Genomic DNA, 57671 nt, shown 5'->3' on the forward strand with positions numbered 1-57671 from the left:
TGAATCAGTGACGACCAGGCAGCACTCATCGCTGGGTATTGTGTTCATCCTTGGCTTGTTAGCCATGCTGATGCCGCTTTCGATTGATATGTATCTCCCGGCACTGCCGGTGATCTCTGAACAATTCGGCGTGCCAGCAGGCAGCGCGCAGATGACGCTCAGTACCTACATTCTGGGCTTTGCCTTAGGTCAGCTGCTGTATGGCCCAATGGCGGACAGCATCGGGCGCAAGCCGGTTATCCTCGGTGGTACGCTGATCTTTGCCGCCGCGGCGGTGGCCTGTGCGCTGTCGCAGAGCATCGATCATCTGATTGTCATGCGCTTCTTCCACGGCCTCGCGGCGGCGGCGGCAAGCGTGGTAATCAACGCCCTGATGCGCGACATTTACCCGAAGGAAGAGTTCTCCCGCATGATGTCCTTCGTCATGCTGGTGACAACCATTGCGCCGCTGGTGGCGCCGATGGTGGGCGGGGCGGTGCTGGTGTGGTTCAGCTGGCACGCGATTTTCTGGATCCTCGCCATTGCCGCACTGCTGGCCTCGACGATGATCTTCTTCTTTATTGATGAGACGCTGCCGCCGGAGAAGCGTCAGAAATTTCATATCCGCACCACGATGGGCAACTTCGCCTCGCTGTTTCGCCACAAGCGGGTGCTGAGCTACATGCTGGCGAGCGGTTTCAGCTTTGCCGGCATGTTCTCCTTCCTGAGCGCCGGGCCCTTTGTTTACATTGAGCTGAACCACGTCTCGCCGCAGCACTTTGGCTACTATTTTGCGCTGAACATCGTGTTCCTGTTCATCATGACCATCATCAACAGCCGGTTTGTGCGCCGGGTCGGGGCGCTGAATATGTTCCGCGCCGGGCTGTGGATCCAGTTCGCGATGGCAGTCTGGATGGTGGTTTGCGCCTGGTTCGGCGTGGGCTTCTGGTCGCTGGTGCTTGGCGTGGCGGCGTTCGTGGGCTGCGTGTCGATGGTGTCGTCGAACGCGATGGCGGTCATCCTCGACGAATTCCCGCATATGGCAGGCACTGCCTCGTCGCTGGCGGGTACGTTCCGCTTCGGCATCGGCGCTATCGTTGGTGCGCTGCTGTCGATGGCCACCTTCACTACCGCGTGGCCGATGCTGTTTTCCATCGCGTTTTGTGCCGCCTGCTCTATTCTCTTCTACTTCTACGCCAGCCGTCCTCGCAAAGCTTCCTGATGAAGCTTTTCTGAAGCAAAAAGGGGCTCTTAGCAGCCCCTTTTTTGATGTTCGTCAATCACTACGTAGTTTGTATGACCTGGCTATGTTTCTTTTATGTAAAATCAATTAGTGTAAAAAGTCACATCATTGTAGATAAAAAGATTGTTTTAGATCACAGAAACGGGTACATATAGCGCCGTTATGCCATTCTGGCAGACGAGTGACGATAAAAACGTACGTACCCAGTGCTGGATGCAGGACGATTTGTCAACAATGTGTTAATATGGATGTGAAATATTTGTGAAGCATATTGCTTCCGGGGAAAAAGACGTGAATACACTGCAACTCTCAATCGTACACCGCCTGCCGCAGAGCTATCGCTGGTCTGCCGGTTTTGCAGGTTCCAGAGTTGAACCGATTCCGCAAAACGGTAACGCCGGTGATGATTGCCTGGTGGCACTAAAACTGCTGAGCCCGGACGGCGATATCGCCTGGCCCGTGATGCAAAAGCTGAGTCAGGCGCTGACGGATATCGAAGTAGTAAGCTCCGTACTGGAGTGTGAAGGCGAGCCGTGCCTGTTTGTAAACATGCAGGACGAATTTGCCGCCACCTGCCGCCTGAAAAACTTCGGCGTGGCGATCGCGGAACCGTTTTCCGGTAATAATCCTTTCTGAAACTCGTCAGCTTAGCGTAATCAACTGGCGAGTATACTCCTGCGCGGGCGCCGCAAAGACCTGCTGACACTCCCCCTGTTCAACGACTTCTCCCTGACGCAGCACAATCACCTGATGGCACAGCGAGCGCACCACGTGCAAATCGTGGCTGATAAAGATATAGGCCAGCCGGTGTTTTTGCTGAAGTGATTTCAGCAAGGCCAGTATTTGCGCCTGCACGGTTCTGTCGAGCGACGATGTCGGCTCGTCGAGCACGATCAGCTGCGGTTTTAAAATCAGTGCCCGGGCAATCGCGATACGCTGTCGCTGGCCGCCGGAAAATTCAGCCGGGTAACGCCAGCGTGTCTCAGGATCGAGGCCCACTTCGTTCATCACTTTTACGACTTCGGCTTCCCTTGCCTGAGCGCTCAGTCCTCTCTGATGAACGAGTAACCCTTCCTCAATGATTTGCATGACGTTCAGCCGTGGGTTGAGTGACGAATTGGGATCCTGAAAAACCACCTGAATACGGTGACGCAGGGGCAGCATTTGCTTGCGCGTACGGCCCTGAACGGACTGCCCGTCAAAGATGATCTCGCCCCTGGAGGCAATGAGGCGCAGCAGCGCCAGTCCGGTGGTGCTTTTGCCTGAGCCTGATTCACCCACCAGCCCGAGCGTTTCCCCTGTCTTCAGCGTAAAGCTGAGGTTGTTCACCACTCTGTTTTCATCGACCACGCGGCGAAGAATGCCTCTGTGCACCGGGAAGGCGACCTCTAAGTTTTGCACCTGGAGTAAAGGCTTGCTTTCAGGCGGCAGCGGAACGGGAACGCCTGCGGGTTCGCTGTCGAGCAATTTTATGGTGTAAGGATGACGCGGCGCGGAAAACAGCCCGACCGCAGCGCCTTGCTCCACGCAGCGCCCGTTTTGCATCACTGCCACGTTGTCCGCCAGCTTGCGCACGATGCTCAGGTTATGGGTGATAAACAGCAGGCCCATATTCAGCTCCTGGCGAAGTTCCCGCAGCAGTTGTAGGATCTGCGCCTGCACGGAGACGTCCAGCGCAGTGGTCGGCTCGTCGGCAATCAGCAGTTCAGGCCGTGTCAGCAGCGCCATTGCAATCATCACGCGCTGGCGCTCCCCGCCGGAAAGCTGATGAGGGTAATTATCCAGCCGCTTGAGAGCGTTGCGGATTCCCACACGATCCAGGCAGCTCAGAATCTCTGCCCGCGCCGCTTCTATGCGCATTCCCCGGTGAATCGACAGCACCTCATAGAGCTGTTTTTCCAGGGTGTGCAATGGGTTAAGCGATACCATCGGCTCCTGAAAAATCATGGCGATGCTGTTGCCGCGAATGCCGCGCAGGATACGTTCATCGGCATGCAGCAACGACTGACCGTGAAAGCGAATGTCGCCTATGGGGTAGCTGACCGGCGGGGTTGGCAGCAGACGTAAAACCGAGAGCGCCGACACGCTTTTTCCGGAGCCCGATTCGCCGACCAGAGCCAGCGTTTCGCCCGCCTCAACGTTCAGCGAAAGCTCGCTGACGACGGTGCGTGCCTCGCCTCGCGCCGTGAAGGCGATGGAAAGGTTGTCGATCTCTAATAATGGATTCGCCATGTTACACCGCCTTGCCAGGATCGAAGGCGTCGCGCACGGCTTCACCAATAAAGATCAGCAGCGACAGCAGCACTGCCACCGATAAAAAGGCCGTGATCCCAAGCCACGGAGCCTGCAGATTGTTTTTCCCCTGCAGCAGCAGTTCGCCCAGCGACGGCGAACCGAGCGGTAAGCCAAAGCCAAGAAAATCGAGCGAGGTGAGGGTGGTGATCGAACTGCACAGAATAAACGGCAGAAACGTCAGCGTCGCCACCATCGCATTCGGCAACATGTGGCGGAAGATGATGGATCGGTCGCTCACGCCCAGCGCCTGTGCGGCACGAATGTAGTCGAAATTACGGGTGCGCAGAAATTCTGCCCGCACCACGCCAACCAGCGTCATCCAGCCAAACAGCACGGTAATCGCCAGCAGCCACCAGAAGTCGGGCTGCACCACGCTTGAAAGCAAAATGATAAGGAACAGCGTCGGCATGCCGGACCAGACCTCAATAAAGCGCTGACCCCAGAGATCAATTTTGCCGCCGTAATAGCCCTGCAACGCGCCCGCCAGCACGCCCATGACGCTGGAGCAAAGCGTCAGCATCAGGCCAAACAGCAGGGAGATACGGGTGCCGTAAAGCACGCGGGCCAGCACGTCGCCGCCGTTGGCGTCGGTGCCGAGCCAGTTTTGCGCCGAAGGTGGGGAAGGGAAGGGCTTGTCAGTGCCAAAGTTAATCGACGTTGCGCCAAAGCGAATTGGGGCCCACAGCACGCGGCCATGCTCCTTCAGCTGGTTTTGCAGCCACGGATCCTGATAATCGGCGGCGGTGGCAAACTGGCCGCCAAAGTCTTTTTCACTGTAGGTTTTCAGCACCGGGAAATAGAACTCGCCGTGATACTCCACCACCAGTGGACGATCGTTGGCGATCAGTTCTGCGCCCAGGCTGCAGATGAAGATGGCAAGGAACAGCCCCAGCGACCAGAAGCCGCGGCGGTTGTGGCGAAAGCGTGCCCAGCGGGCCTGATTGACGGAGCTTATACGTGGCATCAGCGGCCCTCAAAATCAATGCGCGGATCGACCAGGGTATAGCTGATATCGCTGATGATATTCAGCAGCAGGCCAATCAGGGTGAAGATATACAGCGTGCCGAACATCACCGGGTAATCGCGCGACACCGTGGCCTCATAGCCGAGCAAGCCCAGGCCGTTGAGGGAGAACATCACCTCAATCAGCAGCGAACCGGTGAAAAACATGCTGATAAAGGTGGCCGGGAACCCGGCGATCACCAGCAGCATGGCATTGCGGAAGATGTGTCGTGAGAGAATGTGCTTCTCACTAACGCCTTTGGCGCGCGCGGTGACGACGTACTGTTTGCGAATTTCATCGAGAAACGAGTTCTTTGTCAGCATTGTCAGGGCAGCAAAGCCGCCGATTACCGTTGCCAGCACGGGCAGCGTGATATGCCAGAGGTAGTCGGTGATTTTCTGATACCAGGGCAGCGTGTCGAAATTGGCGGACACCAGGCCACGCAGCGGGAACAGATCGTAATAGCTGCCGCCTGCAAACAGCACAATCAGCACGATGGCGAACAGAAATGCCGGGATGGCGTAGCCAATAATGATGAATGCGCTGCTCCAGATATCGAAGCGGCTGCCATTGCTGACGGCCTTACGGATGCCCAACGGAATCGACACCAGGTAGATGATGAGTGTGCTCCACAGGCCAAGAGTTATCGACACCGGCAGGCTCTCTTTGATTAGCTGCAAAACGGACGCGCTGCGGAACAGGCTGTCGCCGAAATCGAAACGTACGTAGTTCCAGAGCATAGTGAAATAACGTTCGTGGATCGGCTTGTCGAAGCCGTAGCGATGGGTTATCTCCGCGATAACCTCCGGATCGAGCCCGCGCCCGCCGCGATACTGGCTCTCGCTGATATTGCCGACGCCCGTGCGCGCATGCGAGGCACCCATGCCTTCTGCACCGCTGCCCGGCATACTGCTTTTATCGCCAAACTCAATGGCGGCAATGGCCTGATCGACCGGGCCGCCGGGGGCAATCTGCACGATAAAAAAGTTAATGGTAATAATTGCCCACAGCGTGGGGATGACCAGCAGCAACCGGCGAATCAGGTAAGCGCCCATGTTAACTCCTTAACGCCGGGCTTCCGGCAGTTTTGCCGCTTTGTTGACGTCGTACCACCAGTTATCAAAACCCAGCGAATAGATTGGGCGAACGGTCGGATGGGAGAATTTATCCCAATAGGCCATGCGATCCGAGGCCATAAACCACATCGGTAGTTGATAGTAATTCCAGGTCAATACGCGGTCCAGTGCCCGCCCAAGCGGCAGCAGCTTCTGTTTATTGCCCTCTGCTTTGATCATCTGCTCAATCAGGTTATCAATCACCGGGCTGCTGACGCCGGGGCCGTTATAGGAAGAATTGATATAGGCCGAAGCCCAGGAGATTTGGAGATCGCTGCCGCTTGGCCACGGCATTGCACGCCACAGGCGCGGCATCATGTCGTAATCACGCGTACGCATCCTGTTGGTTACCTGCGACATATCCACCTGACGAACGTCCATGGTGACACCCAGACGTTTCAGATTATGCTGGAATGGCATCACCCACTGGTTGTTGCCCGCCGAGGGCAGCAGCAGCTCAAACTGCAGCGGTTTACCGGTTTTGGCATTCACGCGCTGCTGGCCTTTCAGCACCCAGCCCGCATCCGTTAACAGCTTGTCTGCCTTCAGCAGATTCTCACGATCGAAGCCGTTACCGCTGGATTTTGGCGGCTCATAAATGGAGGTAAACACCTCCGGTGGCAGATCCTTTTTCAGCGGAGCGAGCAGCACCAACTCATCGGCATCAGGATAGCTGCGGGCGGCATATTCGGTATTCTGGAAGTAGCTGCTGGTCCGACTGTAGGCGCTGTAAAACAGGGCCTTGTTCATCCACTCAAAGTCGAAGGCGAGCCCAATGGCTTCGCGGACTTTGCGGTCGGCAAAAACCGGTCGCTGAATGTTGAAGGTCAGCCAGCGGGTGTCCTGCGCCGATTCGTTTTTCTCTTCTTCCTTCACGATGTAATGGCTGCTGAAGTTCTTGCCGATGTAGCGGGTGGCCCAGTTTTTAGGGCTGCCTTCCGTACGGAAATCAAAGGCACCGGCCTTGAAGGCTTCAAAGGCAACGTTGTCGTCAAGATAGTAGTCAAAGCGAAGGGTGTCGAAATTCCAGCGCCCGCGATTGACCGGTAGGTTGGCTGCCCAGTAATCCTTCACGCGGGAATACACCACATACTGACCCATCCGCCATGAGGTAATTTTATAAGGCCCGCTGGCCAGCGGTGGCGCAGAGAGCGGATCGCTGAGCTTATGGCTGCGCCAGAATTTTTCCGGCATGACGGGGAGCGAAAACAGGCTCAGCATGTCTTCTTTCCCGGGTTTGGCCATTTCGAAGCGTACCGTTAACGGCGCGATGGCTTTCACCTTTGTGCCTTTGAAAACCAGGCGGAACTGTGGCACGCCTTCGGTCATGAACTTTTGGAAGGTGAAGGCAACGTCTTCCGCCGTGACCTTGCTGCCATCGTGAAAACGCGCGCGAGGATTGATGGTCACTTCGGCCCAGGAGAAATCGTCGGCGTAGCGGACCATCTCAGCGATCAACGGATAATAGCTGCCAGGTTCATCGTCAGAAGTGGTAAACAGGGCGTCATAGAGCGACTCGGTGCGTACGGCTGGATTGCCGCGAAGTGCATAGCGGTTGAAGTTGTCGAAGGTGCCCAGCGCCGAGAGCGTGACGCTTCCCCCTTTCGGCGCCGCAGGATTGACGTAATCGTAGTGGCTGAAATTAATGGCGTACTTCGGTTCGCCGATGACCGAAAACGCGTCGTTTTCTTTGATGGTTTGCGCCTGCGCGGTCAGGGTCAACAGCGCGAGCATCAGCAGAGCGGTTCGCACAACAATCACCGGGGTTATTCCTTCTGCAGCTATCGTTCACACATCTTGTTGAATAGTAAGTGACGTTTAGCCTGTTGTGAAATAATTCTCGGGTTTTGCGTGGGCTTCCAGCAGTTTTTCCAGCGTCAGCGGACGGCTTATCCAGTAACCCTGCATGAAATTCACCCCATGCTGGCGCAGCCAGCTGGCCTGCTCCTGCGTCTCCACGCCTTCTGCGACGGTCACGATATTCATTTTCCGCGCCAGGCTCAGCACTGCATCCAGCACCGGTGAGGTGACGGTTTCCGTCCCGATGGCGTTGACAAAACCTCTATCGATTTTCAGATAGTCGAAGGAGTAGCGTTCAAGATAGATGAGCGCGCTGTGACCGGTGCCAAAGTCATCAATCGCAATCTCATAGCCTTCATGATGCAGCCATTCGAACAGACTCACCGCCTGGCGTTGGTTCAGCATGTCGCGCTCGGTAATCTCCAGCACCAGTTGGAAGTAGTTTGGCGGCAGCATACTGCTGAGATCCCGCAGATCCTGCTTGAAGCTGTCGGCCAGCAAATGTGCCGGGGCGATGTTGATCCCGAGTTTCGCTCCAGGCGGCAGCATACGTTGCAAAACGGGCGCATCTTTAGCGATGAGATCGAACAGGTGACGCGTCAGCGGGACAATCAGCTGCTGCGCTTCGGCGAAGTTGATAAAGGCATCCGGCGGGATCTCACCCGCGGTCGGGTGCTTCCAGCGCATCAGCACCTCCACGCCGCGAATCTGCATGTTCTCCGCTTCAACGACGGGTTGATACACCACGTAGAACTGGTTGCGCTTGATAGCGGACGTGATCTCTTTCCCGGGGCGCAGGCGCACGCTCAGCACGTAGTAACAGAGCAGCCCGGAGAGGAGCCCGCACATCACGCCCATCAGCAGCGAGAACTGCATGTTTTCGCTAGCCCACGCATCGCCATAGACGTTTACCGTCAGCGGCAGGCCGTCGATTTTTGCCGAACGGATCGGCTTTTCTCTCAGCATACTGACCGGCTGTGGATTCGGGCTGAAGGTCGAAACGGCAATGCCGTTGGCGACCACAGAGATGCCGCTGAACTGGTTCTGCCGTGAGGAGTAAAGGATCCACGGCATCAGGCTGGCGTTGATCGAGGTGAAGACGCCACGGTTTTCCAGCAGCGGGCTGCGCACCCAGAGCGCAAAAGCGGCTCGCTGCGGCATCATCGGCGTACCGGGCAGGATTGACAGGTCCAGCGCTTTGGTGACATCGACCTGAGGAACGAGCTGCTTCATGGGCACGCTCATCTCCCCGGTGGCTGAGGAACAGAAGGCATTGCCATTATCGACCAGCAGGAAGGCTCGCACGTTGAGGCTAAATGCGGCCCGGGAAGTGAGCTCAGCAGCCACGTTTTCGCAGTGGCTCAGGGTGAGTGGCTGGAGTTTATCGATGGTGGTCAGCAGTTCACCGAAGTAGTTGTTCAGGTATTTCTGCAGGTCGTGAGCGATGCTGTCGAACTGCTCAGCGCGCTTGTGATGGAAAATCATCAGCTGAAAGCAGCCCGCCAGTAGCGCAACCACTGTTCCCAGCAGCAGGCTGGAAAAGAGGATTTTGCGGCCGAGCGAGAAGTAGCGCGTGAACATAGCTTTCTTTATCCGTGATATTTGAAAAGACAATTCAACGTCAGGTAACGCCACCAGCGTCTTTCCAGCATAGTGTATTTAGCCATCCTGGCTGGTACGAGGGGAGCACAAAAAAAAGCACTGCTGAGCAGTGCTTATTTTAATATCTTGCTGTCGGCCAAGGGAAAACTAACAGCAAGACCAACATCATGAACGGCTCAGGACGCGGCGCGCTTCATTGTAGCGCTTGTTCCAGTATGGCTCATTCATGCTGGAGATGGTCACACCACTGCTGGTGGAAGCATGAACGAACTGATTGTTGCCGATATAGATGCCAACGTGGCGACCCGTAGAGCCCGCACGGAACAGCACTAAATCGCCGGTGCGCAGCTGAGTTCGCTTAATTGACTTACCCATTTCCTGCTGCTCGTATGTGGAGCGGGGTAAATCCATACCAAACTGTTCACGGAACGTGCGCTGCACGAAAGCGGAACAGTCGATACCGCGTTTGGTTTCACCACCGAGGCGATACCGCACGCCTTTCCAGCTGGCGTATTGATCCATCAGGCGTGATTTCACGTCGAGATTACGCACCATGGATTCAAATTCATCCTGAGAGGCTTGCAGTGACGAAGGATCTTCGTTACCCACAGCATGCGTCTCAGAATGCATATTCTTTGCGGTGTTTGTCGTGCTACATGCAGAAAGCAGGACCGCGACTGCTACAGCGGGTATTGCCCGCAGGATGTATCTCAAAATTGGTTGAGATTTGACCATGTTGATTGTTTTCCCTTGAAGTCCTTAACGATAAAAACCGTTATAAAATTGCCAACCTGCTGGAGACTAAATACCTGCCATCAATGAGACAATTCCCGAAGGTTGAAATTGTGCAGTACTGCACAATTTTATTCATTATCTGAATAATTCATCTCTGGGATGGCAAAACGAGATTGAGATTACCCTATCGATACAGGGCTGGCTAGCGCTTTCAGGGGATTTTTTATAAGAAAATGTGATGTTGAAAGCAGGGGATTTTCTATGGCGAGAAATAGGCCTGTAAATGCGCACTAATTAGTCAATTATTTCATTATTAAGGTAATTCTTAAGACCACTAAATGCAGAAAACGGCGCGAATTTCTCAGAAATCATTCAGGGATCGAAAACGATCCCTGATGATGATGATTAATTTAGGTTAGGGAGTTGTTTATTTTTTGTGTGATTTCGTTGTGGGAAGGTAGCGATCAAAGAGCGCGATTGTTTTATCACTCAACGGCGTTAACAGGATCCACGGGATGCCAATCAAAACGGCAGTCAGCGATCCGACGGCAATATCGGTGAACCAGTGCGCGCCAATCATTACCCGTGGGAAAGCGAAAACCACAGAAATAATCAGGGCTATGATAAATGCTCTGAGGCCAAAATATCGCCACATAAAGGTGGAAAATATCAGCAGCATCATCCCGTGATCGCCCGGGAAACTGTCCTTTGATGCGTCTTTAGTCGAAATATGCAGCAAATCGCTCACCCGATACACGTCCGGGAAAAACAAAGAGGGGCTTGCACGTTTTACCGGCATTAAATGCTGGGCGAGCTGATTAATGATGACCGCGGCAAGCAGCATAACCAGGCCGATAATAATGATGCGGCGGCGACCCTGGGCATCTTCTTTAAGCCAGAAGCTCAGCATCAGGCAGCCCATCGCCAGCAGCGAGCAGCCGTCAAAGGCGCGGTTATTGGTGATGGCGAGGAACCAGACGTACGCGCGGCTGTCGGCCAGACCCTGGTTGAAGAAGTGGAAAATACCAGAGTCGAGGCCAAACCAGGCACCGTGATTGGCCGGTAAATACCAGCTCATAAAAAGCGCCAGGCCGGCGATGTTCAGTAGCAGAACAAGAGGAAGTCGAGTTTTCATTACATATTCTTTAAGGCAATTTAACGGGGCAACATACCGACGTTAGTTTAAACGAAGCTTCAACAGGGAAGACTGTAGCGCATTCCAGTCTGCTTCGCCGTTATGGATCAGCTCAATGCGGCTATCAGGCGGCGCAACGGCCTGCGTTTCAATATGGAAATCGGCCCCCTGTCTGTTGATACGAACTAACCCATCCGGGATGCGCATTACACCTTTCACGCGGCTCACTGGCGCAAGGCGGGCCCACTCCAGCAGACCGATGGTGTCAAACTGCGTGTCGGCGTCGAACACCCAGCCGCAGGCATGGTATCCCTGGCCACTGTTCACGCTGCGGCGCCAGCGCTGATGCTCAGGCAGGCTCAGGGCCGCCAGACCTTTGTTTGACGGATGGTTGTGCGCGTGGGCAGCACTCTCCGGCAGAACGGTGAAATTGCTGCGGGGCAAATCCAGCATGGTGCCGTCAATTGCGCCCTGGGTGGTTTCCACTCTCAGGCGGCTACCGCCGTAGCTGTTCCACCAGTGCTCAAAAGCCTGCTGGCTTTCCAGCGTGGCCCGATCCTGTTTATTGGCAACGATGATATCTGCCGCCGCGAGCTGATCGCGGAAGTTTTCATTGGCAGCGGCTTTTTCATCGAGCAGCTGACGAGGATCCAGCACACAGAACGTCGCCCGCAGATCGATCCACGGCTCATAAACCGGGTCGGTGAGAATACTCAGGATCTGTCGGGGGTGACCGAGGCCGGTGGGTTCTATTAGCAGGCGGTCGGGCTTGCCCTGGCGTAGCAGAGTGTTGAGGCCGACTTGCATCGGCAGTCCGTTGACGCAGCACATGCAGCCGCCGGGGATCTCTTTCAGCAGCGCCCCGCTGTCGGCGAGCAACGCGCCATCGATCCCCACTTCGCCAAATTCGTTCACCAGCACCGCCCACTTTTCATCAGCGGGTTTATTGGCGAGCAAATGGAGAATAGAGGTCGTTTTACCGCTGCCGAGAAAGCCGGTAATCAGATTCGTTAGCGTCACGCAGGCTCCAGGATGAATGAGTGTAATACTGTAACAGCACGCACTATCCTGACGAAAAATGGCCGAAAAGAGAAGTCTCATAGCGAACAGACGGCCCGCCTGTTCGCTAAAAAGCAGAAACTGTTAAAAAGCTAAGGTTGAAATCACGGCCTGGCGCGCACCTTTCTCGCCTAACAACAGCCAGGCCTGCTGCACGGTTTTCACAAAAGCGGCGTTATGTGGCAAATCGCTGCCGAAGATTTCGCTGAGCGAAAGCAGGGCGGTCACCCGATCCGCTTCGCTGCTTTTCACCACGATAGCCCGTATTTTATCGGCCAGCGGGTCACGAACGTCGATGGCGTTGCCTTGCTCGTCTGTGCCGCTGACATAGCACATCCAGCCCGCGACGCCGAGCGCCAGCAGCGACCAGTCGCTTCCGCGTTCAAGGTGAAGACGAATACCTTCCAGCATGCGCTGAGGAAGCTTCTGGCTGCCATCCATCGCGATTTGCCAGGTGCGGTGTTTCAGCGCCGGGTTGGTGAAGCGAGTAATCAGACTGTCTGCGTAGGCCTGTAAATCCACGCCGGTAATACGCAGCGTTGGAGCCTGCTCCTGCATCATCAACTGGCGTGCGGCCTTGCGATAATCTTCATCCTGCATACAGTCGCTGATGTGTTCGTAGCCCGCCAGGTAACCCAGATAGGCAAGGAAAGAGTGGCTGCCGTTCAGCATGCGCAGCTTCATTTGCTCCCACGGCAGAACGTCTTCTACCAGCTGAGCGCCTGCAAGTTCCCACTCCGGGCGACCTGCAACGAAGTTGTCTTCTATGACCCACTGGATAAACGGTTCGCTGCTGATGGCGCAGGGATCGTTCACGCCGATGGCGGCGGTGATTTCTGCCAGTGATTCTTCCGTTGCCGCCGGAACAATGCGGTCAACCATGGTGCCGGGGAAGCTGACGTTGTCGGCTATCCACTGCGCCAACTCCGGCGAGCGCTTGTTGGCCATTCCCAGCACCGCATTTTTCACCACGTGACCATTGTCAGGAATGTTATCGCAGGAAAGCACGGTAAACGGCGGGAGACCGCGCTCACGACGACGGTGCAGCGCTTCAACCAGAATGCCAGGCGCAGAATGCGGTTCCTCTGGATTTTCCAGATCGTGAACGATCCGCGGCTGGGTCACGTCGAGACGCCCGGTTGCCGGGTCGATGCAGTAGCCTTTTTCGGTGATGGTCAGGGACACAATCGCCACCTGCGGCTCACAGAATTTCTCGATGATTGCCGCCAGGGAATCCAGTTTCGCGTTCAGGCATTCATGCACCGCGCCGATAACAATCGGCTGATTACTTTCGGCGCCTTTTTCCAGCACGGTATAAAGATGATCCTGCGCGCGCAGCTGGCTCATTAATACGTCACCGCTGAAGAGGCTAATCTCACACAGCCCCCAGTCACCGCCTTTGGCATTCAGCACCCGGTCGGTTAACAGGGCCTGATGGGCGCGGTGAAACGCACCGAAGCCAAAGTGGACAATGCGCGAGCGCAGCTGTTGTCGGTCATACTGAGGTAGCTGCACGTTGTCGGGGAGCGTGGCGGTGGCGATCGTCTTCATTATATAAACACCTGCTTAACCATTAATTAACAAGAGGCAGTGTAAAGTTATATGACAGCAAATTGAATTGGTGTGCCGTATTTATCCGGGGAATGTGAGCTGGATCAATCAATGCAGGCGCGGAAATTGACGCTCTGACAGAAGCCTGTATGGTAGTCGTCATCTGAGCGACAAATATTGGTATAACAACTTAAGAGGGTGTGACAATGGAACAAACCTGGCGTTGGTATGGACCGAACGATCCGGTTTCTCTTGATGATGTGCGCCAGGCTGGCGCAACCGGCGTGGTGACTGCGCTGCACCATATTCCCAACGGTCAGGTCTGGCCTGTTGAAGACATTAAAGCGCGTCAGGCGCTGCTCGCTGAAAAAGGGCTGACCTGGTCAGTGGTGGAAAGCATCCCGGTTCACGAAGACATTAAAACACAGTCCGGCGAGTACAAAACCTGGATTGCTAACTACCAGCAGAGCATCCGTAACCTGGCGGCCTGCGGCATCGACACCGTCTGCTACAACTTCATGCCAATTCTGGACTGGACCCGTACCGATCTGGAATACCAGCTGCCGGACGGTTCAAAAGCACTGCGCTTCGACCAGATTGCCTTCGCCGCGTTTGAAATGCATATTCTTAAGCGCCCGGGTGCGGAAGCAGACTACAGCGCTGAAGAGCAACAGCAGGCGAAAGACTACTTCCACGCGATGAGCGCCGCGGAAGTCGAAAAGCTGACCCGCAACATCATTGCTGGCCTGCCGGGTGCCGAAGAGGGCTACACCCTCGACCAGTTCCGCCAGCGCCTGGCGGAGTACGATCACATCAGCAAAGATGCCCTGCGTGAAAACATGGCGGTCTTCCTGCGTGCCATTGTGCCAGTGGCTGAAGAAGCAGGCGTGCGCCTCGCCGTTCACCCGGACGATCCACCGCGCCCAATCCTTGGTCTGCCGCGTATCGTTTCCACCATTGAAGATATGCAGTGGCTGAAAGAGACGGTCGACAGCATCTATAACGGTTTCACCATGTGTACCGGTTCTTACGGCGTGCGCGCCGATAACGACCTGGTGAAAATGATTGAAACCTTCGGCGACCGTATTCACTTCACCCACCTGCGCGCGACCTGCCGCGAAGCCAATCCGAAAACCTTCCATGAAGGTTCACACCTAAGCGGCGACGTGAACATGGTGGCGGTAGTGGATGCGATTCTGTCTGAGGAAGCGCGCCGTAAGAAAACCGGCGATCTGCGTCCGATTCCGTTCCGTCCGGACCACGGTCATCAGATGCTCGACGATCTGAAGAAGAAAACCAATCCGGGCTACTCGGCGATTGGTCGTCTGAAGGGGATGGCAGAAGTGCGCGGCGTGGAGCTGGCACTGAAAATGACCAAATACCCAGAACTGCTGTAAATCGCAGACCAGCAGCAATAAAAAAGGGCAGCTCAAACGAGTTGCCCTTTTTACGTTCCGACTGAAATCAGTCAGCGCGACCCATATAGCGTTTTTCTTCAATATGGATGCGGATTTTCTCACCGGCGCTCAGATATTCTGGCACCTGAACAACCAGACCGGTGGTCAGCGTCGCAGGTTTGTTGCGTGCGCTGGCGGAAGCGCCTTTGATGCCCGGAGCGGTATCTACGATTTCCAGATCGACGGTCTGCGGCAGCTCAAGCGCCAGCAGCTGGCCATCCCACAGCAGAACCTGCATGTCCGGCATGCCGCCTTCAGGAATGAACAGCAGCTCTTCTTCAATCTGATCTTTGGTGAAGGTGTACGGCGTGTAGTCTTCTTTATCCATAAAGACGTACTCGTTACCGTCGATGTAGGAGAAGTCCACAAAGCGACGGTTCAGGCTCACGGTATCGACGATATCGTCGCCTTTGAAGCGTTCTTCAACTTTCAGGCCGGTGCGCACGTCAGCAAAGCGCATTTTGTACAGGGTTGCTGCACCGCGGGCACTCGGGGACTGGATATCGATGTCTTTCACAATCAGCAATTTGCCGTTGTAATTCAGCACCATACCTTTTTTAATTTCATTCGCTCTTGGCATTGCAGTAATCCTGTTGGGTAAAGTCAAAAATATCGCGTAAAAGTACTCGTGCCGGGGCTTTCAGGCAAGTGGAATTCGCGGGATTTGTGAAAAGGTGATAAGGTGCGATGCCGCATCAATAAGAGAGTAAAAGATGGACTGCCGACCGGACTGTGGCGCGTGTTGTACCGCGCCGTCGATCTCCAGCCCGATTCCGGGAATGCCACACGGCAAGCCCGCCAACACCCCCTGCATTCAGCTTGATGAGCGACAGCGATGCAAAATTTTTGGCTCGCCGCTGCGGCCGAAAGTCTGCGCCGGGCTGAAACCTTCGCGGGAGATGTGCGCCACCAACCGCGAAGAGGCGATGACGTTCCTTATTCATCTGGAAGCCCTGACGGCTCCCTAAACGTCCTTAATCTTCCACAGCCCGACGGTGCTAATGACGCACATCACCAGCGCAATCCAGAATACAGCGTGATAGCTCCAGATTTCTGCCACCACACCCGCCATTGAACCGGCGATAATCCAGCCCACGCGGGTGGTATTGCTGTAAAGCGTCGTGGCTGAACCGGCCTGGCCCGGCATTAAATCCTGGAAATAGAGCATGCCAATCCCGGCGAGAATGCCAATATAGATGGCGTTCAGCAGCTGTAAAGCAAGCAGCAAAGCGGGGGTGTGAACGGTCAGCATCCCGATGTAAAAACAGAGCCCGGCAATGACCGCGATGCGCATCAGGAAGCGTTTCCCGAAGCGTTTGGCGTAGTATCCGGCAATCAGCATTGTCGGGATCTCAAGGCCCGCCGCGGTGCCCATCATCACGCCCGCAAGTTTCTCCGGCAGATGCAGTTCCTCAATAATGAACAGTGGCATATTAATGATGTACAGGCTGTTGGTGCCCCACATCAGCGTGCAAATCCCAAACAGCAGCAGGGCATCACGGCGGTTGGTGCGCGGCGCTTCAATATGCGCGCCTGCCGCCGGGCGCACTTTGCGCATGCTCGGCAGGAACATCCACACGATGAGCGCACAGATGACATAAGCCACTGCGGCGGACAGATACATCGTCGTGAAGCCAAAACCCATCGCCAGCGCATAGGCCACCGGAGGACCAATCACCCAGGCCAGGGACACCTGCGCACGCAGAATGGAGCTGAACATCACCGCTTCACGGCCTGTTTTATCGGCGTGTTCACGTGCGAGGGCAAACATTTGCGGGTTGGAGGTGGAGCCGAAGCTGCTCAGGAAGACGCCGACGAACAGCAAAATGAAGTAGTTGCGATTCCAGGCGAACAGCACGCAGGCCATCACCCCGAGCAGGCAGCAGAAGACAATCAGGCTTTTTCGGTCGCCCTGGCGGTCTGAGCGTCCGGCCAGAAACTGGCTCACCAGGATGCCAATCACCGCACTGCCGGTAAAGAAGAAGCCGACCATCGCCGGGCGGACGTGGACTTCGTTGGTCAGAAACAGGCTCAGCGTCGGCGTTTGTAACGCCCCGGCAATACCCGTCAGAAAGGCAACCAGCAGGAAGGCCGATGAGGTCAGATCAAATCCCCGGCGCGGGGCTTCTACGGTGGTGTTAGACATGTTGGATTATCAAAAAGCAGGGAGACGCGAGAGTTTACGCCGACCGTCAGAAAATAAACAGCGGATGCGTCAACTTATGCACGAAAAATCAAAATGGCATTTCATAATGGGAAGCAAGCCTGCTGAAGCCAACTGAACGAAGCGCTGAAGTACGCATCTGGCTTCAGCAAATGTGGCGAGTATGCTAACGAAATGTGGAGTAGCTCTAACTTCTGCGATCAAAAAATCGACTTTGCTTGCGGATTACACAGCGCTGGCACAGACTCATTGAAACGTTTCAGCGTCATCTTTTTACCTTAAGGGAAACAGGGTGGCGTATTTTTTCTCATGTTGGCTGAAACGATTCAATTCAGCGAGAGAGGAGAACCATGTTCCAGTTATCAGCTCAGGATATTCACCCTGGCCAACAGGCCGGGAATAAAGAAGAGGCGATTCGCCAGGTTGCGTCAGCGCTGGTCAGCGCCGGTAACGTGGCCGACGGGTATGTTGATGGAATGCTTGCCCGCGAGCAGCAAACCTCAACGTTTCTCGGCAATGGCATCGCCATTCCTCACGGTACCACCGACACCCGAGACCAGGTGCTGAAGACCGGCGTTCAGGTCTATCAGTTCCCGCAGGGCGTGGCCTGGGGCGAAGGGCAGACGGCTTATGTCGCTATCGGCATTGCCGCCAGTTCTGATGAACACCTTGGCCTGCTGCGTCAATTGACGCACGTGCTGAGCGATGACAGCGTGGCGGAACAGCTGAAAACCGCGACCACCGCGGAAGAGCTGCGCGCGCTGCTGATGGGCGAAAAACAAAGCGAGGCGCTGAAACTCGATAACGACACCCTGACGCTGGACGTCAATGCAGCAAGCCTGGTGACGTTGCAGGCGCTGAACGCAGCGCGTCTGAAAGAAGCGGGTGCTGTCGACGCCGCATTTGTGGCGCACGTAATTAATGACCAGCCGCTGAACCTGGGGCAGGGCATCTGGCTGAACGACAGTGCTGAAGGCAACCTGAAAAGCGCCGTCGCCGTCAGCCGGGCTGCAACCCCGTTCAGCGTTGACGGACAATCCGCAGCGCTGCTGGTCACCGTGGCTATGGCCGATGAACAGCCGACTGCGGTCCTGAACCGCCTCAGTGCGCTGCTTCTGGATAACAAAGCTGAACGCCTGCTGAACGCCGACGCGGCAACCCTGCTGGCGTTCCTGACCAGCGATGATGCACCGGCGGACGATCTTCTGACCGCAGAATTTGTCGTGCGTAACGAGCACGGACTGCACGCGCGTCCGGGCACCCAGCTTGTGAACACCATTAAACAATTTAACAGTGAGATTACCGTGACCAACCTCGACGGCAGCGGCAAGCCCGCAAATGGACGTAGCCTGATGAAGGTCGTGGCGCTTGGCGTGAAGAAGGGCCATCGCCTGCGCTTTACCGCCCAGGGTGATGATGCTCAGGTGGCGCTGAACGCGATTGGCGAGGCCATCGCCTCCGGTCTTGGGGAGGGCGCGTAATGAGCAGACGTGTTGCCACAATCACCCTCAATCCGGCCTACGATTTAGTAGGGTTTACCCCGGAAGTTGAACGCGGCGAAGTGAACCTGGTGCGCACCACCGGTCTGCATGCGGCGGGTAAGGGCATTAACGTTGCCAAAGTACTGAAAGATCTCGGCATTGACGTGACCGTCGGCGGCTTCCTCGGCAAAGACAACCAGGACGGCTTCCAGCAGTTATTCAGCGAACTCGGCATTGCCAACCGTTTCCAGGTGGTGCAGGGCCGGACCCGTATCAACGTCAAGCTGACGGAAAAAGACGGTGAAGTGACAGACTTTAACTTCTCCGGTTTCGACGTTACCCCGGGCGACTGGGAGCGTTTTGTCAACGATTCCCTGACCTGGCTCGGCCAGTTCGACATGGTCTGCGTGAGCGGCAGCCTGCCTGCGGGCGTGAGCCCTGAAGCGTTCACCGACTGGATGACGCGCCTGCGCAGCCAGTGTCCGTGCATCATTTTCGACAGCAGCCGTGAAGCGCTGGTGGCGGGCCTGAAAGCCGCGCCGTGGCTGGTGAAGCCAAACCGTCGCGAGCTGGAAATCTGGGCGGGCCGCAAACTGCCAGAGATGAAAGACGTGATTGAAGCCGCGCACGCACTGCGTGAGCAGGGCATTGCCCATGTGGTGATTTCACTGGGCGCGGAAGGCGCGCTGTGGGTCAACGCATCCGGCGAATGGATTGCAAAACCGCCGTCCGTTGAGGTGGTGAGCACCGTCGGTGCGGGGGATTCCATGGTTGGCGGCCTGATTTACGGCCTGCTGATGCGTGAATCCAGCGAACACACGTTACGCCTGGCGACCGCGGTCGCAGCACTGGCCGTCAGCCAGAGTAACGTTGGCATTACCGATCGTACCCAGTTGGCCGCGATGATGGCGCGCGTTGACTTACAACCCTTCAATTAACAGCAGGAGAGGCATAATGAAAACGCTGCTGATTATCGATTCCGGGCTCGGACAGGCGCGCGCCTATATGGCGAAAACCCTGCTGGGCGCGGCGGCTCACAAGGCCCATTTAGAGATTATCGACAACCCGAACGACGCTGAACTGGCGATCGTGCTGGGTTCCACGCTGCCTGCTGACAGCGCGCTGAACGGCAAGCAGGTGTACCTCGGCGATGTGAATCGCGCGGTGGCGCATCCTGAGCTGTTCCTGAGCGAAGCGAAAGCGCACGCCACGCCTTATGCAGCACCTGCGTCAATTGCGCCGGTTGCGAAGAGCGGTGCGAAGCGCGTTGTGGCGGTTACCGCATGCCCAACCGGCGTCGCGCACACCTTTATGGCTGCCGAAGCGATTGAAACCGAAGCCAAAAAACGCGGCTGGTGGGTGAAGGTCGAAACACGTGGTTCCGTGGGCGCAGGCAATGCAATCACGCCAGAAGAAGTGGCGGAAGCGGATCTGGTGATTGTGGCGGCGGATATCGAAGTGGATCTGGCGAAGTTTGCCGGCAAGCCGATGTATCGCACTTCTACCGGTCTGGCGCTGAAGAAAACGGCGCAGGAACTGGATAAAGCCGTCGCGGAAGCACAGCCTTACCAGCCTGCGGGTAACACTCAGGCTGCGGCAAGTGAGAGCAAGAAGAAGGGCGGCGCTTACAGCCACCTGCTGACGGGCGTGTCCTACATGCTGCCGATGGTGGTGGCGGGTGGTCTGTGTATCGCACTCTCCTTTGCGTTTGGTATCACCGCATTTAAAGAAGAAGGCACGCTTGCGGCGGCGCTGATGCAGATCGGCGGCGGTTCAGCCTTCGCCCTGATGGTGCCAGTGTTGGCAGGTTTCATTGCCTACTCCATTGCTGACCGTCCGGGCCTGACGCCAGGCCTTATCGGCGGTATGCTGGCGGTAAGTACAGGCTCTGGCTTTATCGGCGGCATCATCGCCGGTTTCCTGGCGGGTTACGTCGCGAAGTTGATCAGCACCAAAGTGAAGCTGCCACCGAGCATGGAGGCGCTGAAACCTATCCTGATCATTCCGCTGCTCTCCAGCCTGATTGTTGGCCTGGCGATGATATACCTGATTGGTAAACCGGTGGCGGGCATTCTGGCGGGCCTGACCCACTGGCTGCAAACCATGGGCACGGCGAACGCGGTGCTGCTGGGCGCAATCCTCGGTGGCATGATGTGTACCGATATGGGTGGGCCGGTGAACAAAGCGGCGTATGCGTTTGGTGTCGGCCTGCTCAGTACGCAAACCTATGCCCCGATGGCGGCAATTATGGCGGCAGGTATGGTGCCACCGTTGGCGCTCGGCCTGGCCACGATTGTCGCTCGTCGTAAGTTCGACAAGGCACAGCAGGAAGGTGGCAAAGCGGCGCTGGTCCTCGGCCTGTGCTTTATCACCGAAGGGGCGATTCCGTTCGCGGCCCGTGACCCAATGCGTGTTCTGCCTTGCTGTATCGTTGGCGGCGCGGTGACCGGGGCTATCTCAATGGCGATTGGCGCCAAGCTGATGGCACCACACGGCGGTCTGTTCGTGCTGCTGATCCCTGGCGCAATCACGCCGGTGCTTGGCTACCTGATGGCGATTATTGCCGGGACGCTGGTGGCAGGTCTCTCTTACGCGGTGCTGAAGCGCCCGGAAGCAGAGGCGGTGGCGAAAGCCGCGTAATTCATCCTGATGTGAAAAGGGCCGACATTGTCGGCCCTTTTTGCATTTATGCCTGATGGCGCTTTGCTTATAAGGCCTACAGGAACGGCTGGTTTTGTAGGCCGGGTAAGGCATAGCCGACACCCGGCAATTCGATGAAAAACGAAGGATAACCCTCCGTTTTTTTATGCTGCAACTTCTGAAGTCTGCTGCGCCTTCAGCCAGGCGATCTCTTCCGCCCAGATATCCGGGTTTACGGTTTCGAGAATCAGCGGAATGCCGTCGAAGCGGCTGTCCTGCATGATCCAGCGGAAGCAGTCGTGGCCGATATTGCCTTCGCCGAGGCTGTGGTGACGGTCGACGCGGCTGCCAAAGGTGCTTTTGGCGTCGTTCAGGTGCATCCCGCGCAGATACTGGAAGCCGACGATGCGTTCAAAATCGGCAAAGGTTTTTTCGCAGGCTTCAGCCGTTCGCAGATCGTAGCCTGCCGCAAAGGCATGACAGGTATCAATGCAGACGCCAACGCGAGACTTGTCTTCCACGCCGTCGATGATTGCCGCGAGATGTTCAAATTCAAAGCCGAGGTTGCTGCCCTGACCGGCGGTGTTTTCAATCACCGCCACCACCCCTTCCGTTTGCGACAGCGTAATGTTGATGGATTCCGCAATGCGCGCCAGGCAATCCTCCACCGGGATCTGCATCAGGTGGCTGCCGGGGTGGAAGTTCAGCAGAGAAAGGCCGAGCTGTTCGCAGCGCTGCATCTCGTCGAGGAAGGCCTCGCGGGATTTCTCCAGTGCGTCCGCCACCGGGTGGCCGAGGTTAATCAGGTAGCTGTCGTGCGGCAGGATTTGCGCGGAGGTGAAGTGGTATTTTTCGCAGGCGGCTTTGAAGTCGTCGATGACGTCGCTGGTCAGCGGGGCCGCGCGCCACTGGCGCTGGTTTTTAGTGAACAGGGCAAAGGCGGTGGCTTCAAGCTCTGCGGCGCGAATGGCGGCATTGGCGACGCCGCCTGAGGCGCTGACGTGTGCTCCGATGTATTTCATAGAAAACTCCTGTTAAACCCGCCGGAGGGGGAAGTGCATAGCAATGGCTAATGATAGCGGGTTAACAGGAGAGTGATACAGCGCTTTATGCCATCAGGGCATGAACCGACACGTTGATCAGGCCTCCGCCGACTATCAGCCAGGCGAACAGCACCAGCGCCATCAGCAGCGGTTTTGCGCCTGCTTTTTTCAACGCGCTGACGTGGGTGGTCAGGCCCAGCGCTGCCATCGCCATGGCCAGCAGAACGGTATCAAGCGTGACCAGCACGTCGACCACGGCTTTCGGCAGCACGTGGAAGCTGTTGAAAATCGCCACCACGATGAACAGGATCGCAAACCACGGAATGGTGATTTTGCTCTTCTCGCCGCTGTTAGCAGGGGAGAGCTGCTTCACGCGCGCCGCCAGAATCAGCAGGAACGGGGCGAGCATCATCACGCGCAGCATTTTAGCGATCACCGCAGCATTTTCGGCATCCGGGCTGACGGCGTGCCCTGCGGCGACAACCTGGGCCACTTCATGCATGGTCGAACCCATATAGATGCCGTAGGTTTCAGGGCTGAACCAGTGCGCCAGTACCGGGTACATCGCCGGGTAGAGGAAAATGGCGATGGTGCCGAAAATTACTACGGTTGCGACCGCGACGGTCACTTTGCTGGATTCCGCTTTCAGGACGGGTTCTGTCGCCAACACCGCCGCCGCGCCGCAGATGCTGCTGCCGGCGCCAATCAGCCAGCTGGTGTGCTTATCAAGGCCGAAGACCTTTTGGCCGAGGAACGACGCCAGCAAAAAGGTGCTGCTGAGCGTCAGCACGTCAATGGCAATGCCGCTGAAGCCGACGTCAGCAATTTGCGAAAACGTCAGGCGGAAGCCATAAAGAATGATACCGAGTCGCAGCAGATGCTGTTTGGCGAACAGCACGCCGCCGTCGCAGCGCTGCCAGATTTTCGGGTAAACCGTGTTGCCGACCACCATGCCGAGCAGGATGGCCATCGTCAGGGCGCTGAAACCCGCGCCCGCAATGGCTGGTATGCTGCCGCTCCACAGTGCCGCGCCGGTGATCAGCGCCGTGAGTGCCAGGCCGGGCGCAAAGTGCCCGAGCGAATGACGATGTGGTTTGAGAGTGAGTGCTGTCATAACCTTCTCCTTTATCTGGGCAAAAGGTTACGTGGTGCTGGCTTAAAAATAAAATTGATTATATCTTTATAATCAATCTGAATAAGTGGTAAGTGAGCGATCAATATGCATATCACCCTACGCCAGCTGGAAGTGTTCGCCGAAGTGCTGAAAAGCGGTTCAACAACCCAGGCTTCCCAGATGCTGGCGCTTTCACAGTCAGCGGTCAGCGCCGCGCTGACCGATCTCGAAGGCCAGCTTGGCGTTCAGCTTTTTGATCGAGTGGGTAAGCGGCTGGTGGTCAACGAACATGGACGCCTGCTTTACCCGCGCGCGCTGGCAACGCTCGAACAGGCCACGGAAATCGAGCAGCTGTTTCGCGAAGACAACGGCGCTATCCGCGTGTTTGCCAGCAGCACCATCGGTAACTATATCCTGCCGGAAGTCATCGCACGTTACCGTCGTGACTTCCCGACTTTGCCGCTGGAACTTAGCGTCGGCAACAGCCAGGACGTGATCAACGCCGTCAGCGATTTTCGTGTGGATATCGGGCTGATTGAAGGGCCGTGCCACGCGGCAGAAATTGTTGCTGAACCCTGGCTGGAGGATGAGTTGGTGGTCTTTGCCGCACCCGGATCGCCGCTGCTGAAAGAAGAGGTGACGCTGGCGAGGCTCGCCGAAGCGCCGTGGATCCTGCGCGAGCACGGCTCGGGCACCCGTGAAATCGTGGATTATTTGCTGCTTTCACATCTGCCAGAGTTTCATCTTGGGATGGAGCTTGGCAACTCGGAAGCCATCAAGCATGCAGTACGACACGGGCTGGGTATCAGCTGCCTGTCGCGACGGGTGATTGCCGAACAGCTCGACAGCGGCACGCTGGTGGAGGTACCTATTCCACTGCCGCACCTGACGCGTAAGCTGTGGCGCATCCATCACCGACAAAAACATCTCTCTAACGCGCTGCAGCGTTTCCTGCGCTACTGCGATATCTGAGGCCCTGGCGAAGCGGCGTAATAAGGGCTTTACTTATAATCTGCGCCGCATCATGAACCTCTCTTATAAGTGCGCATTTCGACCGGAAGGATCCCCTTTCGTCTGCTACAATCGCGCCTCATTTTTTGGAAGGACAGCATTTTCCCATGGTTTCAGAAACTAAAACCACAGAAGCGCCCGCGCTACGCCGCGAACTCAAGGCGCGTCACCTGACGATGATCGCCATTGGCGGCTCCATCGGCACAGGACTATTTGTTGCCTCCGGGGCAACCATTTCGCAGGCGGGCCCGGGCGGCGCACTGCTTTCTTATATTTTGATTGGCCTGATGGTGTACTTCCTGATGACAAGCCTCGGCGAACTGGCAGCATATATGCCGGTGTCGGGCTCGTTTGCCACTTACGGTCAGAACTATGTAGAAGAAGGTTTCGGCTTCGCGCTGGGCTGGAACTACTGGTACAACTGGGCGGTGACCATCGCCGTCGACCTCGTTGCTGCACAGCTGGTGATGAACTACTGGTTCCCGGACACGCCGGGCTGGATCTGGAGTGCACTGTTCCTCGGCATCATGTTCCTGCTGAACTGGATCTCCGTGAAGGGCTTCGGTGAAGCAGAGTACTGGTTCTCGCTGATCAAAGTGACCACCGTCATTATCTTTATCATCGTTGGCATCATGATGATCGTCGGCATCTTCAAAGGTGCGCAGCCGGTGGGTTGGAGCAACTGGACAACCGGCGACGCGCCGTTTGCCGGCGGCTTTGCCGCGATGATTGGCGTGGCGATGATTGTCGGCTTCTCCTTCCAGGGCACTGAGCTTATCGGTATCGCCGCAGGTGAGTCTGAAGATCCGGAGAAGAACATTCCGCGCGCGGTGCGTCAGGTGTTCTGGCGTATCCTGCTGTTCTATGTGTTCGCTATCCTGATTATCAGCCTGATCATTCCTTATACCGATCCGAGCCTGCTGCGTAACGACGTGAAGGATATCTCCGTCAGCCCGTTCACGCTGGTATTCCAGCACGCGGGTCTGCTGTCGGCGGCGGCGGTGATGAATGCCGTTATCCTGACGGCGGTGCTGTCGGCGGGGAACTCCGGGATGTATGCGTCCACGCGTATGCTTTACACCCTGGCCTGCGACGGCAAAGCCCCGCGTATTTTCGCGAAGCTCTCCAAAGGCGGCGTGCCGCGTAACGCGCTGTATGCCACCACGGTGATTGCGGCTCTCTGCTTCCTGACCTCTATGTTTGGTAATCAGACCGTGTATCTGTGGCTGCTGAATACCTCAGGTATGACTGGCTTTATCGCCTGGCTCGGGATTGCCATCAGCCACTACCGTTTCCGTCGTGGCTACGTGTATCAGGGCAATGACATCAACAACCTGCCGTACCGTTCGGGCTTCTTCCCGCTGGGGCCGATCTTCGCCTTCGTTCTGTGCCTGATAATCACCCTCGGCCAGAACTACGAAGCCTTCCTCAAGGACACCATCGACTGGGGCGGCGTGGCAGCGACCTACATCGGCATCCCGCTGTTCCTGATTATCTGGTTCGGCTATAAGCTTGCGAAGGGCACCCATTTCGTAAGCTACAGCGAAATGCACTTCCCGGAACGCTTTAAAAAGTAATCCGCTGAAGCTTGCTGAAAACCCTCCCGTCGCGGAGGGTTTTTTTATGTCTGCGCGATAGCTTCCGGACATAATTGCTCACAATTAAATTGATAATTGTTATCATTCTCTTTATCATCTTCGCAATTTCAGGATGAAGCCACTCTCCCGCATCTTGTCCGAGGACGCCAACGGACCAGGGTGACCAGCCACATCTCATTGATTGATTTTTTTACGCTCGCCGCGATTGGCGGGGGTTTTGTGGTTGTTTCACCTCATGGAGAATGGAAATGTTCAGGTTAAATCCTCTTGTTCGGGGCGGGCTGTGCGCATCCGCCTTCACGCTGGCGCTGCCGGCTATGGGCGCAGGCGATGACGAAACAATGGTGGTGACCGCCGCCGCAACGGAGCAGAGCGTTAAAGATGCCCCGGCGAGCATCAGCGTGATTACCCAGCAGGATCTTCAGCGCCGTCCGGTGCAGAATCTGAAAGACGTCTTACAGGACGTGCCGGGCGTGCAGCTCACCAACGAAGGCGACAACCGCAAAGGCGTCAGCCTGCGTGGGCTGGACAGCAGCTACACGCTGATCCTGGTCGACGGCAAGCGCGTGAACTCCCGCAATGCCGTATTCCGCCACAACGATTTTGACCTCAACTGGATCCCGGTGGATGCCATCGAGCGTATCGAAGTGGTGCGCGGACCGATGTCATCGCTGTACGGATCGGATGCGCTGGGCGGCGTGGTGAACATCATCACCAAAAAAATCGGTCAGAAATGGCACGGTACGCTCACCGCCGATACCACCATTCAGGAACATCGCGATCGCGGCGACACATACAACGGCCAGTTCTTCACCAGCGGCCCGCTGATTGACGGCGTGCTCGGCATGAAGGCCTACGGCAATCTTTCCAAACGTGAGAAAGACGAGCAGCAAAAGTCTGCGACCTCCAGCACGGGCGAATCACCGCGCATTGAGGGCTACACCAGCCGTGACGGCAACGTCGAGTTTGCCTGGACGCCAAACGAAAATCACGACTTCACCGCAGGCTACGGTTTTGATCGCCAGGATCGCGACTCCGACTCGCTCGATAAAAACCGCCTGGAACGACAGAACTACTCTCTCAGCCATAATGGCCGCTGGGACGTGGGCAACAGCGAACTGAAGTTCTATGGCGAAAAAGTGGATAACAAAAACCCGTCGCAGGCGGGCGTGATTACTTCCGAAAGCAACTCCATCGACGGCAAATATGTGCTGCCGCTGAGCCCAATCAACCAGCTGCTGACCGTCGGCGGTGAATGGCGTCACGACAAGCTGAAAGACCCGGTGAATTTGCAGGGCAGCGGCGCTACCTCTGCCAGCCAGTATGCGCTGTTTATTGAAGATGAGTGGCGGATTTTCGAGCCGCTGGCACTCACCACCGGCGTGCGTATGGATGACCACGAAACCTACGGCGACCACTGGAGTCCGCGTGCGTACCTGGTTTACACCGCAACGGACACCATCACCGTCAAAGGCGGCTGGGCCAACGCCTTTAAAGCGCCATCGCTGCTTCAACTGAGCCCGGACTGGACGACCGGTTCCTGCCGTGGCGCCTGCGAAATCGTCGGCAGCCCGGACCTGAAGCCGGAAACCAGCGAAAGCTACGAACTCGGCATTTATTACGCCGGGGAAGAGGGCTGGCTGGAAGGCGTGCAGGGCAGTATCACCGCCTTCCAGAATGATGTGGATGACCGCATCAGCATCAGCCGCACCGCCAATGTGAATCAGGCAAAGGACTACCCGAACTATGTAGGTCTGAACGCCGACGGCGAGCCGATTTTCCGTTACTACAACGTCAACAAGGCGCGTATTCGTGGCCTGGAAACGGAGCTGAAGTTCCCGCTGGCGGAAGACTGGAAAGTGACGCTGAACTACACCTACAACGACGGGCGCGATATCAGCAACGGCGGCGACAAACCGCTGTCCGAACTGCCGTTCCACACCGCTAACGGCGTCGTGGACTGGCAGGCAACGCAGGACTGGTCCTTCTACGTGCAGGCAAACTACTCCGGTGAGAAGCGCACGATTACCAACGGCGGCGCAACGCCGGGCGGGTACGTTATCTGGAACACCGGCGGCGCATGGCAGGCGACGAAAAACGTCAAACTGCGCTCGGGCGTGATGAACCTGACGGACAAAGACCTGAGCCGAGACGACTACAGCTACAACGAAGACGGGCGTCGTTACTTTATGGCGGTGGATTATAAGTTCTGATTCATTTTCCCCTCACCCTAACCCTCTCCCCAAAGGGGAGAGGGGACAGATCGGAGCGGTAGTATCCTCCTGGGGATAAAGGGGACCGACCGAAGCTGTGGTTTTTTCCGCTCGCTGCTCAGGTCTGGTTTTCTCCCTCGCCCCTTTGGGGAGAGGGGACCTATCGGAGCGGTGGGATCCTCCTGGGGATAAAGGGTACCGACCGAAGCTGTGGTTTTCTCCGCTCGCTGCTCAGGTCTGGTTTACTCCCTCGCCCCAAAGGGGAGAGGGGACCGATCGGAGCGGTGGTATCCTCCTGGGGATAAAGGGGACCGACCGAAGCTGTAGTTTCTCCGCTCGCTGCTCAGGTCTGGTTTTCTCCCTCGCCCCTTTGGGGAGAGGGCCGGGGTGAGGGGGATTACATCCAAAACTACTTGAACAACTCCCGCCCGTGAAACCGCAGATGATCTTCGATAAAGGAGGCGATAAACCAGTAGCTGTGGTCGAACCCGGACTGAATTCGCAGCGTCAGCGGCCAGTCGCGCTGACGGGCGGCTTCGGCCAACACTGCAGGCTGTAACTGATCGGCAAGAAACTGGTCCGTATCTCCCTGGTCGATAAGCGTTGGAATGGCGCTGTTCGCGTCGCTTTTCAGCATCAGCGCACAGCTGTCCCATTCGGCCCAATTCGTTTTGTCTTCACCGAGGTAATGGCTGAAGGCTTTTTGGCCCCAGGGCACGCGGGTTGGGTTAACGATAGGGGCGAAAGCTGACACGCTGGCGTATTTGCCGGGATTTTTCAGCGCCAGGATCAGCGCGCCGTGGCCGCCCATTGAATGGCCGGAAATTGCGCAGCGATCCGCCACGTTAAACTGGTTTTTAACAAGCTCGGGCAGTTCGTCACGCAGATAGTCATACATGCGGTAATGCGCAGACCAGGGTGCCTGAGTCGCGTTAAGGTAGAACCCGGCGCCTTTGCCGAGATCGTAGCCGTCGTCATCGGCGACGTCATCGCCACGCGGGCTGGTATCGGGCATCACTAATACGATGCCGAGTTCTGCTGCAATGCGTTGTGCCCCGGCTTTGGTGGCGAAATTTTCGTCGGTGCAGGTCAGGCCAGACAGCCAGTACAGCACTGGCGGCGGCGCTGATTCGCGCAGCGGTGGCAGAAAAATGCTGAACGTCATGGTGCAGTTCAGCGTGGTGGAGTCGTGCCGCCAGCGTTGCTGCCAGCCTTCAAAACAGCGGTGCTCTTCGAGCAGTTCCATGCAAGGCTCCCGGTTGTGTGAGTGAAAAAGGTCTTCTTCATCATACAGATCGTGCGCGTGAATGCGTAACTTTCACTTCCGCATAACGACGACATGCTGCATCATAAACATAACTTTACATTAACATGTGGATTGAACATGGCGCTACGTACCGCGTTGAGCGGCTTTGTCATGCTGGTGGTGGCGATGGGCATAGGGCGTTTTGCTTTTACGCCGCAGGTGCCGCTCATGATCGCCGATGGGCAGCTGACGCTGACCAGCGCCGGGCTGGTGGCGGCGATGAACTATCTTGGCTATCTTCTCGGTGCCTGGGATGCGATGCGAGCCCATCGCGGCGTGGAAGGGCGGCTGTATGCCGGTATCCTCGGCGCCGTAGCGCTGACGTTTCTCTCTGCATGGGCGGATAACGCCTGGCTTCATGGCCTGCTGCGGCTGGTGATTGGTGCCATGAGTGGCTGGGCAATGGTACTGACCGCCGCCTGGACCAATGAGCGTCTGGCCCACGCCGGAAGACCGGGCCTGAGCGCCGCGGTGTTTGCCGGGCCGGGCGCGGGCATAGCTCTGAGCGGACTGCTGGCGGTCTGGATCCATTCCCAGCATTTCTCTGCAGCGGAAGGCTGGCTGCTTTATGGCCTGCTGGCTCTGGTCCTGATTGCGTTTGTTTCCCGCTGGCTGCCGCGGCCTGGCGATTTTCATCGCCCGGGCGGGCAGCCTGAGCCCTTGCGATTAACGCCGAACCTGAAGCGCCTGGTCTGGAGCTACAGCCTGGCGGGTTTCGGCTATATCCTTCCGGCAACGTTTCTGTCGCAAATGGCGGCTGCCCGTTTTCCAGGCAGCCTGTTTGCGCAGTTTTTATGGCCCGTCTTTGGCGCGGCGGCGGTGGTTGGCATTGGGCTGAGCATTGTGCTGCGTGGCGTGGGCCATAGCTATCAGCGGTTGGCAATTGTGCTGTGGCTCCAGGGCGTAGGCGTGCTTGCTGCCTGGCTTCTGCCGGGTATGAGTGGCCTGGTTATTGGGGCGCTGTTGGTTGGCGGCGGTTTTCTTTGTGCCGTTCAGCTATCTTTGCTTTACGGACGCGAACTTGCGCCACAGCACACCCGATATATGGCCGGTTTACTGACCACAGGATATGCTGTCGGACAGCTTGTCGGGCCGATGACTTCCGCACTGTCCACCTGGCTGACGCAGCGTCTTGAACCGGCGCTCGGCGTGGCCGCTATCGCGTTGATTGTTGGTGGGGCGCTGGTCTGGCGGCCCGATCCGAAAGGTTGAGCCAATTTCAATAATTATCGTCGTGAATACTGGATTATGTGCGCAGCCTCACGCACAATGAATGCTCACTTTGCCCTCAGACGCAAAGGTCGCCACACCTGCAGGAGATAAAGAATGCCATCACTGAGTAAAGAAGCCGCTCTGGTTCATGAGGCGCTTTTGGCGCGTGGACTGGAAACCCCGTTGCGTCCACCTGTTGATATGGATAATGAGTCACGCAAGCGCCTGATTGCCGGTCATATGACCGAAATTATGCAGCTGCTCAATCTTGATCTCAGCGATGACAGCCTGACGGAAACGCCACACCGCATTGCAAAAATGTACGTCGATGAAATCTTCTCCGGACTCGACTACACCAACTTCCCGAAAATCACCGTCATTGAAAACAAAATGAAGGTCGATGAAATGGTGACCGTGCGCGATATTTCGATGACAAGCACCTGTGAACATCACTTTGTCACTATCGATGGCAAAGCCACCGTGGCTTACATCCCGAAGGACTGCGTGATTGGTCTGTCGAAGATCAACCGCATTGTGCGCTTCTTCGCCCAGCGTCCGCAGGTTCAGGAACGTCTGACCCAGCAGATCCTGACGGCGCTGCAGACTCTGCTTGGCACCAGCAACGTGGCGGTGTCCATTGATGCGGTGCATTACTGCGTGAAAGCGCGCGGCGTGCGTGATGCCACCAGCGCCACCACCACCACCTCACTCGGCGGCCTGTTTAAGTCCAGCCAGAACACTCGCCAGGAGTTCCTGCGCGCCGTTCGTCACCACAACTGATTGATTAAGCAGGTATCTGATGGAGCGTAACGTCACGCTGGATTTTGTTCGCGGCGTTGCCATTCTGGGGATCCTGCTTCTCAATATCTCCGCCTTTGGGTTACCGAAGGCGGCTTATCTTAATCCTGCCTGGTACGGCGAAATCACCCGCAGCGATGCCTGGACGTGGGCCGTGCTCGATCTCTTCGCGCAGGTCAAATTCCTGACGCTCTTCGCGCTGCTGTTCGGGGCAGGGTTACAGCTTCTGCTGCCGCGCGGCAAGCGCTGGATCCAGTCGCGACTTTCGCTCCTGGCGCTGCTCGGCTTCGCCCACGGCCTGCTGTTTTGGGACGGTGATATTCTGCTGGCTTACGCACTGGTGGGCCTGGTGTGCTGGCGCATGGTGCGCGAAGCGCAGAACGTCAAATCTCTCTTTAATACCGGCGTGGTGCTGTACCTCATCGGCATTGCGGTACTGGTATTTTTAGGCCTGATCTCCGGCGATGCGCCAAACCGTTCGTGGGTGCCTGATGCGGCGAACCTGCAATATGAGCAATACTGGAAACTGAACGGCGGTTTTGAGGCCATCAGCAACCGTGCCGATATGCTTTCCGACAGCCTGCTGGCCCTCGGGGCGCAGTACGGCTGGCAGCTGGCAGGGATGATGCTGATGGGTGCGGCGCTGATGCGTAGCGGCTGGCTGAAAGGCCAGTTCAGCCTGTCTCACTATCGCCGCGTCGGGGCATTGCTGATTGCGCTGGGTATGCTTATCAATTTACCTGCGATTGCTGCGCAGTGGCATTTCGCATGGTCGTACCGCTGGTGTGCTTTCCTGTTACAGGCCCCGCGCGAGCTGAGCGCCCCGTTTCAGACCATTGGCTATGCCGCGCTGGCGTATGGCTTCTGGCCACAGATTTGCTCCTCCCGTCTGGTAGGGGCTGTCTCCTGCGTCGGGCGAATGGCGCTCTCCAACTATCTGCTGCAAACGCTTATCTGCACCACGCTGTTCTACCGCCTTGATCTGTTTATGAAATTTGACCGACTGACTTTACTCGCCTTCGTGCCTGCGGTCTGGCTGGTGAATATTCTCTTCTCCGTGGCCTGGCTGCGCTACCACCGCCAGGGCCCCGTCGAGTGGCTGTGGCGGCAGTTGACCGCAAGAGCCGCAGGGGTATCCATTTCCAAAACATCCAGATAACGATCTGGATCACAATCATTAACAAAACGGATGTAACCGTTTCCATCCGTGTGACTTCCTTCACGTAGTCCTTGCCGCGTCGCTGCGAGAATAGCCACCTTGCTCAACACAGGGGGTGACTGTGAGTTGCTGCCATTTTCAACAGGACGGTGGTTATGATCACCATTCGTGATGTGGCCCGCCATGCGGGCGTTTCCGTCGCGACCATTTCCCGCGTGCTCAATAACAGCCCGCTCGTCAGTCCTGAAACGCGTGAAATAGTGATGAAAGCCGTCAGCGAACTGGGTTACCGGCCTAACGCCAATGCTCAGGCGCTGGCGACCCAGGTCAGTGACACCATCGGCGTGGTGGTGATGGACGTGTCAGATGCCTTTTTTGGCGCGCTGGTCAAAGCCGTCGATACCGTCGCACAGCAGTTTCAAAAAAATGTGCTGATCGGCAACAGCTATCACGAAGCGGAGAAAGAGCGGAACGCCATTGAGGTGCTGATTCGCCAGCGCTGTAACGCGCTGATTGTGCACTCCAAAGCGCTGAGCGACGCCGAGCTCGCTGAATTCATGGATCAGATCCCCGGCATGGTGCTGATCAATCGAATTGTGCCGGGCTATGCACATCGCTGCGTGGGGCTGGATAATGTCAGCGGGGCGATGATGGCCACGCGCATGCTGCTCAATCAGGGGCATACGCGTGTCGGCTACCTGGCCTCGAGCCACCATATTGAAGACAACCAGATGCGGCAGGAAGGCTGGCTGCGGGCGATGAGCGAGCAGGGCATTGTGGCCCCGGAATCCTGGATTGGCACCGGCACACCGGATCTCCAGGGTGGTGAAGCGGCAATGGTGGAATTGCTTGGCCGCAATCAGGGTCTGACGGCGGTGTTCGCCTACAACGACAACATGGCCGCCGGGGCGCTGACCACGCTTAAAGACAACGGCATTGCGGTGCCGCTGCATCTGTCGCTGATTGGTTTTGACGATATTCCGATTGCCCGTTACACCGACCCGCAATTGACCACCGTGCGCTATCCCATCGTTTCCATGGCGAAACTGGCGACGGAGCTGGCGCTGATGGGGGCGGCAGGGAAACTGGATACGGCGGCAACCCACTGTTTTATGCCAACCCTGGTGCGTCGTCATTCAGTCGCGCTGAAGCAATCTGTGGGGTCGATCACTAACTTATAACGTGCTGCGATGTAACCGCTTTCAATTTGTGAGTAAATTCACAGTATCTTAACATTCGCCTGACTATGATGTCAGCGTTTGTAAGGCTGAAACGCTATGTAACGGTGACTAATCGGTTTTTACATAGCAATAAAGCGCTAAGCAATCAATTAAACGCACGTCTGGAGCGTTACCGAACACGGAAGATGGTTTTTGGAAAATTTTAACTTCGGCGGTCAGTAACAATTCCATAACGTTTTGCCTGCCGATAATAAGCTACCCTGCATAAAAATAACCGGAGATACCATGAATAAGAAGGTGTTAACCCTGTCCGCTGTGATGTCTTGCATGTTGTTCGGCGCTGCTGCTCACGCGGCGGATACCCGTATCGGCGTAACCATTTACAAATACGACGATAACTTCATGTCTGTGGTGCGCAAAGCGATTGAGAAAGACGGCAAAGCGGCCCCGGACGTACAGCTGCTGATGAACGACTCGCAGAACGACCAGTCAAAACAGAACGACCAGATCGACGTGCTGCTGGCAAAAGGCGTGAAAGCGCTGGCCATCAACCTCGTTGACCCGGCTGCGGCAGGCACCGTTATCGAAAAAGCACGTGGTCAGAACGTGCCAGTGGTGTTCTTCAACAAAGAGCCATCCCGCAAAGCGCTGGACAGCTATGACAAAGCCTTCTACGTCGGTACCGATTCAAAAGAGTCTGGCGTGATTCAGGGTGACCTGATTGCTAAACACTGGGCGGCTAACCCGTCATGGGACCTGAACAAAGACGGTCAGGTTCAGTTCGTACTGCTGAAAGGCGAGCCGGGCCACCCGGATGCTGAAGCGCGTACCACCTACGTTATCAAAGAGCTGAACGCGAAGGGCCTGAAAACTCAGCAGCTGCAGCTGGATACCGCGATGTGGGATACCGCTCAGGCGAAAGATAAGATGGACGCGTGGCTCTCTGGCCCGAACGCCAACAAAATTGAAGTCGTTATCGCCAACAACGATGCGATGGCAATGGGTGCAGTAGAAGCGCTGAAAGCACACAACAAGTCCAGCATTCCTGTGTTCGGCGTGGATGCACTGCCAGAAGCACTGGCGCTGGTGAAATCTGGCGCAATGGCCGGTACCGTGCTGAACGATGCTAACAACCAGGCGAAAGCAACCTTCGATCTGGCGAAAAACCTGGCGGAAGGTAAAGAAGCTGCCGCTGGCACCAACTGGAAAATCGAGAACAAAGTGGTTCGCGTTCCTTACGTTGGTGTGGATAAAGACAACCTCGACCAGTTCATCGGTAAGTAATATTTAATTCAGTAGTCTTTGAAATATCTCCCGTGCTGGCGTGTCAGCACGGGAAAACATTCGCGCAGCCAGGGTTAACTATGGTCAGCAATAAAACAGAATCGTCAGGTGAATACTTGTTGGAAATGAGCGGTATCAACAAGTCATTTCCCGGCGTTAAAGCGCTCGATAATGTTAATTTGAAAGTCCGTCCTCACTCCATTCATGCCTTGATGGGCGAGAACGGCGCGGGCAAATCAACGTTATTAAAATGTTTGTTTGGGATCTACCAAAAAGATTCCGGTAGTATTATTTTTCAGGGTAAAGAAATAGATTTCCATTCTGCCAAAGAAGCACTGGAAAACGGTATTTCGATGGTTCACCAGGAATTAAACCTGGTGCTTCAGCGCTCGGTAATGGATAACATGTGGCTGGGTCGTTATCCGAATAAAGGTATGTTTGTCGATCAGGACAAAATGTATCTTGATACTAAAGCTATCTTCGATGAGCTGGATATTGATATCGATCCGCGTGCGCGTGTCGGGACATTATCCGTCTCGCAAATGCAGATGATTGAAATTGCTAAAGCATTCTCCTATGACGCCAAAATCGTCATCATGGATGAGCCGACTTCCTCCCTGACGGAGAAAGAGGTCAATCACCTGTTCAAAATTATCCGCAAGCTGAAAGACCGTGGCTGCGGCATTGTGTATATCTCGCACAAAATGGAGGAAATCTTCCAGCTGTGCGATGAGATCACCATCCTGCGCGATGGGCAGTGGATTGCCACTCAGCCGCTGGAAGGGCTGGACATGGACAAAATCATCGCCATGATGGTTGGCCGTTCCCTGACTCAGCGCTTCCCGGAAAAACAGAACACGCCGGGCGAAACCATTCTCGAAGTGCGTAACCTGACTTCACTGCGCCAGCCGTCAATTCGCGATGTATCTTTTGACCTGCGTAAAGGGGAAATCCTTGGCATTGCAGGCCTGGTGGGCGCGAAGCGTACCGACATCGTGGAAACGCTGTTCGGTATTCGTGAGAAATCAGGCGGCACCATTACGCTTCACGGCAAAAAGATTAATAACCACAGCGCCAACGAAGCCATTAACCACGGCTTTGCGCTGGTGACGGAAGAACGTCGTTCTACCGGGATCTACGCTTATCTGGATATCGGCTTTAACTCACTGATTTCCAATATTAAGAAATACAAAGGTAGGTCCGGACTGCTGGATAATTCCCGCATGAAGAGTGATACCCAATGGGTTATTGACTCGATGCGTGTAAAAACGCCAGGGCACCGCACACAAATTGGTTCCCTGTCCGGTGGTAACCAGCAGAAAGTTATTATCGGTCGCTGGTTATTAACTCAACCTGAAATTTTGATGCTTGATGAACCGACGCGAGGGATTGACGTTGGCGCCAAGTTTGAAATTTATCAGCTGATTGCGGAACTCGCGAAAAAAGAGAAGGGGATTATTATTATCTCTTCTGAAATGCCAGAGTTGCTGGGTATTACTGACCGTATTCTGGTCATGAGTAATGGTCAGGTTGCCGGCATTGTTGACACTAAAACTACCACGCAGAACGAAATTTTACGTCTTGCGTCTTTGCACCTTTAAGATCAGGGGCTCCTCATGAGTGCGTTAAATAAGAAAAGCTTTCTCACTTATCTGAAAGAGGGCGGTATTTACGTCGTTCTTTTAGTATTACTGGCCATTATTATTTTCCAGGACCCCACGTTCTTAAGTCTGCTGAACTTGAGTAACATCCTGACCCAGTCTTCCGTGCGTATTATTATCGCCCTCGGCGTGGCCGGGCTGATTGTTACGCAGGGTACCGACCTGTCAGCCGGTCGTCAGGTTGGCCTGGCGGCGGTTATCGCCGCAACGCTGTTGCAGTCCGTGGATAACGCCAACAAGGTGTTCCCGGATCTGGCCACTCTGCCGATTCCAGTTGTCCTGCTGATCGTCTGCGCTGTCGGGGCAGTGATTGGCCTGATTAACGGGGTCATCATTGCTTACCTGAACGTGACGCCGTTTATCACCACCCTGGGTACGATGATCATCGTGTACGGCATTAACTCCCTGTATTACGACTTCGTGGGCGCATCACCGGTATCCGGCTTTGACTCTCACTTCTCGACGTTTACGCAAGGGTTTATCGCACTCGGCAGCTTCCGCCTGTCGTACATCACGTTCTACGCGCTGATTGCTACGGTGTTCGTCTGGGTCCTGTGGAACAAAACCCGCTTCGGTAAAAACATCTTTGCCATCGGCGGTAACCCGGAAGCCGCACGCGTTTCTGGCGTCAACGTTGCCCTAAACCTGCTGATGATTTATGCGCTGTCCGGCGTGTTCTATGCCTTCGGCGGGATGCTGGAAGCAGGGCGTATCGGCTCGGCGACCAACAACCTCGGCTTCATGTATGAGCTCGACGCCATCGCAGCCTGCGTGGTGGGTGGCGTATCGTTCAGCGGCGGGGTCGGTACCGTTATCGGCGTGGTGACCGGTGTTATCATCTTCACCGTCATCAACTACGGCCTGACCTACATCGGCGTGAACCCGTACTGGCAGTATATTATCAAGGGCGCGATCATCATCTTCGCCGTTGCCCTCGATTCCCTGAAGTATGCCCGTAAGAAGTAATCTGACGTGTAGCAGCGATAAAAACCCGCCTGAGAACGGCGGGTTTTTTTATGTCTGACTGTCAGGAGGAGTGAGCAACGAATTCAAAAGAGACGCGGATACTGGCACCAGTCCCACTTTTAGACCGAAAGGCCGGAAGACCTTATTCATAACTTCAACAGAGTAATTCCCCCTGTTGTTCTCTATATCGGAAATGGTTTTACGTGAAACGTCTACGAGCCGGGCATAGGTGTCCTGTTTAAGGCCGAGAACTTCAATTCTGAGCAGCCTGAGCGCTTCACTCTGAGACAACTTTTCCTGCATTAGCTGATAAATGACTGAACGGATAAACGCTGTTCTGCCAACGGCATCAATACGCTGGCTGTCAGACGTTGCGCGGGATCGGCTGGCTTTCATTACGGGCTTTGCCTCTTCAGCTAAAGAGGCATTGATTTGCGTCGCTGAGCGGTTTCCCGCCTTCAAAGCTCAATTGTCTTTTGCATCTTTTGTTGTTTTTCTGACTGGCTCATAGCAAGCCCCATCTGGTGAGTTTCTCAGAGATATATCGAAAACCGATTGCGGGCATCGTTATGATTTGCTGCGGTACGCCGCGAGCTTGAAGTCTCTCTTCAAGAGTAATGAGTTCTTTGGCTGTCAGCTTCAACGCCGAGAGTAACTCCCTGGCAGGCACAAGGTCATCAAGCCTTTCAGCGATAGCATGGAAATCATATTCACCCCCTATCTCAAGGGGCTGAGCCCATTTCATACTGCGGGGAATGCCCTCAGGATCGGCTTTCATTGGAGCAAAATCATATACGGGTGCAAGACTAATGCTGTTGCTGCTGCGGATAAAGGCCGTATTTCGGCCATGATTATCGCTATTGCCAAAGATAATATTCAGCAGATCACGACGGACCCATTCAATGACAAACTCAGGGACGTCAAAGACAAAGCTCCTCTCTGCTGCGCATAATCTAAAAAGTCTGCCGCGCGATTTTTAACATCATCAAGGGTGAAGCGCAGCGTTTCAGCTAAAGGATGGCGATCGGGCAGTGATTCTTTAATTCGAAGGTTTCCTACCGGCGCTATCGTGCCAAACTTCAATAAAATGAAGTTTTGCTGGGCAGCGTTGAGGCCTTCCAGATCGAGGGCTTTAATCCAGTATCGTCGGCTGGCGCCGCTGGGAATAATATCATCGAGCCATTTCATCCATCCGCGTTGCCCGTCATCGTCGTAAAATAACGAGACGGGATGATTCAGCGAGACAGCATGGCACTCATCGCTATCAAGAAATTCAATGGCATAGTCGGTGAGGTAGTGTATTTCTGTGCGTTGCCAATCGCCGCTTCCCGCTGCCGGAAAAGTAAGGGTGGCTATATCCTGCCACCGTTCTTCCAGATAAGCCTGTACAGTGAGCTGTTCCATAAATCCTCCCGATATAATGCGTGAAATATTACACGTTAATCAGGATTCTTGCCATTAATGACACTTAAAACACTCATTAATAAGGCTGATGGTGGGTAATGTCACTTATAAGTGTCATTGAATCAGGGATGGTTACTTCTGCGTCTCCAGCAGCTGCTCTGGCGTCACCGCCGGATAACCCTGGGCATCTTCCGGGACTTCATGCTGGGAAGGGATTGGCACCAGCGGGCCGAGGAAGCGTGGCTCGCGTTTGAAGAGGTAGAGATCCGCCAGTGCGCCAAAGCGGGCACCGAACTCGCGGGCGCGAACGCTCCACATATTCTTCGGTGACGGCACGGCATAACACTGTGCCTGAATGCCCATGTGCAGGGCAATAAACAGCGCACGCTCGCAGTGGAAGCGCTGAGTGATGATGATGAAATCATTGGTGTCGAACACTTTGCGGGTGCGCACGATCGAATCCAGCGTACGGAAGCCAGCGTAATCAAGAACGATGTCGGCAGGATCGACGCCCGCTGCAATCAAATCTTTGCGCATCGTCCTCGGCTCGTTATAGCTCTGGAGGGCATTGTCGCCGCTCAGCAACAGGTAGTTAACCTTGCCGCTGTTATAGGCGTTCAGCGCGCCCTGAATGCGGTAACGATAATACTGATTGATGACGCCGGTGCGATAATATTTTGCTGTACCGAGCACCACGCCGACCTGCCGATAGGGAAGATCCTGCAGTTCGTCATAGATATAAGGCGCCGTTTTCCAGCTTATCCAGCGGTCAAGGCCGAGTACGGTCAACAGCAGCAGGCCGATCAGGACTAACAGGCTGTATAACACGCGCTTTAACATGGACTTGACTCAGTGATGGAAGACGATTCCCTCAGGCTACTGTACCCGCGGGGCAAGAGCAAGAAACCGCCGTTTAATTGGGGGGATTTTCGTCAGTGCGGGCGCTGGGCCCGCATCAGAAAGTTAGCCAAGCAGAACACGGTCGATGTTCTGACAGCCCAGCGCTTTCAACGTCGCAGCGGTGGCGTCCCACTGGATTAGCGGGGCGTCAGCGCGCTCGGCAAGCATTGCACGCTGAATATCAGGATAGGCGTAGCCGTTGAGGCTCAGCAGATTCAGGGCGCCCTGCAGCGGCGGCAGTGTTGGGTTGAAAGCGGCATTTTCGGCATAGCTGCCGGCGACAATGGTTCCGTCACGCAGCTCCAGGGCCACGCCGGAAGGCGACTGACTGTAAGGCGCATGGCACCGGTTAGCAGCCTGAATGGCAGCCTGAGTCAGCGCGTCACCTTCCAGCGGAAAACCGTGATCCTGGGCATCCATCAACAGGGTTTTAATCTTCAGGTCTTTCGGCCCAAAAGCATCCGGCAGGTAATCTTTCAGCGTGTGAGGCTCACGGCCTGGCAGATTGATTTGCAACTCCAGCCCGCTGTTCAGCTCATTCATAAACTGACGACAGTGACCGCACGGCGTGTAGTTGACGGTAATCGCCTTGAGGGCTTTTTCGCCGCGCAGCCAGGCATGGCTGATGGCGCTTTGCTCGGCGTGCACGGTTTGCTGCATGGTCGCGCCAATAAATTCCATATTGCTACCGAAATACCAGCTGCCACTCACGCCGCGCGCAATAGCGCCAACGTTGAAGTGCGAGAGATCGGCACGGGCGCAGGCCGCGGCCAGCGGGAGCAACGCAAAAGCCAGCTCGTCTTCGTCCAGCCCTGTCGCGGCTTTCAGTTCGCTAACCTGCCCGGCGTTCAGCATTGCGGGGAAGTGCTCGTCAGCCAGCCACGGGGTCAGAGCTGTTTGCAGTTCCGCACTGAGTTGCGGGAAAGCAGAGTGAAAACGTGGGTGCATGGCAAAGCCTCATTAGGTTAAGGGATGACAGTGTACGGACCTGACAACGGCTAATGTGTGACTTAGATCTGACTTTTTTATGCAACTCATGAAAATCATATCTTTTTTGTGTGATGCGTCTCGTTATCCAACCACTGCCAGAATCACCGGGAACAGGAACGGAGCCAGAAGGGAGGTGATGATCCCGCAGATAACCAGCGCCAGTGAGCTGAATGCCCCCTCCTGATAGTCCAGTTCTGCGCAGCGCGAAGTTCCCAGAGCATGTGAGGCCGTTCCCATTGCCAGACCCCGCGCAGCTTTGGTGTCGATACGCATAAGATTCAGCAGCGTATGGCCAAACACCGCGCCAAGAATACCCACGAAAATCACGCAGACAGCACTGATAGCAGGAATGCCGCCGATGCTGCCGCCCACGGCCATCGCAATGGGCGTCGTGACTGATTTCGGTAAAACGGACGCGGCGATTTCAGGCGTGGCACCCATCAGCAGCGCAACCGTGGTCCCCGTAATCATGGCTACCACGCTGCCGACAAAGCAGATGGTGATGATTGATTTCCAGCGGGCGCGGATCTGGTGCAGCTGTTCATACAACGGATACGCCAGCGCCACCACCGCAGGCTGCAGCAGGTCGTTGAGAATTTTACTGCCCTTGAAGTAGTGATCGTAAGGAATACCGGTCAGCAGAAGAAACGGAATGATGACCACCATGGCCACCAGCAGCGGGTTCAGCAGAGGTATTTTAAAGCGGGCAGCGAGCTTACGGGCGGCAAAAAAGACGGCGAGAGTCAACGGCAGAGACCACCAGATATAATGCATCATTTTTGCTCACCTTTTTTCTGACCGACCACTTTGCGTTCACCGTGGACGATGTGCGAACTCCAGCTGACCACTAACAGCACCACAAGGGTGCTGACTGCACAGGACACCACCACCGGGCCAAACTGTGCCCGCAGGAGATCAAAGTACTGCATCACCCCGACGCCAATTGGCACGAAAAGTAGTGCCATATAGCGAATCAACACATAGCAACCGGGGTTTACCCATTTTGCAGGCAGGATTTGCAGCGCCAGCAGCACAAACAGAATAAGCATGCCAATGATGCTGCCAGGAATGGTGATGGGGAGCAGCGACGCGATAAATATACCGGCGTAGAGGCAGGCGTAAATCAGGCCGAAAGCCCGCAGATATTGCCAGATGATGTTGAGTGTTTTGCTCATGGTTCTCGCCCTTGATGAAACGCATTCATCATACAATTAAAGCCTGTAATGTGCTACCGGTCACATCATGAATTCTGAGCATACAAAATATTCCCTTAAGGCACGTTGGACAATCGGCCAAAAAGCGCCAGAAATCTATGGCTTTCAGTGTAGTACACAGGGGGCTTCAAACCGGGCGACAACAACGCTACCATAGCGCCTCTTTTTTCTCCGGATACTGATATGCGTGTTCTGCTGGCGCCGATGGAAGGCGTGCTCGATTCACTGGTTCGCGGCCTGCTCACCGAGGTGAATGATTACGATCTCTGCATCACCGAATTTCTGCGGGTGGTGGATCAGCTGCTGCCGGTGAAATCCTTCCATCGCCTGTGTCCGGAGCTGCTAAATGAGAGCCGGACTGCATCGGGTACGCTGGTGCGCGTCCAGCTGCTGGGCCAGCATCCGCAGTGGCTGGCGGAAAATGCTGCCCGCGCGGTAGAGCTTGGCTCCTGGGGGGTTGACCTCAACTGCGGCTGCCCGTCGAAAGTGGTGAACGGCAGCGGTGGCGGGGCGACGCTGTTAAAGGATCCGGATTTGATCTATCGCGGCGCGAAAGCCATGCGCGAGGCGGTGCCTGCGCATTTGCCGGTAACGGTGAAAGTGCGACTCGGCTGGGACAGCAGCGACCGTCAGTTTGAAATCGCCGACGCCGTGCAGCAGGCCGGAGCCACCGAGCTGGTGGTGCACGGGCGCACGAAAGATGACGGCTACAAGGCCGACAGAATTGACTGGCAGGCCATCGGCGACATTCGCCAGCGGCTGTCGATCCCGGTCATCGCCAATGGCGAAATCTGGGACTGGCAAAGCGCCCAGGCCTGCATGGCCGCCACGGGCTGCGATTCAGTGATGATTGGCCGGGGAGCGCTAAACATTCCTAACCTCAGCCGCGTGGTGAAATACAACGAGCCACGTATGCCGTGGGATGAGGTTACCGAACTGCTGCGCAAATACAGTCGCCTGGAAAAGCAGGGCGACACAGGCCTGTACCACGTGGCGCGCATCAAACAGTGGTTGGGCTACCTGCGCAAAGAGTACGACGAAGCCACAACCTTGTTCACGACTATCCGCACCTTGCAGGATTCCGCTTCCATCGCGCAAGCTATTGAGCACTATGCTCAGCGTCACCCCAGCGAGAAGCGTTAGCCTGGTTTACGCGCGCTTAAAAGAAAGAGCATTGGACGCTCTTTCTCTTCGCTGAGCACCGGGTTGGCAGCGATTTGCGCCGCATCCGGCCCCCATTCGTCGAGATGCTCAATCACAAAGCCCGCGGCAATCAGCGCGTTTATCCAGGTCGCGAGCTTGCGATGCTGTTTTTTCACGCCTTCGGCAAACCAGTTGCTGAGGCGCTCGCCCTCCTGCTGATAACCGGACACCGGCCAGCTTTTCTGCCCGTCCTGCTCGATAAACCAGCCTTGCTTAGCAACGGCGGTGAAAATAGGGTGCTCCGCCGAGAATACCAGTTTGCCGCCAGGCTTTAAGGCCTGGAACAGAGTGGTGAACAGGCCGTCGATGTTTTGCAGGTAGTGCAGCGCCAGCGAGCTGTAGGCGAGATCGAGGCTTGCAGGTTCAAGCGCAAGTGTTTCAAGGTCGGCTAGTTGATAGTTGATTTCTGTCCCCGGGGTCATCTCCCGTGCACGCGCCAGCATCTTTTCTGAAACGTCGAGCCCCAGCACGTGAGCCGCGCCCTGCTGCTGTGCCCAGCGGCAAAACCAGCCGTAGCCGCAGCCTAAATCAATAATCTGTTTACCCTGAATTTCAGGCAGCATTTGTTGAAGCGCGGGCCATTCTGGCGCGCCGTCCAGCCCTTTCACTGACCTGTCGAGGGTGGCGTAACCGGCAAAAAATTGCGGGTCGTCATAAATATTCTGCGTCATAACTCCTCCTGATTTGTGCCTTCACTGGCCTGCTGATTATACGAGTGATAAGACGGAAAATATTTTTATTATGAATGGAAACGCGCATTTAATTATTTGTGTAAATATTATGAAGAAGCATAACGGGACAGGTCTGACACTTGCCTTCTGGCCTGTGCCACGCTTTCCTAAACGTATCCTGCATTTTCGTCATAAAATGCGCGTCCTTTCCGAAAACAGACTTGCGATATGAAACGTACTGCTATTGTTGCTGCAATGCTCAGTTTGCCGCTGGCTGCTGTACTGGCTGGCTGTGCGCCGTCACATGACACGGGCGCGCCTTTAAAACAGCAATTACCTGCTTCACAGGTGGATAATTCCCTCCCGACTGCGCTGCAAAACGGCTGGCCGCAGAGCCAGTGGTGGCTGGATTATCACGACCCGCAGCTGAATCAGTTGATGGCCAGCGCGCTGAGCAATGCGCCCGATATGCAGGTTGCGCAGCAGCGCATCAAACTGGCCGAAGCCCAGGCGCGCATGGCGCAGTCCGAGCTTGGCCCGGAAGTTGATTTTGGTGCGAACGTTGAACGGCAGAAAATGTCCGCTGAAGGCCTGATGGGGCCATTTGCCACCGACGAGGGCGACAACACGGGTCCGTGGTACACCAACGGTACCTTCGGGCTGACGGCGGGCTGGGACCTCGATCTTTGGGGCAAAAACCGTGCGCTGGTACAGGCCCGTATCGGTACCGTAAAAGCACGTGCGGCGGAGCTGGCACAGACGCAGCAGGTGCTGGCGAGCAGCGTGGCGCGTCTCTACTGGCAGTGGCAGACCGAAGCGAGCATCAAGCAGGTGCTTGAACAGGTGAAAGCCGAACAGAACAGCATCATCTCCGTCGACAAAGCGCTGTATACGCGCGGGATCACCTCTTCCGTGGAAGGGGCAGAAAACGACATTAACGTTTCCAAAACCGATCAGCAGTTGACCGAAGTGGCGGGCAACATGAAGGAGATCGAGGCCCGTCTGATGGCGCTGACCAACCGCCAGAGCAGCAAACTGTCGCTGCACCCGGTGGCGTTACCGGCGGTGAAAACGCAGATGCCTGCTTCACTCGGCTACGACTTGCTGGCGCGCCGTCCTGATTTGCAGGAAGCAAACTGGTACATACAGTCCTCGATGAGTGAAGTTGAAGCCGCTAAAGCCGCATTCTACCCGGACATCAACCTGATGGCCTTCCTGCAACAGGATGCCCTGCACCTGAGCGACTTGTTCCGTCATTCTGCCAACCAGATGGGGATCACGGCGGGCCTGACGCTGCCGATTTTCGACAGCGGTCGTCTGAACGCGAATCTCGACATTGCTGATGCGCAGCGCGATCTTTCCGTGGCGAATTACAACAAAGCGGTGGTGGATGCGGTCAATCAGGTGGCGAAAACCGCAAGCCAGGTGGAAACACTGATGGAGAAAAATCAGCAACAGCAGCAGGTTATCAAAGACTCCGAGCGTGTCGTTCAGCAGGCTCAGGCACGTCTGGCGGCGGGGATCCTGTCCGGTTCGCAGGTAAGCCTGGCAAAACTGCCTGCGTTGCAGGAGCAGATTGGCTCGCTGCGCCTTCAGGGCCAGTATGTGGATGCCAGCATTCAGCTGACCTCCGCACTCGGTGGCGGCTACCACTCCAGCGGAAAATAATCCTCTCCACGCAGCCTTTCCTATACTTACCTCCTGAGTTAACGCCAGGAGGTTTTTTTTATGACCACAAAAGTGGCGGTCGTGACCGCTTCGGATTCCGGCATTGGCAAGCAGTGTGCCATCCAGCTTGCGCGGAAAGGGTTTTCGCTGGGTGTAACCTGGCACTCGGACGAAGAGGGCGCGCGCCAGACCGTACGGGAACTCACCTCTCTGGGCTGCCAGGCGCAGGCCATTCAGCTCGATTTAAGCCATCTACCCGAAGGCACTGAGGCGCTGGAGGTGCTGATTCAGCACCTGGGACGCATTGATGTGCTGGTTAACAACGCCGGACGCATGACCAAAGCATCGGTGTTGGATGTGACGCTCGACGACTGGCGGAAGACGTTTTGCGTCGATGTGGAAGGCGCGCTGCTTTGCTCGCAAATTGCGGCACGGCATATGATTGCGCAGGGCGAGGGCGGGCGCATCATCAACATCACCTCGGTGCATGAGCACACGCCGCTGCCGCAGGCCAGCGCTTACACCGCCGCCAAACATGCGCTGGGTGGGCTGACCAAATCGCTGGCGCTCGAACTTGTGCCGCACAACATTCTGGTGAATTCGGTCGCGCCGGGTGCGATTGCGACGGCAATGAATAATTTGCAGGATGATGACGTGCAGCCCGGCTCTATGCCCAATATTCCCATAGCAAGGCCGGGGAAAACCGAAGAGATTGCCGGGATGGTGGCGTGGCTCTGTTCCGATGACGCCTCTTACGTCACCGGGCAGTCGATGATAATCGATGGCGGCTTTATGCTGGTCAATCCGCAATTTTTGAATGAGAAACAGGCATAAAGCAGGGCGCAGCTACTGCGCCTTTCTGTCCTTACGCCAGAACCACACCCGTACGCCAATCACTGCAGCCACCACGATAATCAGCCATGCCCAGTGCTTGAGGTGCTGATCGAGCTGATGCAGCCACGGGCCAATCACTTCGCCGCCGAGATAGCCAAGCGTCGTAAAGATGATGGCCCAGACCAGCGCGCCGAGAATGTTCAACGGCAGAAAGATTTTCGGCGGCAGTCGGCTCGCGCCAATCAGCACCGGGCCAATGACCCGGAAGCCGTACATAAAACGCGTGCCGATAACGAACAGATAAGGGTGGTTCTGAATCAGCCGCTGTGCCTTATCGATTTTTTTCTGATGGCGTGAAAAGCGCTTCAGCAGACGACCACCAAAATGGCGGCCAAGCAGATAGAGCATCTGATCGCCAATCATGCCGCCGAGCGCCACGGACGCCACCACCAGCCAGAAGCGCAGGAGCCCCTGGTGGGCCGCCACGCCGCCAAGCAGCGTCACCGTTTCGCCTTCCGCCATCGCGCCCACAATCAGTGCGGCGTAGCCATAGTGACTAATCAGACTATTGATATCCATACAGGTTTTACCGTCTCCCTGAAAGTGCAATCCCTTAAGCATACACCTCTGAACCGCAATCACCAGGCCACGGACTCAGAGGCAACGCTATTTTCAGGGTGGTCAAAATATAATCGCCAGACTGCATTATACTTAAACGGTGCTGTACGAAGCCGTGAAGAGGGGGCTTTATGAATCATGTCTGGGGATTGTTCTCCCATCCCGATCGTGAAATGCATGTTATCCAGAGCGAAAACGAATCCGTTTCGCATCACTATACCCATCATGTTCTGGCGATGGCCGCCGTGCCGGTGGTCTGCGCCTTTATCGGCACCACTCAGCTTGGCTGGAATTTTGGCGACGGCACGACCGTCAAACTCTCGCTGTTTACCGGGTTTGCGTTGGCGGTGCTGTTCTATGCGCTGATGCTGGCCGGGGTCGCCGTGATGGGGCGCGTTATCTGGTGGATGGCGCGAAACTATCCGCAGAGACCATCGCTTAAGCGCTGCATGGTATTCGCGGGCTATGTCGCAACGCCTATATTCTTGAGCGGGATCGTGGCGCTGTATCCTCTGGTCTGGCTGTGCGTGCTGGTGGGCGCGGTGGCGCTTTGCTACACCGGCTACCTGCTCTATATCGGCATTCCGACCTTCCTTGGCATTAACCGGGAAGAGGGGATGAGCTTCGCCAGTTCGACGCTCGCCATCGGGGTGCTGGTGCTTGAAGTGTTGCTGGCGTTAACGGTGGTGCTGTGGGGATATGGCTATCGCCTGTTCTGACTTTGAACCATAGCTGGCGCTGATGATTCGGCGCCAGTTATGCAGCATTTATTCACGATTATGGAGTGGCACGGGAAAGCTCTGACGCGGTATGATGCCGGGATTCGCGTTTGTCGATGGGCAAATCTATTCCCATGACATCATAACTTGCATAAATAATTACCAGACTCTCCACGATGCCTAAATTCCGAGTTTCTCTGCTCAGCCTTGCGCTGATGCTTGCAGTGCCTTTTGCCCCGCAGGTGAGCGCCAAAACCGCCCCCGCCGTCGCTGCTTCTCAGCCTGAAATTGCTTCTGGCAGCGCCATGATTGTCGATCTGAACACCAACAAAGTGATCTACGCCAGCGAACCGGATCTGGTGCGCCCGATTGCGTCGATCACCAAGCTGATGACCGCCATGGTCGTGCTGGACGCCCATCTGCCGCTCGATGAAATGCTGAGCGTGGACATCAGCCAGACGCCGGAGATGAAAGGCATCTACTCCCGCGTGCGCCTGAACAGCCACATCAGCCGTAAAAATATGCTGCTGCTGGCGCTGATGTCCTCGGAGAATCGCGCGGCAGCGAGCCTCGCGCACCACTATCCGGGCGGGTATGACGCGTTTATTCGCGCGATGAATGCGAAGGCCAAATCACTGGGTATGACGCACACCCGCTACGTGGAACCAACGGGCCTGTCGATTCATAACGTATCAACCGCGCGTGACCTGACAAAGCTGCTTATTGCCACTAAACAGTACCCTCTGATCGGCCAGCTGAGCACCACCAAAGAAGACATGGCAACCTTCAGCAGCCCGAACTACACGCTGCCGTTCCGCAACACCAACCATCTGGTGTACCGCGACAACTGGAATATTCAGCTGACCAAAACCGGGTTTACTAACGCCGCAGGCCACTGTCTGGTAATGCGTACGGTGATGAACAACCGCCCGGTGGCGATGGTGGTGATGGATGCTTTCGGCAAATACACCCACTTTGCGGATGCCAGCCGCCTGCGTACCTGGGTTGAAACCGGCAAAGTGATGCCGGTGCCGCCCGCGGCGCTGAGCTACAAGAAGCAGAAAGAAGCGCAGGTGGCGAACGCCATCCTGAATGAGAAGGTTGCAACCCAGGAAGATTAAGGTTGGTTGCCCGGCAAACTTAGTGTTGCCGGGCAATGTAAAACTACTCCGGCAGCGTCCAGTCGCCATCGTTCAGCGGGCGCTGCACAATCAACGTATCCCGCCAGTCACCCAGCTTGTAACCGACGCTGCGCAGCTGTCCGGCGACTTCAAAACCGTGCTTTTTGTGCAAACGCAGAGAGCCTGAATTGTTATTTCCGTCGCCAATCACCGCCACCATCTGCCGCCACGGGCCTTTTTCGCACAGCTCAATCAACCGTGTCATCAGCGAGCTGCCGACGCCGCGTCCGGTCATGCTGGCATCGACGTAAATCGACTCTTCAATGGTGTAGCGATAGGCCGGACGGGGACGATAGAGGTTGGCGTAGGTGTAGCCGACGATAATGCCGCGGTACAGCGCAACGAGCCAGGGCAGGCCCTGCTTTTCGACGAGCTGCATGCGTTCGCGCATTTCGTCCACGGTGGGCGGCACCTCCTCAAAGGAGGCGCGGCCGTTTAACACATGCCAGGCATAGAGGGCGGATATTGCTTCCGCATCGTCCGGATTTGCTTCACGGATTTCGACTTCTGCGCCATAAAACACATCAACCGCTGACATGATGTTAACTCCTCACTCGGCCAGGCCAGAGAAACGTTTCTCTGACCGTTTGTGCCTACTGTAATCGGAGTTAAACAGCATTACACTCCTCCCCCTTAATTCAGGTGGGCTTTTGCTTCGGTTACGCCATCAGCATCTTCGGGCTTCGTCGCTTCTCCCCAATATTTCTGCTTACTGGTTTTGCCAATGCCGGGGTTCATGCTGTTGGTCGGGTCATTTTCACGATAAAACTGTTTTAAACTCTCAGCAGCCTCATAAAGATGGCCCACGTTGTGTTCGGCAGGATACTGGGCGCCACGCTCGCGCAGCAGGGCCAGCATCTGCTCCTTCAGCGCATGGACATCCACACCTTTCTTCACGATGTAATCCTGATGGAAGACGTGACACATAAAGTGGCCGTAATAGAGCTTGTGCGTCAGCTGGCTGGCAATCTCCGGCGGCAGTTCTTCAAACCATTCGCTGTCGTTGCGTCGCAGGGCGATATCCAGCGCCAGAATGTCTTCCACTTCGTCGGAATGCACCGCCTGATAGCGAATGGCCGCGCCAGCCGCCGCGAAACGATGGAGAAACGCTTTGCTGCCTTCTTCCGGCGTACAGGCGAAAAATGCACCTTCTGCATCCTTAAAGTACTCAGCGAGCCATGTTTGCGCCTCGTCGATGCCGTCTCCGGCCATCTTCAGCATTAAATGATGCTCGTACTGGTTACGGTAACTTTTCATGCGCTCCGGCAGGTGCGCCGGGAAGGCGTGGCCGAGCTTCTGCATAAAGCGGTCGGTGAAGTGCGGTTTGAACAGAGGCACTTTCTCAAGCATCGCGTCGGTGCGGCCTTTCATGGTGAAGAAGAACGGCATTTTGTCGGTGCCGAGCTTGTCGATCATCAGGAAGGTATCTTTACCGTACTGCTCGGCGATGTCGTAGATGTCACGGTGCATGTACTCGCCAGCCACCGGCAGGTTGGTGAAGTTTGCCAGCATATGGCGACGAATTTCCGTCAGCACGCCCGGCTGATTGGTGCCGATGTAAAACACCTGCTGGCGCTTTTCGGCTTCAAAGGTGTCGAGACGGACGGCAAATACGGCGAGCTTCCCGGCGCAGCCGGAAGATTCAAACAAACGTTCCGGGTCGGCGTTATAGCGCGCCGGGGTGTCTGCATCCACGTCACGCACGCGGGTGACGTAATCGTGATCGTGGGCGTGGCGGCCATCATGTTTTACATCACTGTCTTTGACACGATCGTCATCAAGCTTGCTGAGGATCTGCTCCGGCGTTTCGCCAAGCGCGATGCCCAGATGGTTCACCAACTGAAGTTTGCCGTCCTCTGTTATGCGGGCAAACAGCGACATTTCCGTATAGGCCGGACCGCGCTGCACCAGCGAACCGCCGGAGTTGTTGCAGATCCCGCCGATCACCGACGCGCCAATGCACGACGAACCGATCACCGAGTGCGGCTCGCGTCCGAAGGGTTTAAGTGCCTTTTCCAGCGAATAGAGCGTGGTGCCCGGGAATGCCAGCACCTGCTGGCCGTTGTCGAGCAGATGCAGCTTGTCGAGGCGCAGGGTGCTGATAATCACAATCTGGCGGTCGTAATCGTTGCCGCTTGGCGTGGAGCCTTCGGTCAGCCCGGTGTTGGCCGCCTGCATCAGAATGATTTTGTCGGCCTGCACGCAGGCGCTCAGGACGCGCCACAGTTCCAGCAGCGTGCCAGGAAAGACGACGGCGAGGGCATCGCCATGACCGGAGCGGAAGCCTTTGCGATAGCGGGCGGTTTTCGCCGGGTCGGTCAGCAGGTGTGAATGGCCGACGAGGCGGGTCAGCTCAGCCAGAAAAGCGGGGTTATCGTTTGTTGTTGTGGAAGACATCTTCTCACTCCTTGTGATACGGAAAGTGTGGTGAGGCGCTTTTTTTGTGACACAAGGATAGCGCTTTGTCGGCGATGAGTGTGCAGGAATTGGGTGAAAATTCGGAGTAACACCTCAGCTTTATACATGCAGGCTGTGCAGGCTTATGGCAAACTGCTGTTTTTGGCACGCTTTTGCCGAGATACCCGGCCCGTTGAGAGAGTGAATATAAGATGAAATGGCTTTGTTCTGTAGGTGTTGCCGTCAGCCTTGCGCTGCAACCGGCGATGGCCGATGAGATGTTCGGCAACCATCCGCTCACGCCGCAGGCGCGCGATGCGTTTGTCACCGGTCTGCTGAAGAAAATGACCGTCGATGAAAAAATCGGCCAGCTGCGCCTGATAAGCGTCGGCCCGGATAACCCGAAAGAAGCCATTCGCGAAATGATCAAAGACGGGCAGGTGGGGGCCATTTTCAACACCGTGACCCGCCAGGATATTCGCGCCATGCAGGATCAGGTGATGCAACTCAGCCGCCTGAAAATTCCTCTCTTCTTCGCCTATGACGTGGTCCACGGCCAGCGCACGGTGTTCCCGATTAGCCTTGGTCTGGCGTCCTCATTCAACCTCGATGCGGTGCGCACCGTCGGTCGTATTTCCGCGTATGAAGCCGCCGACGATGGCCTGAACATGACCTGGGCCCCGATGGTCGACGTCTCGCGCGATCCGCGATGGGGCCGTGCTTCCGAAGGCTTTGGCGAAGACACTTATCTCACCTCGATGATGGGCAAAACCATGGTCGAAGCGATGCAGGGCAAAAGCCCGGCGGAGCGCTATTCCGTCATGACCAGCGTCAAGCACTACGCGGCTTATGGCGCAGTGGAAGGCGGCAAAGAGTACAACACCGTCGACATGAGCCCGCAGCGGCTGTTCAACGACTATATGCCACCGTACAAAGCGGGCCTCGATGCAGGCAGCGGCGGCGTGATGGTGGCGCTGAACTCCCTGAACGGCACGCCAGCGACATCCGATTCGTGGCTGCTGAAAGACGTGCTGCGCAAAGAGTGGGGCTTTAAGGGCATCACTATTTCCGATCACGGCGCAATCAAAGAGCTGATTAAGCACGGCACGGCATCCGATCCGGCGGACGCGGTTCGCGTGGCAGTCAAAGCTGGCATCGACATGAGCATGAGCGATGAGTACTACAGCAAATACCTGCCGGACCTGATCAAGAGCGGCAAAGTGACGATGGCTGAGCTCGACGACGCCACGCGCCACGTGCTGAACGTCAAATACGACATGGGACTGTTCAACGATCCGTACAGCCATCTGGGGCCAAAAGAGTCCGATCCGCAGGACACCAACGCCGAAAGTCGTTTGCATCGTCAGGATGCGCGTGAAGTTGCACGTGAAAGCCTGGTGCTGCTGAAAAACCGCCTTGAGACGCTGCCGCTGAAAAAATCAGGCACTATCGCCGTGGTTGGCCCGCTGGCCGACAGCCAGCGTGACGTGATGGGCAGCTGGTCTGCGGCAGGCGTTGCCGCTCAGTCTGTACCTGTGCTGGACGGTATCAAATCTGCGGTTGGCGACAACGCGAAAGTGATTTACGCCAAAGGTGCCAACGTCACCAACGACAAAGACATCGTCACCTTCCTCAATCAGTATGAAGAAGCGGTGAAGGTGGACCCACGTTCGCCGCAGGCGATGATCGATGAAGCGGTGACGGCGGCGAAGCAGTCTGACGTTGTCGTTGCTGTAGTGGGCGAAGCGCAGGGCATGGCGCATGAGGCCTCGAGCCGCACTGAAATCAGCCTCCCGCAGAGCCAGAAAGATTTGATTGCTGCGCTGAAAGCGACCGGCAAACCGCTGGTGCTGGTGCTGATGAACGGGCGCCCGCTGACCCTGGTGCAGGAAGATCAGCAGGCTGACGCCATTCTGGAAACCTGGTTTGCGGGTACCGAAGGCGGCAACGCCATTGCCGATGTGCTGTTTGGCGACTACAACCCGTCAGGCAAGCTGCCGATGTCCTTCCCGCGCTCCGTGGGCCAGATTCCAACCTACTACAGCCACCTGAACACGGGTCGTCCGTACAACGCCGATAAGCCGAACAAGTACACCTCCCGTTACTTCGATGAAGCTAACGGCCCGCTTTATCCGTTCGGTTACGGTCTGAGCTACACCACCTTCAGCGTGTCTGACGTCAAAATGTCGTCGCCAGCTCTGAAGCAGGGTGGCAAGGTCACCGCCAGCGTGGAGGTGACCAACACCGGTAAACGCGAAGGCGCGACCGTGATGCAGATGTACATCCAGGACGTAACCGCCTCAATGAGCCGCCCGGTAAAACAGCTTCGCGGCTTTGAGAAAGTAACCCTGAAGCCAGGCGAAACCCGCACCGTTAGCTTCCCGATTGACGTTGACGCGCTGAAGTTCTGGAATCAGCAGATGAAGTACGCTGCCGAGCCGGGCAAATTTAACGTCTTTATCGGCGTCGATTCCGCCCGCGTGAAGCAGGGCGAGTTCGAGTTAAAGTAAGTTTTGCTTTTCATCTTAAGGCCGCTTATGCGGCCTTTTTTGTGCCTGCCGTTTGCTGCTTCGCTTAAAAGTCACTTTCTAATTCCGCTTTTGAGATTTCGGAATCTCCATTCCTGGACTATCTTTTTACTCTAACGCCCTGAAAATACAGACTCGAGAGGAATAAGAATGACGATGAAAGCGTGGAGTATTGCGGGGGCGCTGCTGCTGGCGGCTACCGCTCAGGCCGCCGAGCCGGTAAAAGTAGGCTCGAAAATTGATACCGAAGGGGCACTGCTCGGCAACATCATTTTGCAGGTGCTGGACAGCCATGGCGTAAAAACCGTGAACAAAGTGCAGCTTGGTACCACGCCTGTGGTGCGTGGGGCAATCACCTCCGGCGAGCTGGATATTTACCCGGAATACACCGGCAACGGCGCGTTTTTCTTTAAAGACGAAAACGACCCGGCGTGGAAAAACGCCGCGCAGGGCTACGAGAAAGTGAAAAAACTCGACGCCGAAAAGAACAAACTGGTATGGCTGACGCCAGCCCCGGCGAACAACACCTGGACCATCGCGGTGCGTCAGGACCTGGCGGAAAAGAACAAGCTGACGTCGCTGGCCGATCTTGGCGCCTATCTGAAAAAAGGCGGCACCTTTAAACTCGCGGCTTCGGCTGAATTTATTGAGCGCGCTGATGCGCTGCCTGCCTTTGAAAAAGCCTATGACTTCAAACTCGACCAGGCACAGCTGCTGTCGCTGGCGGGCGGTGATACTGCCGTAACGATTAAGGCGGCGGCGCAGCAAACGTCCGGGGTGAATGCGGCGATGGCCTACGGCACTGACGGCCCGGTGGCGGCACTCGGCCTGCAAACACTGACTGACCCGAAAGGTGTACAGCCGATTTATGCCCCAACGCCCGTTGTACGCGAGGCGGTGCTGAAAGCGTATCCGCAGCTGCCGGAATGGCTGAAGCCGGTCTTTGAAAAACTCGATGAAAAAACGCTGCAAAAACTGAATGCCAGCATTGCGGTAGAAGGGCTGGATGCGAAGAAAGTGGCCGCCGACTGGCTGAAACAACAGGGGCTGGTGAAGTAATTTCGTGCGAATCTCCTGTCAAAATCGTGTGCTGCTGCTGTTGGTGCTGATTGCACTGGCGGCAGCCGTTCTGCCGTTTGTGAATTACGCGCCTAACCGGCTGGTCTCTGGCGAAAGCCGCCAGCTGTGGCAAATCTGGACCTTTCCCCCTGCATTGTTACTGCTCATACCGCTGTGCTTTGCAGGCCTTAGCCTGTTGCCCGGCCGCGGCGCGCTGGTCATCACGCTGATAATGGCGCAGAGCCTGTTTATTGCGCTGCTTTGGAGCAGCGGTAAAGCGGCAACCTTTCTCGCGCAGACTGGCAGTCCTCTGGCGCGCACGTCGCCGGGAAGCGGCCTGTGGCTATGGCTGGCGATAGCCCTGCTGATTTGCAGCGATGCTATCCGTCGTCTGACGGCACGCACTTCGTGGCGCTGGCTGCTGAATGCGCAGATCTGGATCCTGCCGGTCGTGCTGCTGTGGTCCGGCGAGCTGGATTCGCTGTCGCTGATGAAGGAGTACTTCAACCGCCAGGACGTGTTTGACAGCGCGCTCACGCAGCACCTTTTTCTGCTGTTCGGCACGCTGCTGCCCGGCCTGCTCATCGGTGTGCCGCTGGGACTCTGGTGCTGGCGATACCCGCCGCGACAAACCCGCGTGTTTACCGTGCTCAACATCATTCAGACCATTCCCTCTGTGGCGCTATTCGGCCTGCTGATTGCGCCGCTCGCGGGGCTGGTAAAACATTTTCCGGGGCTCTCATCTCTGGGGATTGGCGGCACCGGGCTCACGCCTGCGCTGATAGCCCTGGTGCTGTATGCGCTGTTGCCGCTGGTGCGCGGCGTCGTTGCGGGCATGCAGCAGGTTGCCGCCGATGTTATGGAAAGCGCCGCTGCGATGGGCATGAGCCCAACTCAGCGCTTCTGGAAAGTTCAGCTGCCGCTCGCACTGCCGGTGCTGCTGCGCAGCCTGCGGGTAGTGACGGTGCAGACTGTCGGGATGGCAGTGGTGGCGGCGCTGATTGGCGCAGGTGGTTTTGGTGCGCTGGTATTCCAGGGGCTGCTCAGCAGCGCGCTGGATTTAGTACTGCTCGGGGTGATCCCGGTGATTGCGCTGGCGGTGGTGGTGGATGCGCTGTTCAGTCTGTGGATAGCCTTACTGGGAGGAGAGGCCCATGATTGAATTTCAGCAGGTCAGTAAAATTTTTGACGGCAAAGCGGCGGTGAAAAACCTCGATCTGCATTTGCAGGAAGGCGCATTTTCCGTGCTGATTGGCACTTCCGGTTCCGGAAAATCCACCACCCTGAAGATGATTAATCGTCTGGAGGAGCACGACAGCGGGACCATACTGTTTGCCGGGGAAGATATTCGCCAGCAGCCGGTGCTGGCGCTGCGACGCCGGATGGGGTACGCCATTCAGTCCATCGGCCTGTTCCCGCACTGGACGGTGGCGCAGAACATTGCCACCGTGCCGCAGCTGCAGAAGTGGACGAAGGCGCGCATCAACGATCGTATCGATGAGCTGATGGCCCTGCTGGGGCTGGATACCTCGATGCGCGATCGTCTGCCGCATCAGCTTTCTGGCGGTCAGCAACAGCGTGTGGGCGTGGCAAGGGCGCTGGCGGCCGATCCGGAAGTTCTGTTGATGGACGAACCTTTCGGCGCGCTCGACCCTGTTACGCGCGGTGCGCTCCAGCAGGAGATGGGGCGTATCCATCAGCTGCTCGGGAGAACCATTGTACTGGTGACGCACGATATCGACGAAGCGCTGCGACTGGCCGACCATCTGGTGCTGATGGATAACGGCGAAGTCGTACAGCAGGGCACGTCCCTGTCGATGCTGACCTCGCCGGTAAACGATTTTGTCCGCGAGTTTTTTGGCCGCAGTGAGCTGGGCGTGCGCCTGCTAACGCTGCGCGGCGTGGGGGATTATGTGCGTATTCAGGAGCAGATTGCTGGCGAACCATTGCACGCATCGATGTCTCTGCGCGAAGCGTTGTCGCAGTTTGTGGCTCGCCGCAGCGAGGCATTGCCCGTTATCAATGATGATGGCACGCCCTGTGGAACGCTGCATTTTGCCGATCTGTTGCGGGGGGAGGCTGCCGGTGAAGATCGTGCGTGATCCCCTGATCTGGCTTGGGCTGCTGTTTATCGCCCTGCTGACGCTGATGCCCTACAGCGGGCCGCTGTTCAGCACGCTGTTCCCGGAGTTGCCTCGTCCGCTCTATCAGCAGCAGAGCTTCTGGTCGCTGACGCTGGCGCATTTCTGGCTGGTGGGCGTATCAAGCCTGATTGCCACGGTGATTGGCGTCGGGGCGGGCATTGCGGTCACGCGTCCGGCGGGGCGCGAATTTCGTGGGCTGGTGGAAACCATTGCCGCAATGGGGCAGACGTTTCCGCCCGTGGCGGTGTTGGCGATTGCCGTGCCGGTGATGGGCTTTGGTCGTGAACCGGCGATTATCGCGCTGATTCTCTATGGCGTCCTGCCGGTATTACAGGG

The 57671-nt window shown here is 56.3% G+C and carries 52 protein-coding genes (1 of these 52 cut by a window edge); 27 read left to right on the top strand and 25 right to left on the bottom strand.

Features of this window, described 5'->3' with window-relative positions:
• Positions 1-7: 7 nt before the first annotated feature.
• Entirely contained in the window at positions 8-1201 is a 1194-nt protein-coding gene (locus CRO87_RS04935; protein ID WP_097161818.1) for a Bcr/CflA family multidrug efflux MFS transporter, read from the top strand.
• Positions 1202-1513: 312 nt separating this feature from the next.
• The gene (locus CRO87_RS04940) at positions 1514-1858 is read left to right on the top strand and encodes a YejG family protein (protein WP_097161980.1); all 345 of its coding nucleotides are present in this window, start codon (positions 1514-1516) and stop codon (positions 1856-1858) included.
• Positions 1859-1864: 6 nt separating this feature from the next.
• Here CRO87_RS04940 and yejF read toward each other — a convergent pair whose 3' ends face one another.
• From yejF to CRO87_RS04985, 9 genes are all read right to left on the bottom strand, one after another.
• On the bottom strand, positions 1865-3454 hold the full coding sequence (gene yejF / locus CRO87_RS04945; protein ID WP_097161819.1) for a microcin C ABC transporter ATP-binding protein YejF: 1590 nt from the start codon (positions 3452-3454) through the stop codon (positions 1865-1867).
• Between the two features lies 1 nt (position 3455).
• Positions 3456-4481: a microcin C ABC transporter permease gene (locus CRO87_RS04950; RefSeq protein WP_097161820.1), complete on the bottom strand. Its 1026-nt coding sequence runs from the start codon at positions 4479-4481 to the stop codon at positions 3456-3458.
• Entirely contained in the window at positions 4481-5575 is a 1095-nt protein-coding gene (locus tag CRO87_RS04955) for a microcin C ABC transporter permease YejB (protein ID WP_097161821.1), read from the bottom strand. Before CRO87_RS04955 ends, CRO87_RS04950 begins: the two co-directional genes overlap by 1 nt.
• 9 nt (positions 5576-5584) lie before the next feature.
• Entirely contained in the window at positions 5585-7393 is a 1809-nt protein-coding gene (locus CRO87_RS04960; protein WP_097161981.1) for an extracellular solute-binding protein, read from the bottom strand.
• Positions 7394-7453: 60 nt separating this feature from the next.
• A complete protein-coding gene (locus tag CRO87_RS04965) occupies positions 7454-9016 on the bottom strand; it encodes a cyclic di-GMP phosphodiesterase (protein WP_097161822.1) in 1563 nt (520 codons plus the stop codon).
• A gap of 186 nt (positions 9017-9202) precedes the next feature.
• A complete protein-coding gene (gene mepS, locus CRO87_RS04970; RefSeq protein ID WP_097161823.1) occupies positions 9203-9772 on the bottom strand; it encodes a bifunctional murein DD-endopeptidase/murein LD-carboxypeptidase in 570 nt (189 codons plus the stop codon).
• Positions 9773-10199: 427 nt separating this feature from the next.
• Complete coding sequence (locus tag CRO87_RS04975; protein WP_097161824.1) at positions 10200-10907, bottom strand: phosphatase PAP2 family protein; 708 nt, start codon at positions 10905-10907, stop codon at positions 10200-10202.
• Positions 10908-10949: 42 nt separating this feature from the next.
• Positions 10950-11927, bottom strand: coding sequence for a GTP-binding protein (locus CRO87_RS04980; RefSeq protein ID WP_097161825.1), 978 nt, complete (start codon positions 11925-11927; stop codon positions 10950-10952).
• 123 nt (positions 11928-12050) lie between these two features.
• The gene (locus CRO87_RS04985) at positions 12051-13517 is read right to left on the bottom strand and encodes a mannitol dehydrogenase family protein (protein ID WP_097161826.1); all 1467 of its coding nucleotides are present in this window, start codon (positions 13515-13517) and stop codon (positions 12051-12053) included.
• Positions 13518-13723: 206 nt separating this feature from the next.
• Between CRO87_RS04985 and uxuA the strand changes: the two genes are divergently transcribed.
• The gene (gene uxuA / locus CRO87_RS04990; protein WP_097161827.1) at positions 13724-14914 is read left to right on the top strand and encodes a mannonate dehydratase; all 1191 of its coding nucleotides are present in this window, start codon (positions 13724-13726) and stop codon (positions 14912-14914) included.
• A 67-nt stretch (positions 14915-14981) separates the two neighbouring features.
• Here uxuA and yeiP read toward each other — a convergent pair whose 3' ends face one another.
• The gene (gene yeiP, locus CRO87_RS04995; RefSeq protein WP_097161828.1) at positions 14982-15554 is read right to left on the bottom strand and encodes an elongation factor P-like protein YeiP; all 573 of its coding nucleotides are present in this window, start codon (positions 15552-15554) and stop codon (positions 14982-14984) included.
• A gap of 133 nt (positions 15555-15687) precedes the next feature.
• On the opposite strand from yeiP, the gene CRO87_RS05000 reads away from it, so the two are divergent.
• On the top strand, positions 15688-15942 hold the full coding sequence (locus CRO87_RS05000) for a YkgJ family cysteine cluster protein (protein WP_097161829.1): 255 nt from the start codon (positions 15688-15690) through the stop codon (positions 15940-15942).
• Here the strand turns inward: CRO87_RS05000 and setB are convergent.
• Complete coding sequence (gene setB, locus CRO87_RS05005) at positions 15939-17120, bottom strand: sugar efflux transporter SetB (RefSeq protein ID WP_097161830.1); 1182 nt, start codon at positions 17118-17120, stop codon at positions 15939-15941. The two genes, CRO87_RS05000 and setB, sit on opposite strands and share 4 nt — an antisense overlap.
• 368 nt (positions 17121-17488) lie before the next feature.
• Here setB and fruB point away from each other — a divergent pair, with 368 nt between their 5' ends.
• Genes fruB through fruA form a run of 3 tightly spaced genes read left to right on the top strand, consistent with a single transcriptional unit; the run spans position 17489 to position 21259 of the window.
• Positions 17489-18619 carry a fused PTS fructose transporter subunit IIA/HPr protein gene (fruB, locus tag CRO87_RS05010; RefSeq protein WP_097161831.1) on the top strand — a complete coding sequence of 377 codons (1131 nt, stop codon included), beginning with the start codon at positions 17489-17491 and terminating at the stop codon, positions 18617-18619.
• Positions 18619-19557 (top strand): 1-phosphofructokinase, encoded by a 939-nt coding sequence (gene fruK / locus CRO87_RS05015; RefSeq protein ID WP_097161832.1) that lies wholly within the window; start codon positions 18619-18621, stop codon positions 19555-19557. Before fruB ends, fruK begins: the two co-directional genes overlap by 1 nt.
• 16 nt (positions 19558-19573) lie before the next feature.
• Positions 19574-21259: a PTS fructose transporter subunit IIBC gene (gene fruA, locus CRO87_RS05020; RefSeq protein ID WP_097161833.1), complete on the top strand. Its 1686-nt coding sequence runs from the start codon at positions 19574-19576 to the stop codon at positions 21257-21259.
• Between the two features lie 164 nt (positions 21260-21423).
• Here fruA and nfo read toward each other — a convergent pair whose 3' ends face one another.
• On the bottom strand, positions 21424-22281 hold the full coding sequence (gene nfo / locus CRO87_RS05025; RefSeq protein ID WP_097161834.1) for a deoxyribonuclease IV: 858 nt from the start codon (positions 22279-22281) through the stop codon (positions 21424-21426).
• 85 nt (positions 22282-22366) lie between these two features.
• Positions 22367-23416 carry a YeiH family protein gene (locus CRO87_RS05030; RefSeq protein WP_097161835.1) on the bottom strand — a complete coding sequence of 350 codons (1050 nt, stop codon included), beginning with the start codon at positions 23414-23416 and terminating at the stop codon, positions 22367-22369.
• Between the two features lie 105 nt (positions 23417-23521).
• Between CRO87_RS05030 and yieE the strand changes: the two genes are divergently transcribed.
• The 3 genes from yieE (at position 23522) to cirA (ending at position 28238) form a co-directional block, all read left to right on the top strand.
• Positions 23522-24388 carry a DNA-binding transcriptional regulator YeiE gene (gene yieE / locus CRO87_RS05035; RefSeq protein ID WP_097161836.1) on the top strand — a complete coding sequence of 289 codons (867 nt, stop codon included), beginning with the start codon at positions 23522-23524 and terminating at the stop codon, positions 24386-24388.
• A gap of 146 nt (positions 24389-24534) precedes the next feature.
• Positions 24535-26004: a lysine-specific permease gene (gene lysP / locus CRO87_RS05040; RefSeq protein ID WP_097161837.1), complete on the top strand. Its 1470-nt coding sequence runs from the start codon at positions 24535-24537 to the stop codon at positions 26002-26004.
• A gap of 269 nt (positions 26005-26273) precedes the next feature.
• Positions 26274-28238: a catecholate siderophore receptor CirA gene (gene cirA / locus CRO87_RS05045; protein WP_097161838.1), complete on the top strand. Its 1965-nt coding sequence runs from the start codon at positions 26274-26276 to the stop codon at positions 28236-28238.
• Positions 28239-28647: 409 nt separating this feature from the next.
• Here the strand turns inward: cirA and fghA are convergent, their stop codons facing one another.
• Positions 28648-29484, bottom strand: coding sequence for an S-formylglutathione hydrolase (gene fghA / locus CRO87_RS05050; protein ID WP_097161839.1), 837 nt, complete (start codon positions 29482-29484; stop codon positions 28648-28650).
• A 138-nt stretch (positions 29485-29622) separates the two neighbouring features.
• On the opposite strand from fghA, the gene CRO87_RS05055 reads away from it, so the two are divergent.
• The 7 genes from CRO87_RS05055 (at position 29623) to mglC (ending at position 37805) form a co-directional block, all read left to right on the top strand.
• Positions 29623-30756 (top strand): YbfB/YjiJ family MFS transporter, encoded by a 1134-nt coding sequence (locus tag CRO87_RS05055; protein WP_097161840.1) that lies wholly within the window; start codon positions 29623-29625, stop codon positions 30754-30756.
• Positions 30757-30870: 114 nt separating this feature from the next.
• Entirely contained in the window at positions 30871-31536 is a 666-nt protein-coding gene (gene folE, locus CRO87_RS05060) for a GTP cyclohydrolase I FolE (RefSeq protein ID WP_097161841.1), read from the top strand.
• A 19-nt stretch (positions 31537-31555) separates the two neighbouring features.
• Complete coding sequence (gene yeiB, locus CRO87_RS05065) at positions 31556-32713, top strand: DUF418 domain-containing protein YeiB (RefSeq protein WP_097161842.1); 1158 nt, start codon at positions 31556-31558, stop codon at positions 32711-32713.
• 155 nt (positions 32714-32868) lie between these two features.
• Entirely contained in the window at positions 32869-33894 is a 1026-nt protein-coding gene (gene galS, locus CRO87_RS05075; RefSeq protein WP_097161843.1) for an HTH-type transcriptional regulator GalS, read from the top strand.
• 285 nt (positions 33895-34179) lie between these two features.
• On the top strand, positions 34180-35178 hold the full coding sequence (gene mglB / locus CRO87_RS05080; RefSeq protein WP_097161844.1) for a galactose/glucose ABC transporter substrate-binding protein MglB: 999 nt from the start codon (positions 34180-34182) through the stop codon (positions 35176-35178).
• An 80-nt stretch (positions 35179-35258) separates the two neighbouring features.
• A complete protein-coding gene (gene mglA / locus CRO87_RS05085) occupies positions 35259-36779 on the top strand; it encodes a galactose/methyl galactoside ABC transporter ATP-binding protein MglA (RefSeq protein ID WP_097161845.1) in 1521 nt (506 codons plus the stop codon).
• Positions 36780-36794: 15 nt separating this feature from the next.
• On the top strand, positions 36795-37805 hold the full coding sequence (mglC, locus tag CRO87_RS05090; protein WP_097161846.1) for a galactose/methyl galactoside ABC transporter permease MglC: 1011 nt from the start codon (positions 36795-36797) through the stop codon (positions 37803-37805).
• Between the two features lie 48 nt (positions 37806-37853).
• On the opposite strand, the gene CRO87_RS05095 is transcribed toward mglC, so the two are convergent.
• From CRO87_RS05095 to CRO87_RS05120, 7 genes are all read right to left on the bottom strand, one after another.
• Complete coding sequence (locus CRO87_RS05095; protein WP_097161847.1) at positions 37854-38201, bottom strand: helix-turn-helix transcriptional regulator; 348 nt, start codon at positions 38199-38201, stop codon at positions 37854-37856.
• Between the two features lie 109 nt (positions 38202-38310).
• Positions 38311-38709, bottom strand: coding sequence for a HipA domain-containing protein (locus tag CRO87_RS22850; RefSeq protein ID WP_369680097.1), 399 nt, complete (start codon positions 38707-38709; stop codon positions 38311-38313).
• Complete coding sequence (locus CRO87_RS22855) at positions 38682-39209, bottom strand: phosphatidylinositol kinase (RefSeq protein ID WP_255252482.1); 528 nt, start codon at positions 39207-39209, stop codon at positions 38682-38684. The genes CRO87_RS22850 and CRO87_RS22855 overlap by 28 nt, the downstream gene beginning before the upstream one ends.
• 132 nt (positions 39210-39341) lie before the next feature.
• Positions 39342-40049, bottom strand: coding sequence for an outer membrane permeability protein SanA (gene sanA / locus CRO87_RS05105; protein ID WP_097161848.1), 708 nt, complete (start codon positions 40047-40049; stop codon positions 39342-39344).
• 123 nt (positions 40050-40172) lie between these two features.
• Positions 40173-41057, bottom strand: coding sequence for a cytidine deaminase (cdd, locus tag CRO87_RS05110; protein WP_097161849.1), 885 nt, complete (start codon positions 41055-41057; stop codon positions 40173-40175).
• Positions 41058-41180: 123 nt separating this feature from the next.
• On the bottom strand, positions 41181-41876 hold the full coding sequence (locus CRO87_RS05115; protein ID WP_097161850.1) for a CidB/LrgB family autolysis modulator: 696 nt from the start codon (positions 41874-41876) through the stop codon (positions 41181-41183).
• Positions 41873-42274, bottom strand: a complete 402-nt coding sequence (locus tag CRO87_RS05120; RefSeq protein ID WP_097161851.1) for a CidA/LrgA family protein — start codon at positions 42272-42274, stop codon at positions 41873-41875. The genes CRO87_RS05115 and CRO87_RS05120 overlap by 4 nt, the downstream gene beginning before the upstream one ends.
• A gap of 222 nt (positions 42275-42496) precedes the next feature.
• On the opposite strand from CRO87_RS05120, the gene dusC reads away from it, so the two are divergent.
• Positions 42497-43456, top strand: coding sequence for a tRNA dihydrouridine(16) synthase DusC (dusC, locus tag CRO87_RS05125; RefSeq protein WP_097161852.1), 960 nt, complete (start codon positions 42497-42499; stop codon positions 43454-43456).
• On the opposite strand, the gene CRO87_RS05130 is transcribed toward dusC, so the two are convergent.
• Positions 43453-44187 carry a class I SAM-dependent methyltransferase gene (locus CRO87_RS05130; RefSeq protein ID WP_097161853.1) on the bottom strand — a complete coding sequence of 245 codons (735 nt, stop codon included), beginning with the start codon at positions 44185-44187 and terminating at the stop codon, positions 43453-43455. The genes dusC and CRO87_RS05130 overlap by 4 nt on opposite strands.
• A 228-nt stretch (positions 44188-44415) precedes the next feature.
• Here CRO87_RS05130 and mdtQ point away from each other — a divergent pair, with 228 nt between their 5' ends.
• Both mdtQ and CRO87_RS05140 read left to right on the top strand, forming a co-directional pair.
• Positions 44416-45855 carry a multidrug resistance outer membrane protein MdtQ gene (gene mdtQ / locus CRO87_RS05135; RefSeq protein WP_097161854.1) on the top strand — a complete coding sequence of 480 codons (1440 nt, stop codon included), beginning with the start codon at positions 44416-44418 and terminating at the stop codon, positions 45853-45855.
• A 60-nt stretch (positions 45856-45915) separates the two neighbouring features.
• Positions 45916-46689, top strand: a complete 774-nt coding sequence (locus CRO87_RS05140) for an SDR family oxidoreductase (protein ID WP_097161855.1) — start codon at positions 45916-45918, stop codon at positions 46687-46689.
• A gap of 12 nt (positions 46690-46701) precedes the next feature.
• On the opposite strand, the gene CRO87_RS05145 is transcribed toward CRO87_RS05140, so the two are convergent.
• A complete protein-coding gene (locus tag CRO87_RS05145) occupies positions 46702-47268 on the bottom strand; it encodes a DedA family protein (protein WP_097161856.1) in 567 nt (188 codons plus the stop codon).
• Positions 47269-47438: 170 nt separating this feature from the next.
• Between CRO87_RS05145 and CRO87_RS05150 the strand changes: the two genes are divergently transcribed.
• Together CRO87_RS05150 and pbpG are read left to right on the top strand one after the other, a co-directional pair.
• Complete coding sequence (locus CRO87_RS05150) at positions 47439-48026, top strand: Yip1 family protein (protein ID WP_097161857.1); 588 nt, start codon at positions 47439-47441, stop codon at positions 48024-48026.
• A 176-nt stretch (positions 48027-48202) separates the two neighbouring features.
• On the top strand, positions 48203-49147 hold the full coding sequence (pbpG, locus tag CRO87_RS05155) for a D-alanyl-D-alanine endopeptidase (protein WP_097161858.1): 945 nt from the start codon (positions 48203-48205) through the stop codon (positions 49145-49147).
• Between the two features lie 43 nt (positions 49148-49190).
• On the opposite strand, the gene CRO87_RS05160 is transcribed toward pbpG, so the two are convergent.
• Positions 49191-49745 (bottom strand): GNAT family N-acetyltransferase, encoded by a 555-nt coding sequence (locus CRO87_RS05160; RefSeq protein WP_097161859.1) that lies wholly within the window; start codon positions 49743-49745, stop codon positions 49191-49193.
• 95 nt (positions 49746-49840) lie between these two features.
• On the bottom strand, positions 49841-51604 hold the full coding sequence (dld, locus tag CRO87_RS05165; protein ID WP_097161860.1) for a D-lactate dehydrogenase: 1764 nt from the start codon (positions 51602-51604) through the stop codon (positions 49841-49843).
• Positions 51605-51816: 212 nt separating this feature from the next.
• Here dld and bglX point away from each other — a divergent pair, with 212 nt between their 5' ends.
• The 5 genes from bglX to CRO87_RS05190 form a co-directional block, all read left to right on the top strand.
• Positions 51817-54114: a beta-glucosidase BglX gene (gene bglX, locus CRO87_RS05170; RefSeq protein ID WP_097161861.1), complete on the top strand. Its 2298-nt coding sequence runs from the start codon at positions 51817-51819 to the stop codon at positions 54112-54114.
• Between the two features lie 168 nt (positions 54115-54282).
• Positions 54283-55191: an ABC transporter substrate-binding protein gene (locus tag CRO87_RS05175; protein ID WP_097161862.1), complete on the top strand. Its 909-nt coding sequence runs from the start codon at positions 54283-54285 to the stop codon at positions 55189-55191.
• A gap of 4 nt (positions 55192-55195) precedes the next feature.
• Positions 55196-56353: an ABC transporter permease gene (locus CRO87_RS05180; protein ID WP_097161863.1), complete on the top strand. Its 1158-nt coding sequence runs from the start codon at positions 55196-55198 to the stop codon at positions 56351-56353.
• The gene (locus CRO87_RS05185) at positions 56346-57293 is read left to right on the top strand and encodes an ABC transporter ATP-binding protein (protein WP_097161864.1); all 948 of its coding nucleotides are present in this window, start codon (positions 56346-56348) and stop codon (positions 57291-57293) included. The genes CRO87_RS05180 and CRO87_RS05185 overlap by 8 nt, the downstream gene beginning before the upstream one ends.
• Positions 57277-57671, top strand: partial view of an ABC transporter permease gene (locus CRO87_RS05190; RefSeq protein WP_097161865.1) — the 5' portion only. It continues 343 nt past the right edge of the window; the window shows 395 of its 738 coding nt (coding positions 1-395); its start codon is at positions 57277-57279; its stop codon lies off the right edge, out of view. The genes CRO87_RS05185 and CRO87_RS05190 overlap by 17 nt, the downstream gene beginning before the upstream one ends.

Origin of the sequence: Enterobacter sp. CC120223-11, assembly GCF_900215375.1 — a bacterium.
In the GTDB taxonomy this organism is placed as follows: Bacteria; Pseudomonadota; Gammaproteobacteria; order Enterobacterales; family Enterobacteriaceae; genus Scandinavium.

What these genes read in the sequence shown, in the direction of transcription:
- yejF (WP_097161819.1), bottom strand. Translation starts at nt 3,454, where the DNA reads ATGGCGAATCCATTATTAGAGATCGACAACCTTTCCATCGCCTTCACG.
- CRO87_RS05175 (WP_097161862.1), top strand. Translation starts at nt 54,283, where the DNA reads ATGACGATGAAAGCGTGGAGTATTGCGGGGGCGCTGCTGCTGGCGGCT.
- CRO87_RS05055 (WP_097161840.1), top strand. Translation starts at nt 29,623, where the DNA reads ATGGCGCTACGTACCGCGTTGAGCGGCTTTGTCATGCTGGTGGTGGCG.
- fghA (WP_097161839.1), bottom strand. Translation starts at nt 29,484, where the DNA reads ATGGAACTGCTCGAAGAGCACCGCTGTTTTGAAGGCTGGCAGCAACGC.
- pbpG (WP_097161858.1), top strand. Translation starts at nt 48,203, where the DNA reads ATGCCTAAATTCCGAGTTTCTCTGCTCAGCCTTGCGCTGATGCTTGCA.
- CRO87_RS05185 (WP_097161864.1), top strand. Translation starts at nt 56,346, where the DNA reads ATGATTGAATTTCAGCAGGTCAGTAAAATTTTTGACGGCAAAGCGGCG.
- galS (WP_097161843.1), top strand. Translation starts at nt 32,869, where the DNA reads ATGATCACCATTCGTGATGTGGCCCGCCATGCGGGCGTTTCCGTCGCG.
- yieE (WP_097161836.1), top strand. Translation starts at nt 23,522, where the DNA reads ATGCATATCACCCTACGCCAGCTGGAAGTGTTCGCCGAAGTGCTGAAA.
- bglX (WP_097161861.1), top strand. Translation starts at nt 51,817, where the DNA reads ATGAAATGGCTTTGTTCTGTAGGTGTTGCCGTCAGCCTTGCGCTGCAA.
- dld (WP_097161860.1), bottom strand. Translation starts at nt 51,604, where the DNA reads ATGTCTTCCACAACAACAAACGATAACCCCGCTTTTCTGGCTGAGCTG.
- CRO87_RS22855 (WP_255252482.1), bottom strand. Translation starts at nt 39,209, where the DNA reads ATGGAACAGCTCACTGTACAGGCTTATCTGGAAGAACGGTGGCAGGAT.
- cdd (WP_097161849.1), bottom strand. Translation starts at nt 41,057, where the DNA reads ATGCACCCACGTTTTCACTCTGCTTTCCCGCAACTCAGTGCGGAACTG.
- setB (WP_097161830.1), bottom strand. Translation starts at nt 17,120, where the DNA reads ATGTCTAACACCACCGTAGAAGCCCCGCGCCGGGGATTTGATCTGACC.
- CRO87_RS05145 (WP_097161856.1), bottom strand. Translation starts at nt 47,268, where the DNA reads ATGGATATCAATAGTCTGATTAGTCACTATGGCTACGCCGCACTGATT.
- CRO87_RS04975 (WP_097161824.1), bottom strand. Translation starts at nt 10,907, where the DNA reads ATGAAAACTCGACTTCCTCTTGTTCTGCTACTGAACATCGCCGGCCTG.
- CRO87_RS05120 (WP_097161851.1), bottom strand. Translation starts at nt 42,274, where the DNA reads ATGAGCAAAACACTCAACATCATCTGGCAATATCTGCGGGCTTTCGGC.
- CRO87_RS04950 (WP_097161820.1), bottom strand. Translation starts at nt 4,481, where the DNA reads ATGCCACGTATAAGCTCCGTCAATCAGGCCCGCTGGGCACGCTTTCGC.
- yeiP (WP_097161828.1), bottom strand. Translation starts at nt 15,554, where the DNA reads ATGCCAAGAGCGAATGAAATTAAAAAAGGTATGGTGCTGAATTACAAC.
- dusC (WP_097161852.1), top strand. Translation starts at nt 42,497, where the DNA reads ATGCGTGTTCTGCTGGCGCCGATGGAAGGCGTGCTCGATTCACTGGTT.
- mglB (WP_097161844.1), top strand. Translation starts at nt 34,180, where the DNA reads ATGAATAAGAAGGTGTTAACCCTGTCCGCTGTGATGTCTTGCATGTTG.
- CRO87_RS05115 (WP_097161850.1), bottom strand. Translation starts at nt 41,876, where the DNA reads ATGATGCATTATATCTGGTGGTCTCTGCCGTTGACTCTCGCCGTCTTT.
- fruK (WP_097161832.1), top strand. Translation starts at nt 18,619, where the DNA reads ATGAGCAGACGTGTTGCCACAATCACCCTCAATCCGGCCTACGATTTA.
- CRO87_RS05140 (WP_097161855.1), top strand. Translation starts at nt 45,916, where the DNA reads ATGACCACAAAAGTGGCGGTCGTGACCGCTTCGGATTCCGGCATTGGC.
- CRO87_RS04985 (WP_097161826.1), bottom strand. Translation starts at nt 13,517, where the DNA reads ATGAAGACGATCGCCACCGCCACGCTCCCCGACAACGTGCAGCTACCT.
- nfo (WP_097161834.1), bottom strand. Translation starts at nt 22,281, where the DNA reads ATGAAATACATCGGAGCACACGTCAGCGCCTCAGGCGGCGTCGCCAAT.
- mglA (WP_097161845.1), top strand. Translation starts at nt 35,259, where the DNA reads ATGGTCAGCAATAAAACAGAATCGTCAGGTGAATACTTGTTGGAAATG.
- CRO87_RS05150 (WP_097161857.1), top strand. Translation starts at nt 47,439, where the DNA reads ATGAATCATGTCTGGGGATTGTTCTCCCATCCCGATCGTGAAATGCAT.
- uxuA (WP_097161827.1), top strand. Translation starts at nt 13,724, where the DNA reads ATGGAACAAACCTGGCGTTGGTATGGACCGAACGATCCGGTTTCTCTT.
- fruA (WP_097161833.1), top strand. Translation starts at nt 19,574, where the DNA reads ATGAAAACGCTGCTGATTATCGATTCCGGGCTCGGACAGGCGCGCGCC.
- CRO87_RS04955 (WP_097161821.1), bottom strand. Translation starts at nt 5,575, where the DNA reads ATGGGCGCTTACCTGATTCGCCGGTTGCTGCTGGTCATCCCCACGCTG.
- sanA (WP_097161848.1), bottom strand. Translation starts at nt 40,049, where the DNA reads ATGTTAAAGCGCGTGTTATACAGCCTGTTAGTCCTGATCGGCCTGCTG.
- lysP (WP_097161837.1), top strand. Translation starts at nt 24,535, where the DNA reads ATGGTTTCAGAAACTAAAACCACAGAAGCGCCCGCGCTACGCCGCGAA.
- mdtQ (WP_097161854.1), top strand. Translation starts at nt 44,416, where the DNA reads ATGAAACGTACTGCTATTGTTGCTGCAATGCTCAGTTTGCCGCTGGCT.
- CRO87_RS05030 (WP_097161835.1), bottom strand. Translation starts at nt 23,416, where the DNA reads ATGACAGCACTCACTCTCAAACCACATCGTCATTCGCTCGGGCACTTT.
- CRO87_RS05160 (WP_097161859.1), bottom strand. Translation starts at nt 49,745, where the DNA reads ATGTCAGCGGTTGATGTGTTTTATGGCGCAGAAGTCGAAATCCGTGAA.
- yeiB (WP_097161842.1), top strand. Translation starts at nt 31,556, where the DNA reads ATGGAGCGTAACGTCACGCTGGATTTTGTTCGCGGCGTTGCCATTCTG.
- cirA (WP_097161838.1), top strand. Translation starts at nt 26,274, where the DNA reads ATGTTCAGGTTAAATCCTCTTGTTCGGGGCGGGCTGTGCGCATCCGCC.
- fruB (WP_097161831.1), top strand. Translation starts at nt 17,489, where the DNA reads ATGTTCCAGTTATCAGCTCAGGATATTCACCCTGGCCAACAGGCCGGG.
- folE (WP_097161841.1), top strand. Translation starts at nt 30,871, where the DNA reads ATGCCATCACTGAGTAAAGAAGCCGCTCTGGTTCATGAGGCGCTTTTG.
- mglC (WP_097161846.1), top strand. Translation starts at nt 36,795, where the DNA reads ATGAGTGCGTTAAATAAGAAAAGCTTTCTCACTTATCTGAAAGAGGGC.
- mepS (WP_097161823.1), bottom strand. Translation starts at nt 9,772, where the DNA reads ATGGTCAAATCTCAACCAATTTTGAGATACATCCTGCGGGCAATACCC.
- CRO87_RS05095 (WP_097161847.1), bottom strand. Translation starts at nt 38,201, where the DNA reads ATGAAAGCCAGCCGATCCCGCGCAACGTCTGACAGCCAGCGTATTGAT.
- CRO87_RS04965 (WP_097161822.1), bottom strand. Translation starts at nt 9,016, where the DNA reads ATGTTCACGCGCTACTTCTCGCTCGGCCGCAAAATCCTCTTTTCCAGC.
- CRO87_RS05000 (WP_097161829.1), top strand. Translation starts at nt 15,688, where the DNA reads ATGGACTGCCGACCGGACTGTGGCGCGTGTTGTACCGCGCCGTCGATC.
- CRO87_RS05130 (WP_097161853.1), bottom strand. Translation starts at nt 44,187, where the DNA reads ATGACGCAGAATATTTATGACGACCCGCAATTTTTTGCCGGTTACGCC.